Genomic DNA, 57,671 nt, shown 5'->3' on the forward strand with positions numbered 1-57,671 from the left:
CAGGAAAATACCTGATAAACCTAATTTTTTCTTCGGGTCATGCCTAGTGGTGTACACTTTTCCAATCGGTTGATTTGCCCTCCAAAACCTCTGCCAAGATTTCGTTGCAGGCAGAGGTTTTTTGCATTTGTTCTTCAGTTTTCTAAACCAGAAAGAACACCAAAGCGTAGCCTGCGTTCATCAACTTTTAATGTTGTTCAAAATAATCGGGAGGTACGCCGTAGATGGAACAGAGCATGGGCTTATCTAATTTTTTTTCCCAGACAGGATTTTTAAGAATCTCCATTGCATTTTCATAACCTGTTTTCATACGATAATTAACTGCGGAGCGAACGAAGTTATAGTCTTTGAACGAATGAGTAAAATGAGAACCCCGATAAATGATATGCACCACACTGAAATATTTGCTATGACCCAATGCCAGTATTTTCTGAACATCAGGATCTTTCTTGTCTTCCGGACTTAATTTTTCGCCTAAAAACTGTATGGCCGCTTGCAAGTTTTGGCGTGCTGGTATACACATTAGTCAGTCGGCGTGAGTGACTGGCATAACGGATGTCTTTTTGCCTTTCTTCCAGTTCATCCATAGTTTGCGGCAGCCGTCCTTGCAGACTGAAACAATCCACCACAAAACAGAGAGTGTCCAATTCAGGTAAGGCATCGAGCACCGTCACAAGAGGCGTGTTCGCATAGATACCACCGTCCCAGTAATAATCATCACCAATTTTAACTGCCGGAAGACCAGGTGGAAGCGCCCCGCTTGCCATGACATGCTCGGGGGTAATGGTAATTTTTTGATTATTAAAAAACTCCATTTCTCCGGATACCACATTAACCGCACCCAAACATAGGGTGACTTTTTTATCATTAATGCGATCAAAATCAATTAAACGTTCCAATGTTGTTTTAAGAGCGGACGTATTATAATAGCTGAGTTTATCCGGTGTATCATAAGTTAACTGAGTCGGTGGAAAGGGACGGGGTTTAAAAAAGCCTTCCAGACCATTGAAGATCGTATGCATAGCACCCACGCGATTATGAAAATGATGCAATAAATTTGGAACTTCAGCCTCATAAAATACATCCGTCCATATTTGGGGCACAATAGTTTCCCAAAATGAGGTTAATTTTTCAATTTGCTTGTTTCTTGGATTTCCGGCAATAATCGCACTGTTAATAGATCCTATAGATACTCCCGCCAGAAAATTAGGATGGTATCCTTTTTCATGGATTGCACAAAATGCACCGACCTGATAAGCCCCCAAAGCACCGCCTCCTTGAAAGACACAGGCAATCCGGTCATAAGCTTGTTTGGTGTTGTTTAAAGGGGCTGCCGGTTTATTTATGCGGCATAAAGGGCTTTTATGATGTTTTGATGTTTTTTCTTTAATTTTCCTGCCCATGCTTATCACTCCTTACCGTCCTTGTTCTTTACAATTATAATCGATAGCTACAGAATTGTTACAAGAAAAACGATTCAAAAACAAAATCCGAAGACATTTAGAATTCTTGCATAACCTGTGAATTTTGCTTTAATGTAAGGGCGTAAACATTTCGAGGAGTGGAGTTTCCATGGAGTTAAACGATGCAGAAATGTTTTGTAGTAAGTGGCTGCCGTCATGGACCGGTGGAGTAGAAGCAGTGGAGCATCTGCTGTCTTTTTATAGTGAAGACACCTTTTATTTGGATCCAGTTATGAAAGACGGGATTCATGGAAAAGAAAGACTGTCTCAATACTTTAACAAACTCCTTGCAAAGAATCCTGACTGGAAATGGCACGCAGTAGAACTCATCCCCACATTAAAAGGTTTTACCTTAAAGTGGCAAGCAACATTTCCCAAAAATGATAGTGAACTGATTCTCTTTGGACTTGATATTGTTGAAATCGAAAACAACCTGATTAGCAGAAATGAAGTTTATTTTGACCGCACACACCTTCTTACATAATCAATACGCTATAACCTGGTGCTTGCAACCAGGGCCCCTCCCACTTCAATGATTCCCCGCTGCAATTTTCGTCAGTATGGTTTGTATTTATAGTATCCATAGGATCTGCTCTGCAAACCAGATAAGATATATGGTGCACATCAGATTAGAGGAATGACACAACAATTCTCTAATCGAATAATCATTTGAATGGAATTCAGATTAATTAAAAAAGGAGTTTGTTATGAAAATAAACTATTTTATAGGCGCTTTGTTTTTATCCCCCCTTCTTGCTTTTGCTTATTCTGACAACAGTGCAGAAGGTCTCATTTTTTCCCCCTTGCCGAAGAATAAAAATACCGTAATCAGGCATTATAGTAACGAACAGGAAATGCCTGATCTGAAGCAAATGCTCCACAGAACCGTTGATTTTCCAACTCAAATCGTTCGCGTCAGCGGTAATGTTGCAGGATTGAAGCTCAGTTGCGAAGAGGTGGGAGATAAAATCGATCAGGTATTTTCAAAAAAAATTTCTCCCAACCTGTTTACCTACAACACTTATGTCCATTGTGGCTATGATCAGGATAGCCCAGAACAATATGCGGTAAGTTTTTCGATTCAAAGTTATTTTGATCCATTAACAGATAAAGCCGTTGATTATTTAAAAGCCTATCTGCAAGAATACAATGGATACAATTTATTCAATGCTACAACATTACAGATTGAAAATGCCAAAGGAGTTATTATATCAATGAACCTTAATGCGGGTTTAAAAAGCAATCCTGATAAAACTCCATTTACGCTGTATCGCCAAGATCGAAACAATCTTTATTTCAAAAGTAATTTCGAGATGAGAAAGGAATTAATTGCCGATATTTATCAACGATTTTATTCTAATGATCCCGAGATGATTCTGCCCTTTTTAGACAAATGGATTTTCTCCTATGCAGGAGCAGTTTATTACTCTATTTTAAAGGCATCCAATTATCTGGAGTTGCAACCTGAACGAATATTTGTGATGGAAAATGAAGGGGATATTTTCGTATCCGATTTAAGATACTATTTCGCCAACCTGTGTATGAAGAGAAATCCCAATAAACATTGTTTGTAACTCACTAAAATCATTAAAGCAACAGTCTGGGTGCATGCAACTGTCTCACCTATCTGCCTACGCCCCGGCCCCACGACTTGTCCGCGGGGTCCAGTGTTTAGCATAGATCCCCTGGATCCCGCGCACAAGCCCTGAGAGATGGTCACAAAAAGTGACCATCTCTCAGACATAAAGCGCGGTACGTAGAGAAATTTAAAGCAGTACGTAGAGAAACTTAAGTGGTACATGATAAATTCAAAAAACTGACGATCGTTCAGGGTCTGTTTACCTGAGGTATCGTCATTTTTGAGAAACCTCCACTAAATTTTTTGCCTACCTACCGCGCTTAATTTCTTCGTCTACGTACCGCGCTTTATGCGCGGTATCCAGGGGATCTTGCTATAGAAATGCTCAGCGGCATCTTAAAATATCGTTCTGGATACCGCGCATAAAGCGCGGTACGTAGGAAAGCAGTACGTAGAGAAATTTAAGCGGTACGTAGAGAAACTTAAGTGGTACATGATAAATTTAAAAAACTGACGATCGTTCAGGGACAAGCCGCGGGAGATTGGAATAAAAGCTGGATTGGTTTTTTAAGCGATGCGTAGAAAATTTCGTTGCATGCAAGCAGAATTAATTACCACTTCGAACCCATGCGTAGGTAGGGCGTCGCCCAACATTATGCTACTTGCGCCCTTTGTGCTTTGTCAATGTCGGCCAACCGTTCCGTTCTTAGGGTTTCAAAAGCTGTTACAGAGGATGTGGTCATACCCAAAACCTGCATTGTTGTATTTTGGGCCTTGGCGAGAATATCATATCGACCATCTGCTTTATATCGATTAACAACATCATTTACATCTTTTGCTGTCTCAGCATTTTCTAAATCCTCATAGAAATCTTTGAGAATCGTACTTTTTAAAAAATCTCCCTGGCGTTGCTTATATCTTGATTTAAAGCTTTGATCTAAATTGTCACATGTAGCCACTGAAACAACCTCTCTATTTTCATTATTCGATGTTGCATAATGCTGATACCTGCCTTTCAATACTCCATTTTCCATTGCTTCAACTTGCGCAATAGGTAGCGTAAGATAAGCTTTTCCTGCCTTTCCATTCCTCTCCATTGCCCCATTCATATATTCGCTGTATAAGGCTTTAAAGTTATCAAGGTATCTTTGATTTTTAAATTCAATTTTAACTCCACCTTTTTCTATCAGTGGCTCTCTTTCAACTCCAGGAGCATGATGTTGGATAAAATGTTGAATAAATGCATTATGTTTTTTTTCTTCAACAAGAGTATGGATTGGTTTTTGGAGAAATGAGTGTTCCACAACATTCTCGTAAGCTTTAGGATTTAAATGTCGACTATTAAGCGGGGCTGTAGACATTGCTCCTATGTGTTCTTCACCAACATATCTACTCCCTTTTCCATTTTTCCAATATTCACCAACATCATAAATTCCAAGAACGACATCTGCATCACTTGGGTTATGGAAGGCGCAAGGTTTATCTTGTTGGGTTAATTCATGAGCAACAATTAAAACATCCCTATCCGTGCGCACTATATTTGTTGGCTTGTATTTATTTAAGACGGTATCAAATAAAGGAGCATTTTTAGGATCTCCTGGATTATAAATGATATTTAGTTGAGGGAATTCTTTAGCAATCTTCATTAATGATTTGAAATAGGTTTCGGGATCACCACCAAAAACGCCTAGGCCAGCTGCAGGCAATGCGATGTATTGTCGTCCCTCACTGACTGCAGCATGAAATAAGGTACGGTACATACTTTCGATATATTTTTCTTGTTCTTCTTTTGTTAAACTATTGCCGCTGCCGTATGCCAAATTTAGAGCTGGGGTAGAAAGCAAAAGTAACGCTGGATCATCAACATTAATTGTTCCAGTTCTTGGTCCTAAGATTGCTTTACCATCTGAAGTTAGGATTGGTGTAGCTAATAAATCAATCTCTTGCACATGGCACACCCCCACAGCCATATTTTGTAAATGCACCCCTGTTTTGGGTGATTCCTCTTTTGTTTGTTCTTTTAGTGTTCCTGGAGTTACGATTTCCTTAAAATGTCCTTTAGGGAAGATATCTGTATTGACATAGGTCTTGGCACTTTTTCGTAAACGATCAATACGGGCGCCAGAGATCACTAAGCTAGCTTGTGATTCTGGATCAAAACTTTTGACGGTAACATCTTGATTACCTTGCTCTGGGAGAGGTTTTCCATCGGCTTTTTTAGACAATGGTGCAATTTCATTTTTAACCCCTAATCCATGTAGAAATTGTTGTGCAGGTTTACTTGTAAAGGGGATGTTTTCTCCAGATCCTGCTGTGGTTTGATACTTTGAAAATTTACCAGTTTGAGACTCCACTGATTTTAATACTTCAGTTAGAGGAGATGAGGTAGATTGGGGTGCCATTGTGCCTAATGGCTGGGGGATAGACGGAGACGGATGAACCACTGTACTTGGTTGTGGAACACTTGGTGGGTCCATTGGAGATTGTGGAACATTTATGCTTGGTTGTCCAACTGTAGCCTGATGCCCAGGGCGATCTGAGATAAAATCTTCAAGGTTGGCGTATGTAGAACTTTTTTTGTATCCTTCTTGGTCGGCAAAAACATCGAACCACAGACGCCTAACTTCTACAGGATATTTCTGTTTGCTAAAGTGTTCCTCAAGCCTACCTCTGATTCCTTCCTTATATACAGAATTGCCCAGCGCTCCCATTTCCTGAAATAAGAAAGCCCATGCCTCCTCAGCGTATATCATACCCGATGCAGTTTTTTGTTGGCCTGAAGCCATCCATCCACCACTTACTTGCGCATTAATCTGCCTTCCATCGATTAATTGACCCGTTTCAAGAGCCTCACATATTGTCTTAAGCGACTCTTCAAGCCTTGATGATCTACCACTAAAAATGCCAGCACTAATTAAACTTCTCGTCGTTTCAATGAACTCCGCTCGCGATAATTTTGGAGGCTCTCTTGGAAAAAGAGCAGCATCAATACTTTTTATAGCCTCAGGCTTTACCAGAACAATCGGTATAGCGTTGCCTTGTATGTCTCTCTTTGTAGCTGTTAGATCTCTTGTAACCGCTGAAGGAGAAACGTTCTTTATCCTCTCGTAAAAAGCGTCTCGCTCTTGTAGCGTACGAAATTCAAATTGAATAGTCTCCAGCGGTTGCCTGGCATTATGCGATGGATCATGTGGATTAAAGTTTTTAACTCTGAACTCGACATGTGACGCCCCCAATTCTGAAGCAATCACTTTTGATTTTTGTACTGTATCACTTTTTTCAGCTTTAGCGGCAGCAATGTACTCCCTTATCTCTTGTCGAAAATTAACTATGTTTGTTTTTAGCTTATCAAGATTCACCCCAGGAAAATCGTTTTCTATATTTGCCTTATTAGTATCCCCAAAATATGTGTTTATAAATCTATCATCAAAAAAATCTACAAGAGCGGGCACAGCTTTTTGAGGATCGCTATTTGCCTTTCCCATACTACTTATACCTGTCATATAGCTAGTAGGTTCAAAAGCTTTTCCATTTGCTATGCAATCTAATGCTTTTAGCAATTCGGGAATAAATTGACTATCACTTCTTAATCCTAGAGAAGTACCACGTGTAATTTTTTGTAAATTTTCTAAATCCTTTCCATATTTTCTCAGCAACTCCGCAGCTACTTGTTGGGAAAGCATTTTAAACACCTTAATACTTTGTTAGCCATAGTAAAGTATAGTATATGGTGTCTCTTTTGTTCATAAAATGCACATTTCAAGCAAATCCTGGTTGCAGCGCAACCAGACTGCAGACTATGGGTTGTTAAGTTTTTCAGTCAGACTTCCTATATCCCTTTCAGGCTCTTTTTCCTTTTGTTTTTTGAAGAAATTATTTAACCCGCCAATGAATGTATTACCGGCAGAAAATAGTTTATCGAGTAAACTAAAATCCATTTCCATTTCATAACATCTTAGGAGGTTGATATCATTAAAATCATTCACAATCATTTGCGAGAAACACAAAAGCATGTAATTGAGAACCGCCTCATCCTGTTCTTTATGCCCCATCTTTTTAAACTCAATATCATTCTCTAATTTTTTCCAGGTGTAAAAATTAATACTACGCCCATGATTGGGATCATAAAAATAAGCGGTTTTTCTCTTTGGATCATAACGCAAATAAATTGCATGCCCCCATGATTCATGCTCTGTATCTTCGGTTCTATCTTTTTTTATTGAGTGGTGCCCAATGGATAGTTTTACAATTCCATAATTTTTTAATTTTGACATCTGTTGCCGAGTAACTGCTTGAAACAGAACTTGATAAATGGCGTCCGAACTCAATGCGGGTTCATCTGCAAAATACAACGCTTCATCTAGTTTTTGAATTTTCTTAAGATGAAGCCGTTTTAGCACTGCCTGGGATAAGCCATTGTTCGTTTCATCTCCTAAGCGTACTTGATACAAAGCTTGATTGAAGCGATCTTGCGGCGAGATTTTCACTTCCGCTTTCCATTGAGAATCGGAGAGGACTTGATTTCTACCTAAACTGGTCATTTCTCGGGTAATTAACCTATAAGTATTTGCTTGACACGCTCCATCTCCCAAGACCTCATCACTGCCCCCAATAAATCCTTGAATGTTTTCATACTGAATGGGATCGCCCCACTGATTAAAAAATTCGATCTCCTTTTTAACATCACCTAACAACTGTGCATGCATTTTACTTCCAGACTGTTTACTGAGAGGTGAAATAAGCTCTTTTATTGTATCATACTGATCGGTTAATCCGGCCAGACTCTCTTTGTTGTCTTTAATTTTTTGATCGATAAAACGACTAAGAGAGCGCAACAATTTACTTTTTGATCGCTTCAAAGCACTGTCAATGTGTTGAGGAATATTTTCATTAGAGTCACTCAGTTCCTTTTTGCATTTCTCATATTCTTGCTCTAACAAAAGAGTTGCTGTTGCAATAAGTTCTTGTCTTGCTTGGGTCACTACGTGAATCAGAGGGGCTAAAGAAGGCTCACCACCGGCAGCAATAATTTTTTCCTTCAAAGCCATCAGTTCGATCTGATCTTGCAACTCTTTTAATGTAGGGATCTCATTTTCTGCCTGGCCATTGAGCACTGCGTTTTGTATCACATGCTTGATTTTTTGCTGGACAAGCTCTTTATTCATTTTAATTTTGCTAGAGTCTAGGGCAAGGGCGGAGAAAACAGCGGCTTCATGAGGATTCTGGAGGAATTTTTCGGGGTGGGTAATTTGCTGGTGTACGAATGCTTTCTTTAACACAAGAGAAAAGTCCTGCAAATATTCTTTCGGTAGCCGAGTCAGTGCCTGCTTTAGCTTAGGAAACATTTTAATCACTACTTCTTCTTGAGCCGTGACCTCACCTCGTTCAAGTTTTACCCTTAATTTGGACATTTCCTCATCGTATTCCTGTTTTGTCATTTTCCCTTGCGCATATGCGACAATTCGAAGTTTATCAGACTCCGTCATCATGCGCGCACTATCGCGAATATCGGTTCCAATCACATCCCAATTGCCAATCATTTTTTCAGCTATTTCCTTATTTGTAATCCGCTCCAAACGATCATAAAGATCGATAAGCGCTGCACGATTACATGCCGAGCGAACACTCACCACAAACTGGTCCAATGCCTCAACATTCTTAGTATGATCTAGTGAGGTAGGCTTATCAGGCATATGCTCGATCACATGCTGAATATCACGAACGATCACAGGAGCTAACGTGGCGACATCATCAACCCGTTCGTGCTGCAGCACCTGGCTTACGATTTGTATAGGGTTTGTATTTACCAATGAAAGTGAGGCGATAACATCGTCTTCGTCTGCAATTTTTTTCAATTGCTCCGTAAGTATTTGCATAAACTCTTCATTAGTTGCTTGTTTGGAGCTCAATAAAGATTGGACTCGCTCCATTGCAACATCAAAGCCGGCTGGTGAACCGTGCCACTCGTTCCTCTTTTCTTCAATCATTCTTTTTCGTTGGTGTCCGGCAAGAACTATTTTTTCCATAAACTCATTTATCTCAGAAATTGAGCGTAATGGCGGGGTATTGTCATCAAGACGCCTTGGGGTAGGCCAGTATGTTTTATACACCTCTTCGAAGGGTAGGTTAGAGTCATATTCGGCACATTTTTTTTTCAACTCATCAAGGATAGAACAATTTATATGAACAATTATTTCATTAATTAACCTTTGATGCATGTGTTGCCAATGTTCAAAATTATTCGCATAAACAGTAAGTTGGATGTCATCTGGAATTAACTCTTTTTCATGGAGGCTCTTTGCAATAACAGAAACATTAAAAACATCGAATTTATTGGGGCTACTACCCGGGTTAAAGATGTGCCAAAAGTTAACCAAGTATGTATTAAGGTTTGCTTTCATTAAATAGAGGGCATCTAAAGCGAATAATTCTTGCTTCAATTGCTCCAGATTCAAGGCCAGTTGCATTTTATATTCATTTAAACTGGGAAGGGTCTCTTGATTCTGAGCATAAAAATGCTGCGCGGTTTTCTGAAAGAGCCACGTTCTTAGAACTTCGATGTTAAATGCTCTTAGTTGTTCTTCAGTTACATCATGTGGCCAATCACCATTCTTTTTCCAATATGCACTGGTATTAAAATACTCACATAATTGTCTCAGAGAAATCACATCTTCTAATTCTTCCAGTGCAGCGGGAACTGCACTCATCATCCATGCCATTTTATCGTCACATTGAACTTTTATTTTCTTTACATACTCAGCGAAGCGTTTCTGTTCAACGGTATAATCGTCCTCGTCTGAGGTCACTATAGGATATGTCTCTTGGGATGGAGGTAGAGGAGGACTCAAACTTAAATCAGCATGAGTTGGAAAATCATAATAAAAAACATATTGTCCATCGAAAATAGATCGCATAATAATCTCAACAAAATATAAACACTTTGCGCATTATATACCAAGCACTTTATTATGCCATGCGCAATGCACTAATTTTTTAAAATATGTATAAAAGTTACTTAGTTTATCTCAGAACCCGATCAAAGTATAAAGAGTAGATACACCTCGCCCCCACGACTTGCTCGTAGGAATCCAGTGTTTTAGGGAACAGATTCTGGATCCCGCGGACAAGCCCTGATAGATGGTCACAATAAGTGACCATCTATCAGGCATAAAGCGCGGTACGTAGAGAAATTTAAAGCAGTACGTAGAGAAACTTAAGTGGTACATGATAAATTTAAAAACTGACGATCGTTCAGGGTCTGTTTACCTGCGGTATCGTCAGTTTTGAGAAACCTCCACTAAATTTTTCGCCTACCTACCGCGCTTAATTTCTCGTCTACGTACCGCGCTTTATGCGCGGTATCCAGGGGATCTTGCTATAGAAATGCTCAGCGGCATCTTAAAATATCGTTCTGGATACCGCGCATAAAGCGCGGTACGTAGGAAGCAGTACGTAGAGAAATTTAAGCGGTACGTAGAGAAACTTAAGTGGTACATGATAAATTTAAAAAACTGAAAAATAAACAAGCAAAATAACAGATAAAAAATAATCTGATTTCTTTTCCTGAAAAACTACTCATTCATTAAAATCATAAGATAGGTTGGATCGTTTTGACCTGAGGTATCGTCACTTTTTTATAAGAGCCTCCAATAATTTTTTCGCCTACGTACCGCGCTTTATGCGCGGTATCTAGGGGACTTTGCTTTAGAGAAACTCAGCAGTATCTCAAACGATCGTCTGGATACCGCGCATAAAGCGCGGTACGTAGAGAAATTTTAAATGAAAAACTGACGATACCTCAGATCGTTTTGACCCAACATTAAGAGTTTGTTATGAATTCTTTATATTGATCTTCGTTAAAACCCATTGCGATTGTTTTGCCGTTTTTTACCAAAATAGGCCTCTTGATGAGTGAAGTATTTGCGATAATAAAATCTATTTTTTCCGACGGGGTCAACGATTCATAATGGTCTTTATATTTTCGGTACGTCGTTCCTTTTTTGTTGATAGGAAGCTCACCTAAATAATCACTCCATGCTTTTATGTGTTCTTTTGTTGGTGGGGATTTTTTGAAATCGATAAACTCATAATTAATTCTATTTTTCTCTAAGAAGGTACGCGCTTTTTTTACGGTATCACAATTGGGGATTGCAAACATTGAAATCATTTTTGTTTCCAAAGGACTCGGTTGTTCTACATCGCTACATTTTATAATGTTGCACTAATTTCTTCTAGAAAATATTGAGTCACACCGAAATGATTGTTTGGCACGAATCAATTCTCGCTAGATTCCTCCTTTTTCTAGATTTGTAGCTTTCCTAATGATGCTGATCAAAAGGATTAGGACTAACAGGTTTCTCTTCAGGATTCGATGTATCAACCGCTGGCCGTTTACTTAGATACTCTTCAGACTTAAAAAAAGCGAAAGGATCAGAACTTGTTTTTGCCGGTTTATTTTGTTCATATTGCTCCAGTAAATTACTTATTTCAGTATGACCCAACACAGTTGCCAGTTCATGCAGTGTTACAGAAACCGCTGAGGAATCATTGGGTTGACCCAAGGCAATTTTTTTCTTAATTAATTCATCCATGACGTGTTCATCTACCTGAGCATCACGAGCAAATTTATACAAAGAATCAACTTGAACATCCAATGACAAAGTTATTTTGATTGGGCATGCAAGCAATTCTTTTAAAACATCGATGTGGTTATAGCACACAGCAGTTAACATCGGCGTATTCCCTTTTTCATCTGCTACGAGCTCAGGATTAACGCCCTCTTTTATAAGATTTTTAACCATGACGGGATCATTATCTGATGCAGCAAGGAGAAGCAAATTTGAGCCTGCCAGTTTGGCTTTTTGTGCATCGATTTTATGGATTTCTTGAAATTCAGGTTGCTTTTCCCATGCAGTCATACGGGTTTTAAAGTCTTCCTCATTCGCTTTATTACAATAAACACTGGTTGCAAAGGCACACTGACTGCCGGTCGAAAATGCATTAAAAACTCTCTGGGATATTTCTTGCACATTATTCCCCGGGATACGTTCAGGTTCACGACCACTATTAACAAATTGCCATTGATCCACCGCCGGATCATATCCAACTGTAATGGCATGATCAGCACTACCAAGAATAAAGACAATAGGTTTTTTGCTTCCCTGCAATTCATTTTTAAGCGTAGAGAAATATTTAAATAACTCATCAGAATTATAGGCACCGATGAAAGTGCTTATTCTGCTGATGCCTCCACTTTGCTCAAGTTTTTTGGAAAGAACAAGAGGAGCACTGAGTAGCGTATCTTGCTTTAGTTGCGTTGCTTTTTCAAATAGAGGACGGTGCAACCCAGGTCGCTGATATATTTCCACTCCTTCAAAAAATGCCAGATAATCACCTTCTGGGTTGGTAAGCTCTATATTAAGTTTTTCTAATTCATTCCTACAGTTTTCTAATTGTTGGTCTAAAAAAATAGCGTATAAAAATTCATTTTCTTTGTTGGTGAGCTCCCCTTTTAATTTAGCGAAATCAATCTTTTCTACTTGAAGTAAATGAACCCTCCATTCTTTCCTCATTTCGCGAAGTTTGTCTTCAAGGTTTAAAGTGGTGATTAACGATTTTTTTGCATCATCTTGTAATTGCTTCGTAGGATTTACCTGTTCTTCTTTCACCATATCGATAACCTGGCGAATACCTACACGTTCACTGTAAATCTCGATAAGATCTAGAAAACGGGTTTCAAATAGATCGAATTCTTCGGCGAGAATGGCTTGCATACCCATATTGGCAACGCCAAAACACATTCCTCCTGGATCAGGGTGATATCCTGTTTCTGTCATTAACTCAATGAGCCAATCTTTATTCTCTTCATCTCTCTCTTGCGGCATAGCTGCCTCCGTTATTTACTCGTGGCACATCTGCCTACTTTTTTATTATAGTTGAATAAAAGAGGATGATCGGTATCGTTGTTTTTAAACCCGATATTTACCCAGGTTGAGCTTTAACAGTTAGGAACCAATCAGGCTGGTTTGCTTATGATTTATCTTTTTTGAGTATTTCCATTAAAATAGACTTGCCCTCTGGCGTGTCTATGATACCTATTTCATGAAATCCCGCTTTTTCATAACAACGCTTTGCGCGTAAATTATTTGGATCCGCTTCAGTAATAATTTTCTTAATAAGCGGGTTTTGAAATAAAAATTGAATGAATTCTTTCATCATTAAAGTGCCGAAGCCTTTATTGATATAATGTTCCTCGCCAATAAATTGATCTAAACCTACTGTATTTGCATCTTCATTCGGCCACCATCCCTCTCCTACTTTACTCGCCCAATAATATTGAATAAATGCAATCGGCGTGTTTTTCAAATAAGCAATATAAGGACAAACAACATCATCATCGAGGCGCGTTCCATATTTCTCTTTAATTTGCTCTGGTGTAAGGTGATCATTCCACCATTCCAGAATATGTGGTTTTTTAAACCATCTGCATAATAGATCGAGATCGGAAGGAGTAAGTGGTTTAAATAGAATTTTTCCAGTCATTTTTTCCTCGTAGATACAAGCCTGGTTGCTCGCAATCAGGGTTTTCTATTGAATCCCTATGTGTTCCAAACCGCAGGGAGGCGGAACTTTGACTTAACGTTTATACCTTTATTAGTTAAGAATTTTTTCCAATAATAATCCCTAACATAATTACACATTTTTCTCATCGGCACATAGCAGTGTTTCATTGTTTCGGGTAAATCCAGCTTGCAAGCACCTGATACTTTGCAGGTATTAAGGACAAGGGGATATGAAGGACTAACAAAGGATGTTCAGAATAAATCCCTTGAGAAAAGACAAATTTTATTTCGAATCTTCCACTAAAGCACCTATTTATTCTGTAATTTTCCTGGAATCGGCTATATTTTAAAGAATGGTTGTCTTATTTTTAGTGCCTGATATGAGAATGAAAAAAATTTTAAACGGGTTGAAAAGTTCTAGCATCATCGATCCTGCTCATCCTAAAAATAAGTCTGAAAAAAAACTTATAGGTATGTTAATAGCACAAGAAGAACAAAAACATGCTGAGAAAGAACACCATAAAATTTCCAAAACAATCACGGGCAAAACCAACAAAAAACTTGATCATAGTGGAGGCGTTACCGAAATTCCCATTTTAAAAACAACATATGAAGTTCAAGGCAAAAAAATACAATTAACTAATGCGTTAGTTAAATTTAACGATGAGTATTTAGTAGTTAAAGATAAGATTGGCGAGGGTTCACTGGGACATAAGGTAAAAGTTCTTCCTGTAGTTTATAAAAAAGATAGCTCGGGTCAATATGTTTATCAGCCATTAGGAAAAAACAATGAATGTGTCATTAAAGTTTGTGCACCTCATTTGGATCATTATAGTGAAGAAGCTCCACAGCAGGCTTGGGAGAAACTAAAAAAAAGCGCTCAACATGAATATGAGATGCTTCGTGCTTCTGGGGATAAAAATGCCGGTTTATTTATCGACGAAGACAAGCAAAAAGTTTATATTAAATCGACTAAAGCACCTGGTTTACCCCTTGATAAGTACTTAGCGAGTAATCCTGATCTCCCAATTCAAGAGCGGCTTTCATTAATCCATTCAATAAACCAAGCTGTACTGAATTTACATGCTAAAAATATATACCATCTGGATTTAAAACTAGAAAATATATTTTTTGATCCCACCACTAAAAAAGTTACATTGATTGATTTTGGTTCATCCATACGGTTAAAACCACACGAAGTTTCTAACCCCCTAGGAGAATTAACTGACGATATCGAACTTCACGTGACCACACCTTTTCTTGAACCATCAGATAAAAAACAAAATTCAGCAGGGCAAATTGATTCATTTAGCATGGCGGGGGTACATGGACTAATTTTATCTGATTGGTCGAATGCGAAAGGCTGGCCATATAAATCAGTAATGCAAAAAAAAGGAAAAGGATATATTCTATTTGATACTCCAGAAGACAGGCAGTATGATTTTAATTCTTTAAAAAGTGAAACGCCTTCTTATATTAAAGACGACGCTGATCATAAACTGTTAGCATCCGTTGTAGATGAACTCAATAATCTGGGTCATGTTGATAAAGAAAAACGCATGTACGTTCAACAATTCCAAACGCAAATAACAGAATGTTTTGAGATAACCACACCCCAGCAAGAATCTTCACCTGATTTACCACCAACGGATTTATTAGATCAAGTTTCGATACAATCTTCTCTATCGAGCATTGTTACAAAATTTAAAGAAATAAAACAAACTTTAGGTAGGTCATTAGATAAATCTAAAGATGAAAAAGACACAAAAGTAGAATTACCTAAATTTTAAAGATAGAAACATCACTAGCAAGTGTGGCATTTCCCCATTCTCACCTAAATGATACATAGGTTGAGCTTTGGTCTCACATTTATCCTACTACTTAATTACAAACGCCTTTCATGTAAATTAACTCCATAAAGCAAGATAACAATGCTGCCAAGCCATATATAAAAACCGATTAACAATTTTACCACCAAGATAAAAGGGGAAAATAAAGCAAGAAAAAAACTTAATGAAGCAAACACATAGCTCTTTTTGGAGCCATAAGTGAGTAGAGCCATTACATAAAATGGGTTTGCTAGCCAGGCTGGCTGCCAGGATATTAAACCCAACCAGCCGAAGCAAAAAATTTCATACCCGTAGTTTATTTGGTATAGACCTCGTTCAATCTCAGGTATAACAGCTGCAGGCAGAAACAGAGAAGTTACAAATAGCGTTATTGATAAAAATAAGCAACATGTTTTTAATAAATTTCGATTCATTTAGGGGGATTTCTCTAACTGTAATTTACGCTTCCAGGAGTCACGACGACTCTGGGAGCATTGTGTACAAATAGATTTCTCTTTTAGTTAATGACTTAACTCCAGGTTTCTTGGAACTATTTAAAGATTTTTATCCGGCCTCATTAATTCGAATATTAATAAACTGCCAAGGATCACTTTGATCAAGGTCTGTATTTGAATTATTTTTGTCCTTTAGAGGAGTCCAATCTGTATAATAACCACCAACGTTACCAAGGTAGGGTAAAGCTAAACTCAAAATATACTCATGATCCATATCTTCAGGCTCTATAATTCCACATTCTGGATTATTAATGGCCCAAATCATACCCGATAAAACACCTGCGGCGACTTGTAAGCTTGTAGCATTATTATGGTTCGCTAATTTTTTAGCTTCGTGTATGGAGAGACGAGAACCATACCAATAAGCCCCTTTTTTATTTCCCATTAATAAAACTCCGAGCTCATCAGTTCCATCAATAATTTCTTTTAAAATAATTCGTTTTTCTTTTTGCGGGATGTATTTTCTTTGTACAAGCTCTTTTAAAGATAAAATAGCATCGGAGCAGGGATGATAAGCATAATGAACGGTTGGTCTGTAATACACTTTATTATCTTTTTTTAAAGTTAAATATTCTGCAATAGATAAAGACTCTGTGTGAGTAATTAAAAACCCATTAATCGGGCCAGAGGGGGTCCAAGTACGGACTTGGGTCTCTGCTCCCGGCTGACTCAGATATATTCCACAATTTGAACCGAAGTTATAATGATTTGCATCATGCGGCCAATGCCGCTCATGACTTCCCCAGCCTAGTTCAGCAGGTCGAAGCGCTTCAGAAATTAAAGCATCTACTGACCATGTATTTATAAATTCATTCTCTTTTTTAACTTGAGAGGAGATTTGCGTATCACGTTCAGAAATATGTATGGTTTTTATATCAAGATCGTGAGCCAATTGAGCCCATTCCACGGCTTTTTGTGGTAAATCGCCTTCCCACTTATTATCTTTTGCCACGTTCCATAAGGCTTGTTTAAGAAAATGGGATACTAATCCAGGATTGGCACCATGTCTTAATACTGCAGTAGGCCCGTGCTTTTTAAGTTGCAGCGTAGCATCACGCAAAGCATAATTAGAAAGTAGTTGACTATTATCACTATACCTTTCTTCCCAACATTCAGCGGCGGCATCCAAATATAAGATTTTATTTAAATGGCAATATTTTATTAAATCAATACTGGATACGCCTACTGATAAATTTAACAAAAAATCACCAGGTTCAAGAATAGAGGACAAGAGTTCTTGATAGTTCTTTTCTGTAACCGCAATTTCCTTGAATGAAGCGTTATATTTTTGTGCCACATCGGCACCAAAATTATGTTTTGATAGGATGTGAATTTGAGACGGATCCAATTTAAAATATTGGAATAAAAGAGGTAATATTGCTTGGCCAATACTACCGAATCCAAGAATTAGAATTTTATTTTTATATATTATTTGAGTCGCGGATTTATCCATAAATCACCCTTCAAATAGAAGCTCAATAGGAGCTCTATTGATAATTGTTTAAAGTACAGGTATTAATAACTAACTTCAGAGTTTTTATTGGTTTAAATTTAATTACCTCACTTTTTATTTTAAGTATAGTTCACAAAAATAATCTGATTTGAAATTTTAACTTAATATAATCATAGGATCAAAATAATCAGGAATGTAAAGTCGGAGTTATAATGATCTTATGACACTCAATAAAAGGGACTTAATAAATGAAACGTTATGAAATGTATATTGATGGGAAATTTACTTCAGCCAAAAGCGGAGCCACTCGCGATATTATTGATCCAGGTAATGGGGAATTGATTGCAAAAGTTCCAGAAAGTAGCAAAGAAGATGTTGTGATTGCGATCCAGGCTGCGCGAAGAGCTTTTGATGAAGGTGATTGGAAAAAAACCTCAGCGCTTGATCGAAGTAAACTTTTATTCAAGATTGCCGATTTGATCCGTGCCAATGCAAAAATGTTAGCAGAACTGGAAACGCGAAATTGTGGAAAACCTTTGGCAGAAGCTGAATATGATGTAACCGATGCAGCCAATTGTTTTGAATTTTACGCAGGCCTCGCTACTAAAATTCATGGCGAAACGATGTCGGTTCCAGCGAACTCTTTTAGTTATGTTGTACGTGAACCTATAGGGGTGTGCGGACAAATCATTCCCTGGAATTTCCCCTTACTTATGGCTGCTTGGAAGCTTGCTCCAGCCCTTGCAGCAGGAAATACCGTAATATTAAAGCCCTCAGAACTGACACCAATAACGGCACTTGAGTTATTCAAACTGATTGATCAATGTGGATTTCCAGCGGGTGTAGTGAATCTCGTTACGGGCCCTGGTGTGGGAGTAGGTGAAGAATTATCAACCAATTCAATGGTGGATAAAGTTGCATTTACCGGCGGAACCGTTACCGGCAAAAAAATAATGCAGGCCGCAACGGGAAATTTGAAACGAATTTCATTAGAACTGGGTGGAAAAAATCCAAATATTGTATTTGCAGACTGTGATCTGGAGATGGCAATTGATGGTGCTCTTTTTGGTGCGTTCGCCAATCAAGGCGAGGTATGTTCTTCTGGCTCCCGCTTAATCGTTGAGCGTTCTATTCACAAAAAAATCGTGGCTGGAATGTTGGAAAAAATCCCAAATATCAAACTAGGTCATGGTTTAGATGATGGAGTAAAAATGGGCCCACTGGTTTCACGCGCTCATCGTGAAAAAATAGAACATTACATCAAGATAGGGATTGATGAAGGTGCAAAATTGATCTGTGGCGGAAAACGTCCTACAGGTAAAGCTTTTGAAAAAGGAAATTTTTTTGAGCCAACTATTTTTGATGAGGTGAAGCCCGTAATGCGCATCGCTCGAGAAGAAATTTTTGGTCCGGTACTCGCAGTCATCCCTTTTGATACTGAAGAAGAAGCAGTTCAAATTGCTAACGATACCGAGTATGGTCTAGCAGCAGCTGTGTGGACTAAGGACCTTACTCGTGCTCATCGCGTGACCTCTCAAATTCGTGCCGGAATTCTTTGGGTAAACCATTACCATCCAACCCATAATGAAATGCCTTGGGGTGGATACAAACAAAGTGGGGCAGGTCGTGAGTTAGGTTTATATGGAATTGAAAGCTATCTTGAAATCAAGCAAGTGAATATTAATCTAGATGATGCACCAATTGGATGGTACTAATGAATCAAATAAATATTAAAACACAAATACCGGGACCAAAATCAAAAATATTGATGGAACAGCGTTATAAACATGTGGCACGGGGTCCGTTTCACGCGACTCCTATCTTTGTTGAACGCGCAAAAGGATCATTTGTAGAGGATGTAGATGGAAATGTATTTTTGGATTTTTCATCTGGAATTGGCGTGGTAAATACAGGGCACTGCCCTGATGCGATAGTCAATGCAATTAAAGCTCAAGCGGAAAAATTCATGCATACGAGTTTTAATATTCTTCCTTATGAGGGCTATATCAATGTATGTGAGAAATTAAATTATCACACTCCCGGACGATTTGAAAAAAAATCAATCCTGTTGAATTCAGGGGCTGAAGCTGTAGAAAATGCGATTAAAATTGCTCGAGCTTATACCGGAAAGCAAGCAGTGATTTGTTTTGATCATGCATACCATGGCCGCACTTACATGGCTATGGCACTTACAGCAAAGAATAAACCCTACAAGCATGGATTTGGTCCATTTCTCTCAGAAATTCATCGTGCGCCCATTCCCTATGAGTATCGTTGGCAGGGAAAAAATTGTGTCGAAGAATGTTTCAATGATTTATCCGAACTTGTTAATTTTCGTGTGGGTGTTGAAAATACCGCCGCAGTGATTTTAGAACCCGTTTTAGGCGAGGGGGGATTCATACAGTTTCCAGTTCCATTTTTACAAAAACTTCGTGAATTTTGTACAGCAAACCAAATTGTTTTCATTGCAGATGAAATTCAATCTGGTTTTGGGCGTACTGGGAATCTATTTGCAATGGAGACAATGGGAGTGGAGCCTGACCTTACAGTATCAGCAAAGGGGCTCGGTGGTGGAACAGTGATCGCTGCTGTAACAGGCAAAGCTGAAATGATGGATGCTGCCATGGTAGGCGGGTTGGGCGGAACTTTTGGAGGAAATCCACTAAGTTGTGCAGCAGCTCTTGAAGTATTCAAAATCTTTGAAGAGGGCCGGCTTTTGAACCATGTCACCAATCTTTCAAAAGTACTTCATTCCAAGCTTTCTAGATTTAAAGAAAAATATAAAATAGTAGGTGATTTTCGTGGTTTAGGTGTCATGCAAGCGATCGAACTGGTGGAAGATAAAAGCACAAAGACACCCAATAAAGTAGCAGCAGACAAATTAACACGATTTTGCTTAGAGCATGGGCTCGTAATTCTCAGCTGCGGAGGATACGGAAATGTAGTTCGTCTTCTCATGCCGCTTTCTACTGCTGTAAACGATTTGGAAATTGGACTTTCTATTATTGAGGAAGGACTCAAGACATTATAAATGTGGAACGTAGATGGGGTCAGGCCTTGAATTTTGAATGATGGTTTTACATCCAGAATTTTTACTCGATTCAAAATTCAGGGCCTGACCCGTAGATATAGCCAAACTCATTGCTTACTGCTCGTACCCTTCTTGAGTAACGTTATAGTAAAGGGTAAAGAGCCCTAAATATTAGATAAAAGTCCAGCCGTAAAGCCCATTATTTGAGTGAACACACACCGTAGTATCGTATCGCTTAAGGGATATTTTGTAGCTTTTTTAATTAGAATGCCCTATTAAGACAGATGCACGCTCTCTCCATCTTCATCACTGCTTCTGTCTATATCTTCATCACTGTTTTTGTCTCTATTTTGTGATTCTCTGAATGAGGTTAACGTTTGCCTTAGCGTTTGGCAGTTTATTTTATCTGTTTCAGGTGCTCTGTTTTTGGCTTGCACTGGATCTAGCGAAGGCTCAACTGAATTTATCACTATGTCCACATCACCTATTTCGTTTAATACCTCATCTACAAGTTTGCTCTTCAACTTGGTTTCAAATTCTTCAGCCATGGAAATTCGCTTCAGAAAATAATTAACACAATCTTCTTTATTAACAAATTCCATGTCATGATTCATTTCTGAGAATCGTTCAGCGATCTGGTTGAGAATATTCCGTCTTTCTGTTTCATCTTCTGGCATCAATTCATACAGAATCCTGTCTTCCATAATAATCATATTATTCATTGTGTAATTAGAAAATAACAGATCGAGTGCATTCACTTTCCCATCATCAGAACTAATATTTTTAATATAGGGATCAGCACCAAGCGATATGAGTAGTTGGACCATCTCAAGGTTTTTATTTTCCACGGCTTTTTCAAGAGGGGTGGTATTAAAAATGGAACTTGGCTGATTGATATCAACCCCATATTGGACCAATAATTTTACCATTTTAACATCAGCATTTTCTATTGCTTTCAATATGGGCGTATTAGTTTGATCTTCTAGCTCTAATAATGCCCCATTTTTAAGGAGCATTTCTGCAAGGGAATGATTACCATTACTCACAGCAATCAATAAAGGACTTTCCTCATCTTTGTTCGACTTATTGATATCAGCATAATAGCTTAATAATAATTCTACCATCCTGTTATCACCCCTTTTTACTGCTTTTAATAAGGGGGTTTCAGATTCCTTATTGGCACTATCTGGATCAGCTTTTTTTTTCAAGAACAGCTCAGCTAATGTATCGTTACCTAGTCTCGCCGCAACGAATAAAGGACTCTCTCCATCCCCGTTCACATCAGCCCCATTCTCCAATAAGTAAGTGATAAGATTTAAATCCTCTCTGGCTGTAGCCAAAGATAAAATATTAACTCCTTTTGAATCCGTTAACTTATTCATTTCCAATAGTTTATTTTCTTCTACTCGATTTAGCTCCTTTATCTCTTTTGGCTTTGTAAACAGCCCAGGATGAAAGGTCATAGAGAACACTGCATTATTATTAGCAGATAATCGCTCTATTATAGCCTGCGCACATGCTTCATTATTTTCAAAGGATATTATTTCATCATGATTAACGAGTGCCCATTGCCCCTTATTTCTAACCAATGCCATTCCATGTTGATAGGCATTTAACCCTATCGCCATTCCTTCAATGGAATTATTTTTTAGGGAGCATAACCTATTCAAATATTCTGTTAATGAGGTTTTATCATGAGCAACCATTATTTTATCAAATGGTTCCATTTCCTTAGAGTTTTCAGCAACAAGTTGACTTGATATTAGAGCATCTTGTTTTTTTGGAGCCTGGTTAACCTCAAACAATTCGGGATATAAGTAGCCTTGCATGTATGACTCAATTCCATCAAAAAAAGGGCGAATACTGCATAACATGTCTGCCTTATTCGCTTCTAATTGTTTTTCATTCTCGTTTAAAGTATTCCATTCCCATTTCCAGAATTTTTTTGATATTTCGTGTTTCTTTAATCTCACTGTCTCGGCAAGATCTACATCATTAGAAAAGGACATATCATCCTCATAACTATGAATGAATTCCATCCGTTTTTGAAATTGGTCAAATTTCCCCCTCACTGCTGCCTGGATCGCCATATTTTCTATGCCAAAACAGACACCTTCCTCATTAGCAGGGTATTCTAATATTTGCATTGCAGGAATTATTTCCAGTCTCATTTTCATAATATCATCCATGAAAAATTGATTATTTGTATTTATTCTAGTTGATTTAAAGGAAACAGCTATTCATCGTAATGGAGTTAATTCAGCTAATAGCATCAGGGAAAACACCCCTCCATGCCTATGTGAGCAGATCGTTTTTAAATATCTTGCTATGAAATAGAAAGATTTATTATTGTTACATAGTAGAACTAACTGAAACGGCTGCTTTTGCTTTTAGACTATAATTGTAATCTTCCTGCATCTGTGCAAATTTAATTTCCAAATGCTGCGGTATGTTACTCGAATATATCTTCGTTCCATCTGCAAAGCTTTGCTGCTCTTTAGCGATATCAGCAAGCTTTTTATTTTTTTCTCGCAGCATGGACGCTTGTATGTCAGGAGTATACGCATTCTCAATTTGCTCATTAAGATTCGTTAATTCTTTAGACCAGTAGAAAGTAGATTTTAATTTATTAGGAGATGTATCTTTATTCCATAAAGTCCTAAGTTTTACAAAATTGATGGAAGGATCCGCATGTTCAAGGAGTTTAATGTACGTTTTAAGATAAGATCTTGGAAAATCTTCATTTTCAGTTACTCTATCTATCAAGCGCAAATTCGTAATCACCAGAAAATATCCCTCATAATTATGCTTTTTCCTTAGAGCGATTGCTATATCAATCCATCGGCAAAAAGCCTTAACTTTAGCGTCTCCTTGAGCTTCCTTTATTTCCCTTTTAAGATGAGCTTCTAAGTACTTTCTACCCTCTAAAAATGCTTTAAGGTTTGGACTAGCCTTTCCGCTCTTGGAAAACCCGTCTGGGTTTGCAAAATCGTTCAGAGGAATTTTGCTATAATCTGCTCTTAATTGTTCATCGATGAGTGTCGCATCGACTTTTACTAGTTGATTGTACATTTTAAGATAGGGTTTAAAAGCCTTATTTTTTGTTAATTGGCTCACTCTATCCATTTCCATTAATGTATCGCGCACTAAAAAATATCCTTCATAATTATGTCTTTTCCTTAACATGATTGCAGTATCAACCCATCGATGAAAAGCATGAATTCGAGCGTCTTGAGAACCGTGTTTGCTGATATCCTGTCTAACAAAATATTGCAAGGTTTCTCGAGTTTCTAAATGTTCCCCCGCACTTGAATTTGCCTTCCTTAATTTGACATCAAAGAGTTTGGCATGGCTGTATGCAAATCGAAACTCAATGTAAGCAAAGAATACGTGATGGTCTGGATCCCTTTTTATTTTTATGCGAGTCTCTTTTTCAGCAAGCATCTCATCCCACTCAAAGGCAGCATCGGGCTTAGTTAAAAACCGTTGCTCTTCTATGAGATGTTTAAAAAAAGAATTTCCAAACGCAGTATTTTTTTTAGGCATAGAGATTTTCAAAAACCAAATTATTTAATTACAAGTCTTTCCGCTCATTTTAATCAAGAAATCTGATTACTTACACCATTACATATTTATCAGGGAAAAAGAAGTCACCATAAAATCTTTGGGGCAATATGAACCGGAGGGATCGTCAGTTTTTCATTTTAAATTTCTCTACGTACCGCTTAAATTTCTCTACGTACCGCGCTTTATGCGCGGTATCCAGAACGATATTTTAAGATGCCGCTGAGCATTTCTATAGCAAGATCCCCTGGATACCGCGCATAAAGCGCGGTACGTAGACGAAGAAATTAGTGGAATTTAAGCCTTACCTGGGCGATAAAATCTTTAATTTTATTTGGTCGTCCTATATATGCAGCGAAGCTAACGACTCTATTAGGAATATTTGTCCTGTTCTTTTTTTATGTATTTCATAATAAAATTATCCGATTTATATAAGACGAGAAGCCTATTTTTTTGACCCCGCTCATTTTAACTTGGCTCAAACCTTTTCTACTCCCTTCAGCACCCAACCTAGCATTGAAAGTCAATTAGAAAAGCTTCAAGAATGTTAGGCGCACGTAGCCTGCTTGCAAACAACCAGACTCCAACACACCAAAATTAAGAAATATTGAAGGAATTGAGATTGTCAGACTGTTCAATCATATTGTGTTGCTCCTGATATTGCACATATTTTATATAGTGAATGCGGCGCGCTAAGGAACCTGTAGGATTAAAGTCCTTTTGCGTTTCAATTTGGTTGAGACGCACCAACAAATCATCTAGAGAGTTACTATCTTTCAGGATTTGATTGACTGCATCCACATGATGCCGCCGCCAATGAAAAGTAGCGAATAGAGTCAACCCGGGGACGTTGCTGGTATTTTTTGTGTAATCATTTAAAAGATTTTTCGCTTTATGAAATAAATCTTCCGTGGATGAGTGCGTCAGTTCAAAATAGCTTTCAGGGAAATACTCTTTTTTTCTGTAGTCATCCAGATTTATTTGTTTTTCTTCTTGATGATTGAAAACACTACAGTCGCCGCTTGGAACAGAAAAAGTTTTCACAGAAAGTGGCAACTTGATAATCAAATTACGTAATGCCCTATCTCCAATAGCAAGATTGTTATCACAGATATCACCTAAAAGGTGGATTTCTTGCATTTGCTTAGGGAAACAGCTAAAAAATTTTAACAGCTCATCAAAAGTACAGTCTTTAATCACATCCGCATTCACTTTAAAATAAGTAACATGCGCTGGAATAGCCTTAATCACTTCATCTGCATCTTTCCATTTTTTGCCAGTACAAATTTCAACCTTGGTTACATGTCTGGGCAGCTTTTTTAAAAGCGCAATACACGCCTTTTGGGATTGCTCAGCCAGCTCTTCCCTGGCTTTCTTACTCAAATCACTCGAGCTGTTAATGTAGCTATCCCAATAAACAACTGAAGTAATGGATTCGGGAAGCAGGGATACGTTTTCAGCGAGTTCTTTGGTTTTTATATGAATCTCATCGCTCTTTGGGTTCAGTGAGCGCATCATCTCAACTGCTTCTTCCAAAAGCTCTTTCGTTATGGGGGTTTCTTTCTTGCGAAAACAGAGACTCTGACCTCTGTCACCATCATATCTTATTTCTATATTGTCTGATTCTATTACCGGATCTTTTGGAGTACCGTTGAATGAAAATAGAAATTTTATTCCCATAATTTAGACCTTCAAAAATTGCTTAGGGTTTGCCTGCTAAGGTCTATTATAAATCTTATCTATTTTAGATAGGCTTAATTGCACTACGTAAAATTCGCATTGTTACGTTTTTTAGGATATCAGCGGTGCACCTTATTGGTTTTATATTATCTTGAAAATAAAAAGAAGCCGAAAGCGGCTCCGGATATGAATGCTGCTTAGAATAAATTGTATTTAATTAAAAGAATGGATAGGCACAAGCTTAGTCCTTAAATTAATAATATACTTCCCTGTAGATCCCATTATGATGTCATATTCTGTACAGATCCGCTTTGAGTAAATTGCTCTAATTCTTCTTCTAAATCCAATACTCTTTTATTTGCACCCTCAAGCAGTTGTTTTATTGACCCGAGAAACATAAAGCGATCAAGGCCACGATCATCATTACTGGAAAATTCTTTTTCCAGATCCTCAAGATGTTTCCTTGCTCTAGTTAATTCGGATTCTATTTCTGTTTTTAATCTCATCGTTCCTTTTCCATTAAATTAATATTACATTGCTATCAAATGGTTATAACGTATTACCCGTGTCTTTTACACTATGCATTCACCTTGAGTCAATTTTTAATTGATTTTGAAGTCAAATGAAATTTGCTATGGTAGGTATATTCTAAATTGAAAAAGGAAGAGCATTGACTGGAATATTCATTGCGGCTGGATTTGCACTCATTTTGTTTTTTTTGGAAAGAATATTTCCCCTCAGGAAGCGCAAAAGAGGCATGCTTTCCCGCCTGACTGTCAATAGTGCTGTTTCCATTACTACCTTTACTGTCGCCTTTCTGCTGATACGCCCGACAACAAGTTTTTTTCTCGGCTGGACTGCCAGCACGCCGTTCGGCGTGATGCGCTGGTTTAGACTCACGGGTCTTTGGGAAGTTTTATTCGGTTTTTTACTGTTGGACCTGAGCTTCTATTATTGGCATATTGCCAACCACAAAATTCCATTCCTTTGGCGCTTTCATAATGTACACCATATCGATCCCGACCTTGATGTTTCCACAGGTTTCCGTTTTCACCCAGGCGAAGTAGCACTTTCCACTTTCTTTCGCGCGATTCAAGTTGCACTCATTGGCGTATCGGCGAGTACTTTTGTGATTTATGAAGTCCTATTTCAGATGTGTACTTTTTTTCATCATTCAAACCTGCGCCTTCCATTGCGTTTGGAACGGGTACTGAACCTTATTTTCGTAACTCCACGGATGCACGGTATTCATCACTCTAATTTCAGAAAAGAGACGGATTCGAACTACTCTGTTGTTTTTTCGGTTTGGGACAGATTGCACCGAACAATCGGCTTGGGCATCCCCCAGCAAGAAATCGATATCGGTGTTCCCGGATATACTAAGAAAAGAGATAACTATTTAAAGCAAGTACTGATATTACCATTTGTCCAACAGCAGGAATACTGGAGGGATGAATCGGGGCATAACCGAATATCCCGAGGTGAAGAGAGACGGCGTCGGACGCAGTGGTTAGTAGAATAGCTCTATTTGCCCCCCCTCTGCTTCCTATGATGCTCCCTTGCGTAATTCTATAGTTGCAGCAAGCCTGCTTTGCAAGCAACCAGGCTTTGCTGAGCGAAGAGCACTTATATTGGGAATCAGAGTGATTTAGATCTGCGTAAGGAAATTGCTATGAAAATATAAGTCCAACCGCTGATCATCATATCGATCGCAATAAACAATCCAATGACCCATAATCCACTCATTGGCCAATGCAACAGAATCAGGATACCCAGTATTAGGGAGCATATCCCGGCAAATAAGATCCAACCCCAACCCTCTGTGTTCCGTAAGGAGATGGACATACTAATGCGGACAACACCAATAACGATAAGCGTCCAAGCCAATAAAGCAGTAATGATGGTCGATGCTAATAAAGGATCATATAAGACAATACCTGCGCCAATAAGATAAAGTATTGCAACGAGAATTTGCCAAACCGTACCTTTCCATTCTTTATGTTTAAACACGTCGGCAAAGTGCGATAGTCCTGAAATCAGGAGTAACGCGGCGAAAAAATACATGCTGACTATGGTTAATAAGATATCCATTCCTAAACCAATAACGCCAAAGATCAAGAGAAGAATGCCAAAACCCAAAAACCATCCCCAGTGACGTTGCATGATTTCTGTATCGGGATGCGTAATATTTTTTTTATTTTCCATATCAGTTCCTTTTGATATATATAATTAACTATAGCTGATTATTCGCAATCCGTTCTTTAGACTGAAAAAATTTCCACTAGGCCATCTAAGAAAATTTAATGGCCTCCGTATTATCAACCCACCTGCCCCTTGTATTCCTGTCATTACTTAAATTTAAAACAAGTGAGATCCTGTTCCTCTATATTGCCTAAACCAATGGCTGGCTGTATGCTCACATTATCATCAGAATGATTACGAGTTATTGTGCCTATCTCTGTTTTATTTGCCTCTTTCTCGACCTTAATAAAAAGAGTTCCTGCCCGTGTCACTGAAGTAGATTTTTCAGCCCCATCAGCGATAATCAGCTGTACATTTAACGATACATCGTGGTCATGAACAAAATCAGATAAAGTCCTTTGCACGCTATCATAACAAATTTCAATGCCGAACCTCATCCCGGAAAAATCTTTAACAATGCTATCTTGCATTCCTGATTTGAAAAATCTTCGGCGCTCATCCATGAAATTTAAAAAACCTTCATCAGCATAGTCAAAATCATAGTTTGTATGAGGATGTCTTTTTTTATATTTTTCCACATGACCACGATGAAAAAAATAGGCGGTATTTCGATAATAATTGTTTGAATCATTCTTTGCCTTTTTATACCAACAAAAGGTTCCTGGAACAATTAACATGTCGGTGTCCATAGAAAGTTCTTTTAATTTATTCTTGAACGTATTCTTTTGTGTTTGAGAATAATATCTTTTATAACAGAGCTCAGATTGATCTTTAAATAAATATTCAGGTGCTACAAATATCGCTGTTGGTGTAGGATACTTCAGCTGTTTTTCTTCATTGTGTTTGCGGAGAAAATTTATGAATTGAAACTTTGATTTTTTGTTTTTATTAGATTGATTATTCGTTTTAGTTTCAATGTTGTCTTGCACATATTTTTTAGCAAGGACAATCCGTCTTTCTAAAATGTTTAAACGCTCTTCGAAAGAAGAAGAAAAAAAATATTCATCCGGTTGAAAAACAAAAACTTTAAAATGTGCTGGCTCACTCGAAAAAGAGTCACTTTGTTCCGGTGTAGTTTTAAGATTAGCAATCATATCAAATAGAACGCGTTAAAGATAAATGATCAGAGAGCAAGTGTTGTCTTTTGTGCTTCGTTAAAAATATTCTACTGGATTACAGGTGCCATCATCACTATCTTCGTCAACTATATGAATTAAAATCATTGGCAATGTCCTCACCCTCATCATCCTCACCTATTGGATTGCCTGGGTCAGCCTTATTAACAACAACATCTGCAATTTTATCAAGTATTTGACTGGACTGTGTTTGATGTACAAATAGAAATGGATTATTAAATCCCCAATTTATCAAACCTTTAATTCCTACCCCAATTCCTACCGTTAAGACACCAAGAGCGAGGTTTACTAGAAACTCTGACCAACCTCGATGCGCATCAAGCACACGATGGGCATCACGAATCAAAACTAGAGATTCCCTTTTAAATACTGCGTAGCTCGCTTCGTCTGGAGCTGCAAAATATAAATCTGCTTTGTTCTTAAGCTCTCGATGAAGTGATTGAGCACAATCCCAAGCATTATGAAGTGCAAGATAGTCTTCATCACTTTCATCACCATTTGCTTCAGCCAAGGCCTTATCTTTGCGCTCTTTCAAATCAGTGATTTTATTCTGGAGTAATGCAAGGTTTTTGTAGAATTTTCTCTCTCCCTTAATTCCATAGGGAGTAGGTAACTGGTTTGGCTTAATGAGGATCGGGGGTTCGGCCAGTCTTTTGGCTATCTCTTCTTTACCGGCGCTTAAAACCGGCTTTAAGAATTCACTCCCAGCACTGAGCCAGTCTACGATTCGTGGATCAAACTCATGTGCGTCATATTGGTAGTGTTCAATGAATTCCCTAGCATATTTATTGCGTTCTAACGCAGGTCTTAACAACCTTATTGCCACATCTTGAGGCATATCTTGAATATTTTTTAGATACTTTTCAATGAGAGTAACCGCGTTATATAAGGTGCAAAGCTCATTATCAACCTTTTCCCCTCTAAGCCTGCGTGCGGCTAATTGGACATGTTCTCTTAAAAATCCAAATCCAGCACGATTTACTTGAGGGTCATTGCCTAAGAATGTTACGTAATGATGCAATTGCGTACTTTTATGCCCTTCATACTCAATTCGTTCTAATGGGTTAACCGTCCTTTCCCAATGTCCGCCATGTCCAGCACCTAAATGGCTTCCAGTATGGCAAATCGTTATAAGTTTTGGTTTTGGCAGTGGGGTATCTGGATCAATTGTCATTTCAAATCCATGCCCTGCCTGTGGAATATATTTTAGGCTAAATCCCAATGGCTTACATACGAGAATTGCTACATCATGCTGATCTAAGCTTGAAAAGCGGGCAGTTCCCGGATCAATTTCTGTATATTCACTAATAACATCTTCTTTAACTCTATGTACTCCGGGAGCAAGTTCTGTATATATTTCCGGCTTATTTAGTTGAACTGCCATAAAGCGACGAAGGACCGGCCCCATCAGGATTTGAATATCATAAGGATTATACTGCTTTAGAATACCGGCAAAGTGTTTCCAGGAAAAAGTGTGCGGATCAAATCCATAAAATTCGGCAAAATTATTTTTTAGTACTGCATAGGCATCGTTATGGTGATTATCGTAATGCTCATCCTTTGCAAAATAATATATTTCCTGCACTAACTCAGGAGTTATCGCATGAAGTGGGCAGTTATTAAGCGCTGCTGATATTTTTGGAAAGGGCATTAGGTAATTCCACTTTATTACATAAGTAAAATTATAGTTCTAATTGATTAAGGAAATATTAACTTTTCGTGCAGTGCATGATCTAATTGAGATGCCATTAACCAATAAAACTCCTGTTACTCATGTGTATCCTTGATAAATATCACTTATCTTACAAAATAACAAACACCTGGCGTATGAAGTCGGGCCTCTAATTATAAAAATATCTCCAAAATTCAAAAACCTGCCTCTTTTGCTTTACAGCAAAAGGCTACGCTTGAATCGAACCCGTCATATTAGTATCATTATTTGTAATTCGTTCCACAGGTTACATGAAGATTTGCCTTGTTCGTTTTTTAATTTTTAAAAATCTGAGTCGTTGTATTTTTCCAGAAAGGGATTTTTAATGAAAATATTTGGTGTTTATATCGTATCGAATAACAATGAAATTATTTTATCTGTTAATAATGAAACAGACTCTATCTCCAACTTCTTTCCTATAAAAAAAGATGACCCTTTTATTACATCTACTACATTAAAATACGCAACTAAAAATTCGAAACACTTTCCATATAAACACGAAAAAAAATTTTACTATGGAATAAACGATGGGACAGGGAACGCGTACTTTCTTGTTTCAGATGTAAAAGATGATAAATTAGTTAGGACTTTATTAGCGCAAATAAAGGAAATTGATTTAACCATGGAATCACAGCAAAACAAGTCCATTGCCATTAAAAATAAAATCTCAATGTATGCAAATGAATCAACTACGTCTTTGCCCGCCCATATTATTTTTCGTGAGCTAAAAAATAGGTATAATAATCTTTGGTCTTAACTGTGTTCTCCTTTATCATTGAATAGACAGATTTATCAAAAGCAGCGAAATAATAACCTATGAGCAGGTAGGTCAATCTTTGCCCGGTAATTAGATTGAAATCCTAGTTGCAACCATTTCCCTATTCTATTGATGCGCTCTGAAAAGTTCTTACCACTTCGTGGGTATTATTATTGATAATAGAACCATTATAATGCGTGATTTGATCATGCGCCTCTGTCATCATCCAGAGATATAGCTCCTCTAAATCATCACTATTCCTTTCATCTATAGTTTTCTCTTCTATGTATAATTTTGCAGTATAAATAAACATAATTTGTTCCGGTTAGATATTAATATTAAGTGATATCAAGGAAGAACAATTGTTTATTTTTTTAGATTTATTCAAAATTGATTTCGCGTCCCTTTCTTATAGTATGGCATAAATACTGATTTTAGAATGAATCAGACCTTATTTAATTCCCATAATCCACTCCTCTTCTATCTACTCACTTCCACAACAAGGTTATGTTTGCTCCTGTTTCACGTAATTTATTCTCTCTCTTGGTCAGCTAGAATCATTTCATCAGTAAATTCGGGTAAAAAACCTCCCACCTGGGCATCCCAAAGTGTTTTGTACAACCCATCACGCTTCAACAATTGGGCATGTGTACCGTCTTCAACAATATGGCCTTTATCGAATACTAAAATTCGGTCCATATGCAATAGGGTAGATAAGCGATGCGCAACTACCAGGGTTGTTTTCCCCTGCATTAAATCCCAGAGACTTTCTTGAATGTTCGCCTCGGTAATGGAATCCAGCTGAGACGTGGCCTCATCAAGCATTAAAATCGGAGCGTTTTTCAATACAGCTCGGGCAATCGCAATCCGCTGGCGTTGACCGCCTGAAAGCTTTACACCACGTTCACCGACTAACGTTTCATAACCTTCAGGTAAAAGGCTTATGAATTCGTGAGCATGGGCCTTCTTGGAGGCTAAAATGACCTCCTCGTCTGTTGCCTCTGTCCTGCCATAACGAATATTGTCCATAAGGCTTCGATGAAAAAGGGTTGGGTCTTGGGGAATCATGGCAATAGTTTGCCTGAGACTTTCTTGAGTCACTTCGGATAAGTTTTGCCCATCAATCAAAATCTGCCCATCCACAACCTCATAAAGCCGTAAAATCAGATTCACAAAAGTGGATTTGCCGCTGCCTGAATAACCTACTAAACCAACTTTTTGGCCTGCCTCAATCGTCACAGACTTATTTTGGAAAAGAGAATAGCCGCCATGGTAATGAAATTTTACTTTGGAAAATTCAATTCTCCCTTGAGTGACTATTAATGGGGATGCATTGTTTTTATTTTTGATTCCATGGGGTATAACCAATGCATTTAAGCTTTGTCTTGCCTTGCCCAAGGCTTGGTTAAATTGATCTACTTGATACATGGTGTACCACATCATATGGCCCAACTCCATAGAGAGTCCAAGAATCAAGGCAAAATCCCCAATACTCACAAGACCCTTGCCATATAAATGGATTAAAGTAATCGATGCCAACCCCATCATTACCGCAATCATTAAACCTTGTGCACAGCATAACAAAACAATAAAAATCTCTTTGCTTTGAAATGCTTGCTGCACCAAGCGAAAGAAATAGTTCATGCGTTCCACTTCGTAGATTTTTCGTGAAAAAATACGAATATTGGATTGATTCGCCAGACTATCTACCAATTGACCAGAAAGCTGGGATTCTGAACTTGCATGATCATCAGACAATTGGACTAATCGTGCCGACATCCAAATACTAAAGGAGGCAAAGACGATGAACCAGAGGAATAAAATATAAAAGAACAAGGGATTAACAAAATAAGCGGTAATAAATGAAACCACCAAGAGTGACGCGCCGCGAAGAAAATCTACAGACACTCGATGCAAAATAATCTCAAGATTATCAGCAAGAGTTTTAATTTGATCGGCAATACGCCCCGAGAGATGATCCTGAAAAAATTGATGGCTGCCTCCCAATGCATACTCAAACGTTTGGCTAATGATTTGATTCTTGATGACCGCTTCGTATTTATAGTTCAAATACCCGAGGGTTCGCCACGTTACATTATCAAAAACAATAAAATTCAACACCAGTAATCCAGCTATCCAATACAAAGAGTTCATATCCATACCCATACTGGTCTTTGCAGCCAAAGTATTAATGAAGGACTTAATCAATAAGCTATTCAACGGTCCCCAAAAGCCAGCCAACAGGGCAAGAAGGATAAATAAAATAACTATGGCTTTATACGGTTTTAAAAAATGCCACATAAAAGAGCCCATGTGAGCGGGCAAACGATGAGTCATGATGGGATTACCTCTACATGTGCCTCATTGAAACGAGGTAAGTTTCCTCGAAGAAGCAGATTCTTGGTTTCAATGTGGATGGAACAATTATGATCGAAGCCTGACTTACCTGAGCCATAAGGACCAATCAGCGTAATGCAATCACCAACTTCACTACTAAGGAATTCAAAACAGGTTTTATGCGGGGAGATAAGGCTTAGGTCTTTAAATTGAATCGGTTTATGGTTCATGATTTGCTCTTAAGTATGTCGTTTAGGACAGTAAAAAAATTGGAAGTCAAACTGACTTGCTCTCTTTGCCCTATAAATGGGCGTACTTAAGATGTAATTTTCATGGCGCGTTTAAACCTACTTTTAAATACTTTCTTTTATCACAGTGAATTTTAAATTAAAATGATTGAATATGTCAATCATTTTAATCAAAAATCCTGCTCTTTGTCTATTATTGAACCATGCAATCAGTTCTATAATTGCTTAATTCACGCAAGCAATCTCATATCTTTTGTTTGATTTATAACAATACATCAGATAAATTTGCCTAATGTTCCAATGAAAATCTTTTTCCATTCGCTTACACAAAAATAAGGCAACTCGAAGATCTTAGGATTAATATGGATAGCAGGGTTATAAATGTTGCTCAAGCGCTAAAAAAAGTGGATGTACTCATCATTGAAGACGATCTGGCCGTTAAAGACGCCATGGCTTGGTTTATTAAATCACAAGGTTATAGTGTTTTTAATGCTGAAAATGGACGGCATGCTTTAACCGTTTTAAAAAATCATTTATGCCCCTCAATAATACTTCTGGATCTAATGATGCCTGATATGGATGGACTTGAGTTTCGTGAAATTCAAGCCTTCTCTCCTTATTTAGCCTCCATCCCTACAATTGTTATGTCGGCAAGCTCGAAAATAGATGGAATAAACAAAAGAGATAACGAGTATTTGCTAAAAAAACCCTTAGACACTCGCTCTTTAATGACTATTTTAGAATATTGCATTAATAGTAAAGCACTATTTAAAAAGGAGCCTTTTTAGAAATGAAAACCTTAATTGAACCCACTCATTTTAACTGCCCACCTATTGTTCTCGATGAGGCGCAGGCATTTACGAGTTCAGGGATTTCTGTGGTTAAAAAGATTAATTGGGGAACGCATTTCTGTAAATTCTTTAATACCTACCAAGACTTAATGGACATTTTAATCCCTTATTTCCAGACAGGCCTTGATCATAATGAGTTATGCATTTGGATAAATCACGAAGACAAAAATCCTGTTTACACGTTGTTATTACAACATATCCCTGAGCTAGAGGCAAAAATCGAAAAAGGTCAAATGCTCTTCTTCGAAAGGGAAGTATGTTTTAAGAATGCATGTGCAAAAACAGCGGCACCGCTGCTCGCTGATCTTCTGGAGTTAGAAAAGAAGGCCTTAAATCAGGGATATAATGGGCTGCGCATCGCCGGAGGACCAACTAATTTCTCAACACATCAAGCCAAGAATGATTTTTTAAATTTTGAAAATGAAGTATGTTCCACTTTCTACAATCATAAAATTATTGCTTTGTGCTGTTACCGTACTTGTGAATGTGATTCACAAGTAATTTTTAATGTAATAAAAAGCCATCAATTCGCTTTAATACTCCAAGATGGACAATGGGAAATGGTGGAAAATGCTTCGGTGAAACTGTTAAAAGATGAATTACATAGGCAAAACATAGAATTAGAAGCTCGAGTTAAAGAGAGAACAAAAGAGTTGGAGCACGCATTAAAAAGTCGAGATGATTTTTTTTCCGTTGCATCTCATGAACTTAAAACTCCAATTACCGCTTTAGCACTTTATCTTGATGGACTTTTATTAAAAGATAAAAATTATCTTCTGGAACATTTCGATGAGTTCATTCATCTCATTAAAAAAATTAAAGAGCAAAGCATTTGTCTTGAAACATTAATTGATAAACTCCTAGATGTAACTTCCGTTTTAAATGAACAAAACATCCCCATAGAACGTAGTTATTTTAATTTGTCTGAGTTAGTTGCCTCCATTACAGAACGGTATAAAGAGAATTGTCGTCTTGCAGGTTGTGACATTAAAACGAACATTCAACCCTCAATTTTTGGCTATTGGGATCCCATGCGGATTGAGCAAGTTCTTGCGAACTTGATTACGAATGCGATTAAATATGCTCCAAGATATCCCATTATAATAGTCCTGAAACAAGAGCGGGAAGAAATAACCCTGGAGGTAAAAGACTACGGAAATGGAATTGCGAAAGCCGAGCAAGAAAAAATTTTTGATCCCTATGTGCAATTATCTTCAAAAAAAATCCCAGGAGGATTGGGTCTGGGTTTATGGATTGTCAAACAGATTGTTGATGCCCATCAGGGAACTATCTTTCTTGAAAGCGATACAGGCAAAGGTTGTCATTTTCATATTCGCTTACCTATATGCCCATAAGATTTAAGAGTGACATGTTAAACATTTTTAATGCGAGATTTGCTTCGTACGTATAGCACAGGGCCTTGAATTTTATTTCTATTATGATTTTTTGACCCGGGGTTATTACTTATTGCGCATTCAAAATTAAAATCCCTGGGTTATGGGTTATTTTCATAACATTTCCGCAGCACTGTTATTTTTTTACCCACTCTCCTTCCGAGTTCTTTTCATATTCTTTTTTCACTGCATTCCAGGCAACTGCATGGGCTGTCTCTTCCCTGCTGCGACCTCCTTGCCTTTCATCCGGATCATCATACTGCTTCCATGCACTATTAAATGCTTCTTTATAAATTTCCTGTGCGTGATTAGGTAAGTTATCCTTAACACTATCAGGTAGTTCATTGACTTTTTTATATGGCATTATAGTCTCCTTTCTCTCAGCAAAAATGTATGTGACTAACCTATAGTTCACTTTTGTTGAAATAGCAAAATCAATCAACTCAAGTCCATTAGCTGCAAAAACACATATAAATTGCGTGGCTTTAAAAATTCTAGAACGTATCCTCCTTCATCATAGAGGCTAAACCTGTCTGCAAGTATTGTCCTTGGAATGTGTCGGTATCTTAGCTGAAGACCTGCCTTGGCTAAAGGGAGAACTCACATCACCAAGGGTTATTTTAAAATCAGCTTCTATTAAGTTTTACGTAATAGTTACGTTATATACTTATAAATAGGTCGGGGGAGAAACCTAACTATTTTGTTGTTGGGATCAACACTAACTGGAATGGGAGCGACGGGTTATGAGACACCATGTTGATCAAAATCAGGTAATCCATAGATTAAACCAGTATCTTAAATGGCATAATATGCCCGTACAAATGAATAATGAAGGGATTTGTAACGGTCTTGCGACTATGTATGCAAAATATGTTCTGGAAGGAAAGGAAGAGCAATTTTTTAAGATACTCGAACAGATAGTAAAGAAAAGCCCTGATTCTGCAATGGAATCTGATATAAACCAATTTGTCTATGATGTGGTTTTAACTTTATTTCCTGAGCAATTTGATAAAGAGTTAAGTCAGGTCAGTTCAATCCGCGCATTGACTATCAACAATAAACCAATGAAATCCTCCTTTGATTTTGCCCTAACGACCAGCGATAAAAATTGGGAAGAAATTTTTAAAACACTCGCATTGCAACAAAATGAAGTAATACGTATTGGAGGTACTATGCATGCTGTGTCCGTTAGAAAGGTAGATAATAAATATGTTGTGTACGATCCCAATTATTCTTCAGGTACGAAGGAGTTTGGAAGTGAAAGAGAACTGATTGCCGAGTTACATAATAAAGTACTTAGATATCGGAATGGGAAAGCTTTGGGAATGACGCTTAGTGTCATCCGACATCCAGAAAACAATGAACCTAGAGTTTTCCCTAAAGTTTCCGAACTTTATGATCGTTATTTAACTCAAGAAAATATTAATGATGAGGCTGTTTCCCATTTTGGTGGAAGATTTAATACTCTGGAAAAAGCAGCTGAATTTAATGATGCCGATGTGATTCAGCATTTACTAAAAATCGGGGCAAAAGATAAAGAGCTTCGGGCTGTAAGAACTGCTGTTACCTATAATAACCCAGATGCTTTAGTCGCTTTACTGGGTAAAAATAAGGATTCAGCAATTTTTGCCACCCTGTTTATAGATGCTCTGGCACATGGGCGGGAAAAAATTTATGACAAGTTACTCGATCTGAAAGGAGCTTTGCCATTTAATAACCCAGTTCATGTAATTCAAGCAGCTGCGAAGGGGGGTAATCCGCATCTACTCACAAAAGTACTTACTTATTATAGAGGTTCCAAGTTAGAATTTGATGACCTGCACAAAGTGATACCTGATGCCATTCACAGCGGGAGTACAGCATGTGTCAGGATGCTTGTTGAACAATTCGTTATTAGAAAGCAACCTTTAAGTGTTGAAAAAAACATGGAATATTTATTGGAGTCGATCAAACATAATCAACCTCATATGGTAGGCTATTTTATTAAAAATATTCCGCCAGAATATTTAAAAACAATTTCCATGAGTGTTTCTGCAGTTGAGAAAACTGATTTGTATGTGTTACGTCAGTTACAAGCTCATGGTGTTCCTTTTTCAGAAACAGCCAAGGTAGCCATTGATGCAAAGGAGCATCAATCGGTTAAATTGGGCCTTAGGATTAGTATTGTTTTACATAAATTTACTGATTTAATACACAGTGGAGTGACTTATGATCACGCTCATTTTAAGGAAATAAAGGATAAGCTTTCTACGGTTAAAAATGAACTGCAGGAAAATCAAAAAGGTGATGAAGAGATCCCGGTTGGTAAGACATTTTGACCTTATTTGATGTATTTGTGTATTTAGATGATTTGCGCGTGTTTTATGCGCTATAGTATAAACAACATCATGTTAATAGAGATTGCTATGGTAGACGTCATTAATCTTAATAAAAAAAGAAAGACTAAAATTCGCTTGGAAAAAGAAAAAAAAGCTTCTGAAAATCGCATTAAATTCGGAAGGACAAAAAAAGAAAAGCAACTAGAGAAACAGGAAAATGAACGTAGTGAACGCCATCTAGATGGTCACAAGTTGGAAAAAAAAGAAAAAAAATAAAGGAGCACGTTTTTGCAATAGAATTATTTTCAAATCCATTTTTCATAGAACACTTATTCAGTGTTACTTTGCCGAAACATTTTTATTTGATAAGCAAACCTGGCTATTCAACTGGCAGTTGCGCAACCAGGATTTGTAATTTTACCCCAATAAATCAAATCAACAACTCATTGCGAGTAATTAACCTTCTCAAGGCGTGTAAATACCGATATAATTGCACCGCGTATTTAAGAATGCGTTCTGCTAAGACGATACAATCGCCTATTGATCCTGATTAAGAAGAAGTCATCATGTTATCCAGAGTATTTCCGCTACCCCTTGTAGCCCTCATCGTTATCTCACTATTAGGTTGCTGTATGGAGATTGATATTTCCTTACCCAGCTTTCCTAGCATTATGACTTATTTCGGTAGTACCGAAGCACAAGTGCAAAACACATTAAGTCTTAATTTTTTAGCATTTTGTATTTCCGGTTTGCTGTACGGGCCATTATCCGAAACTTTGGGGCGGCGTGGGTTAATGATTTTTGGGGCAACTTGTTTCTTAATTGGAGCAGTTGGCTGTGTGTTTTCATTTTCCATATACCAATTGATGTTTTGGCGTTTTATTCAGGGTTTAGGCGCCAGCAGCACTTTAGTGATGGGCTTTGCCATGATTTCTGATCGGTATAGTGGCGAAGTGGCTGCAAATTATATTGGTAAAATTAATGCCTATGTCACTATTTTTATGGCAGCAGCCCCTATTTTAGGCAGCGCTATTATCAATTATTTTACTTGGCGAGCTAATTTTACCTTCATTGCGATTATTGCTTTGATTTCATGGCTTTTTCTGATAGTGCAATTACCAGAAACCAAAACGGAAAAACAACCTTTAAATATTTTGACCATATTTAAAGACTATCGGACAATTTGTTCTCATGGTAAGTTTTTAATTTATGCCGGTATGCCCAATATGTTAGTTACGGCCTATTTAACTTTTGTAGGGAGTGCCTCGTTTTATTATATTAATACCTGCAAATTATCTTATTTCCAATTTGCTATGCAACAAGGGTTAATTGTATTGTTGTTTTCGCTCACCAGTTTTTATGCCGAGAAAGTGATTGCACGAATCGGTGCTCGAAAAGCAGTTCATTTGGGGATGGTGTGTTGTACCATATCCATTATTCTTTTCACATTTTTTGCTTTCCAATATCCAGATTCTCCACGTTGGATTACATTTGCTATGTGCTGGATGGCAGTAGGTTGCGCATTTCCAATGAGCGTCACTTTCGCCCAATCATTGGAAATTTTACCTAATCTCAAGGGAACGTGCTCTTCATTCATTATGTCAACACGCTTGTTTATTTCCTCCGGAGCTGTTGCTTTAACAGGCCTTTTATTTGATGGTTCGATGCGGCCCGTTGCCCTTGTTATTGATGGAGCGATCATTTTAGGAATTGGCATGTATTTCGTAATTGAACGCATGATGCTTCCTGAGGAAAGCCTATTGAAGGTAACTTAAGTTCCGTAAAAGGACGATTAAAAATCAACTGCGTCGAAAACGATCCTCGCTTCGCGCACAATATGAGTTGCTTTAGGTAGTGCTTGTTGCATCCCAATTATATGTTTATCATGATATTTTATCTGTGCATTTCAAAATGCATTGTGCAATGCAGAACGAACTAAATAATGCAGTTTACTTATAATTACAAACAACCTGACGAATATCATTTTAGTCTTGATTCAATTCACCTGGCGAGATTTGTCGCAACACAATTGAAATCCCACACGGATCTTGGTTCATTACGCGTATTAGATCTATGCGCAGGCTGCGGAGTGATTGGGATTGAACTATCGTGGCATCTTCACGGAATCCGGCAGATTGATTTTATAGAGATCCAGGATATTTATACTGAATATTTTTATCAAAACGTGGCTATCGTCAATCGCCCTGAATTGCAATTTCGCTGGCATCTTTTAAATTATGATGAATTACATGAGAAAAAATGGGAAGGCCAATTTGATTTAATTATCAGTAATCCTCCCTATTTCCAACAAGGGCACGGAATGCTTTCCCCTTCCAAATTTAAAAATCGCTGTAGATTTTATTTAGATAGCTCTTTTCAGAGTTATATTCGAGCGCTGGAAAATTCGCTGGCAAACCAAGGCAAAGCTTATTTTTTATTACGCCCATTACAACATCATGGTTTTGATTTATTTTCAGATATACAAAAAATACTCCAGGAAACAGCAGTAACAGCAAAAAAAATATCACATACCCGTGGTACGGATATTATTTTATTAGAAAAACTGAATTGACATTCTTTTACTCGAAAGATTAAGTCAAAAGCATGGCTTAATGGAGTAGCCACTGACGTTGGGCCTGGGGTTTTTGACACTGCGGCAAAATACTGAGATTCCTTTAAGAGAAACTTGAATAAGGCCAATCAATAACTACAGAGTTTTTTAATTCAAAAACTTAGAAGTAATTTAGGCCTTAAAGGTATCTTTGAAATACCCAACTCTTAAATCATCTTCAAAATCAGTTGGCCAAATGCTTGAGTGCCCTGTATTGTAAGTTTTCGTTATATCAGTGGATTTACATCTTATGCTAACTTTTCCCACTGTAAAATAAGGATCTTGTGTATAATCCGTTTCATCTTTCTCAGTTAATTCAAAATCATTCTCATCATACCCATACCGGGAAAGTATGTCTTTATATTCATCAAGAAGGTCAGCTTCCATTAGTTTTAACTCCTAAAATTAAAATTATAGTAGGTAATAATATTAATATAATCGCTAACGAATAATGTAGTTAATGCAAATACTTATTCTTTTGATTTTTAATTAATTTTATGGATATACCAAACAAACTGCCCAGGCTTAACCGGTGAACGTCCAGCATTTTATCGTGTGGTAAAAGCGGTAAATCCTGGTTACAAGCAATTAAATATTCGATACATCGCTGAAAAACCAGGCCAGATTTACTCCGACGTCCCGCGGAAACGCCTTGAGAGTTCCTCACAAATCGAAACAGGAAAATACCTATTCTACATCATCTACAGTGATGACAGTCCTTTTTGAGCTGGTTAAATTTTTTTGAGGATCTCTCAGGGACAAGCCGCGGGGCGTAGGCAGAGAGGTGAGACAGTTGCAAGCAACTGAACTACGCTTGCTATTTCCTCTGAATCTTGGCTATTCTAAATAATATTAGTATTGGGGAAACACAATTGTTGTGCGTGTTCCAATTCAAGGAGGAGACCCTATGTCGCTATTAATCAATTACATGAAGACGTTACGCTTCCTCATAAGACGGAATGACTTGAGTTCTTTTGTCAAAGAGCACGACCGCTTGTTCTCTCTTGCAAAGCAGACTCATAACCATACAGTCGTTGCTACCCATTATTATGACCTCATGGCTGAGGTGATTGAAATTGCTTATGGCAGCAGTTGGGTTTTTTATCCGCCCGATCATAAGGGACAATCACGCGAGGAGACCATTTCCAACTTGCATCAGCGGATTAATTCCGTACTCTGCCTTTTACCCGGGAAAACAGCCCTTGATATGGGTTGCGGTCTTGGTGGCGCGGCGCGCGATATTGCCCGGCTTTCCCAGGGGAAAGTGTTGGGGGTCACATTGTCTGAGGCCGAAGTAGAGCGGGCGAATGCCATCAATCGTCAACAAAATCTGGACCACTTGTGTGAAGTCACCCAAGGGGATTACATACAAAATTTGCCGTTTCCTAACGATTTCCTGGCCTCAGTTTACAGCATTTACTCACTTAAATACATTTCCAAGGATCTGCTTCCACAAGTATTTGGGCACGTCCATCGTGTCATGGAACCCAATGGACGCTATGTAGTCTATGATGCGGTTCTGACACCTAAATACGACGTGAATAATCCGCAGCATCGCGCACTGGTTGAGCGGATTGAGTTTGTGACCGGCATGCCGCCTCTGCACACAAGTGAAGATTTGCTAGATGCCGCTCGCAGCGTGGGCCTGAGCCTGGTCTCTGAAACAGAAATTTCAACAGATCTTGGATGGAGCTACTTTTTTACCGAAAACAAGCTCCTGGCCGGCACGCTTCGTTCTCGGGCAGTAGGCGGCGCGATTTTAGGCCTTGAAACGGTTCGCCTCTTTCCAAAAGGATTTACAGATTTCTACAACATTTTCATTGCCGGGACTGTGAACGCCCTGGTCGATGCGGACCGCTTGGGCATTGTGTCGTTCTCTCGGTTGTTCGTCTTTAGCAAAACTGGCTCCTGATGTTTTAAATAAAGCTAATGTGGTTAAGCGCGTTAGCTGAGAAGCTGGCAATATGTTATGTAGCGATATTAGGACTCGAACTTTAAAATGCTGGATAGGAAGTTAAAAAACCATGAAAATCTTGGTCACGGGAGCTAGTGGACACATTGGAAATAACCTCATTGCTGAGTTTATTAAAAAACACTATGATGTCCGAATACTGGTGCGGGGCGAAATACCCAAATACCTCTCTCATTTTCCTTTGGAGGTGTACCAAGGCGATATTTTAAATCTGGAGTCTTTGTATCATGCTACTCGAGATATCGATACCGTTTTTCATTTAGCCGCAAAAATTGCTATTACCAATCGAGAAGAAGAAGAAGTCCGTAAAACAAACATCCAAGGCACCCAAAATGTGGTCAATGCGTGTCTTAAAAATCACGTAAAAAAGCTAGTTCATTTTAGTTCCATTCACACTCTAATGCAAAGCTCTAAAAAATCCAATATTTCTCAAATTTTAAATGAAAATTGCCCTCTTGCTTTAGAATCCGTGAATCTTTACGATCAATCTAAAGCCCATGCCGAAAAGATAGTACTTGATAGTTGTGAGCAAGGATTAAATGCAATTGTGGTTAATCCCACAGGAGTAATTGGCCCAAATGACTATAAATTATCCCTCATGGGAACTGCAATCATTAAAATATATAAAGGGCACATCCCTTTCTTGGTCCGCGGGGGATTTAATTTTGTTGACGTTCGCGACGTGGTTCAAGGAGCAATCACTGCTGCGGAAAAAGGCAAATCCGGGGAACGCTATATCTTGGGAGGCCACGACATAAACATGCATCAGTTGGTCAGACTGATATCGATTGTAAGACAAAAAAAAATGACTCGCTTGTTTCTTCCCCCAAACATGCTTTACTTTGTGGTGCCCTTCATGGAGTTTTTTTCCAAAATCACAAATACAGAGCCGCTTTTTACAAAATACTCCATCGACACGTTGAAGTATCCACCAACGGTGGATTGTACGAAAGCTGAAAATGAATTAGGGTACAAAATAACGGAAATCGAAACAACAATCCACGATACTCTCCATTGGTTTTCACAGAGTGGAAAAATTAAATTATGACTCAAAACAATCTCACCTTATTTCTTTATTTCTGGAGTGCCTTGGCCATTGTGGTATTTTTCACGCTTTTTTTCAAACGAGCGCCTTATGGGCGTTATGACCAAAGGGACACATGGCTTAAAATCCCTGCAAAGATTTCCTGGTGTTTTATGGAGTTGCCCTCTGTGATCACATTTCTGGTTATTTTTCTGATGGCAAGACCATCTGCTTCTACCTGGGTATTTTTTGGAATGTGGCAATTCCATTACGTCTATCGCTCCTTAATTTATCCGTTTCGCTTGAACAATGCAAAGCAGGTTCCAATTTTTATCACGATATCGGCCACGTTGTTTACGACGGTGAATGGTTTTGTAAATGCCTATTGGCTCACTCATTTTCAAGAAATTACCTTTTCAACGTTACAAACACCCCATTTTATCGTTGGTTTTATACTTTTTGCTTCAGGATTTATAATCCATCAAAATTCGGACAACCTTTTGTTTGATATGAATAAAAATAAAAAACCCGGAGCCTACAAAATACCCTACGGAGGAATGTTTCGTTTTTTGAGCAGCCCAAATTACTTTGGCGAAATGCTCCAATGGATTGGTTGGGGAGTGGCGACTTGGTCCCTTGCTGGTTTTTCTTTTACTTTGTGGACCATAGCCAATTTAGCTCCGCGGGCGATCGCGCATCATCGTTGGTATCGTTCACATTTTTCCAATTATCCTAAGGAAAGAAAAGCGCTTATTCCGTTTCTTCTTTGAAAAATTCAACTTATTGCGTAAGGATAATGCTGCAATGTGGAGGCGTATACTATAACTACAGTTACGTACCTGAAATGGGCTGTCATCCCCCTCAAAATGATCCCCTAAAATTATTCCACAGTGCGGCGACATTGGATCAATAGCTAGACGATACAATAGACAGCCTGAATTCGCTCATGGGCTTTTCCATCGTGTTTAGGTGCCAGTCTAGAGGTTAAAGTTTTTAATTTGCGACCACTATCAAGTACACTGTCTGCTGCTTGAAGTGCATCAGGAAAACAATAGTTGATTTGTTTGCATTGATTAGCAAGTACAGGGATATTCTTCCAATAGCCAATATTTTTTGTATTGATTTTTTTAGAATCGAGTAATTGTTTATAACAGAACAGTTCTAAAAATCTTTTTACCTTATCTTTGTCCGCTGTACGTTCAGTTATTTTATCAAAAATTTTACCTATATGTAGTTGCAATTTTTCTTGTGTCAAAGGCAACTCTGTATGTTCAATAATAAATTCCGCTGCCGCTTTAAAAAAGGCAGAAAGCTCGGAACTTCCTTGAGCTTGTCTCTTCTGTTTGAAAAAAGTGGAAACTGGAGGCTTCTTTTTTCGCACGAATAAATCTAAAAACTCACTGTTTTTTAAAGTGGAATCTAACAATAATTTAAGTGTTGCAGATTTGCTATCATCGTTTTTGCTCTCTTTCATCGCAACAGAAGCGGCGATATATAAAGTTGGATCTATGTTGGTCAAATGAGTCTTTGTTAATAATGCAATAAATTCTTGATCACAAGGAACTTTTTCACATTCTTTTAAAAGTATTTTTCTTAGCGAGCCTTGGAAGACTGCAATGTATTCTGGATCATTTAAAATAGAATCATCCGTGATGATTTCTATAGATTGGGTAAATACTAATTTAAGTAGCGCGCTGCTGTTTTCTTTTTTTTCTCGGTTAAAATAATCATAAACATCACTAAAAAAATTGGGGTTGCTCGCCGCTTTTCTTATTAAATGGTTGAAAAATTCTTTTTTACCCGGGTCTTCGGAGGATAAGGCAACGATTTTCTCCGCCTCATTCCTCAGCACTCGATAAAATATCTCAGGTTGTCGCATTTCGGCATTAATTGATATTTTTTTATATATATCTATTCTTGAATGAATATAATTTTTGATAGCAGCCCTATTCGCCTTACTCAACGCTTTATTCTCGTTAATTATTTTCTCGTAATCCCCTAGCGCCTTGAATGCTTTCTGTAAGTTTTCAGATTTCCTGGTATTACCGAAATAACAGTTAACTATTCCTTCCACCGATTTATCAAAAATATAATTAATTAATTGTCTCAGGTGAAAAAAATCATCGTCAGTATCTATATTGAATGGTTTATTTTTTAGATCTTTGCCTGATTGCAGCATAGGATTTATCAAATGCTGGATAGTGCTTAGGCTCCTCATTTCCATGGTGCACCATTTATAGACCTCTTCAGGCAATCGTTCTTTTAACAGACCTTTTAAATTTGCCAGGACACAATTACCTATTTTTTGGGATTTTGAATGTTTGCCCAAGCTAAAACAAAAACCCAAATCTTTTAGTGTCTTATCATATTGATCGTAAAATTTCTTATAGTCCTCTTCATTACCCTTTACTACTTCCAAGCCAGTAATTGTTTCAATGGCTGTTTTTAACTTATCTAAATCCAAGCCAGCGATATTGATGCGATAAACTAAATTATAAGTCGATCTTTGACCATTCCCACGGTTGCAATGTGTAATGACCAATTGATTTTTTTCTTGATATATTTGGGTATAGATTGCATGGCCAATGCAGTTATGCTCAATCGTTAAATCATTACCAGAAAGGAGCTTTTTAATTCGTTCTGAAGTAATTTCATTTTTATCCTCGATAACGATTTTTTTAATTGACTTATGAAACCGATTAAGAATGCTTTTGTATTCCTTTAACTCCGAAGCAGTATATGTTTTTCCTTCTATTTTAATGTCTTGTGGGAGAACTTTTAGCAATAGTTTTACAAATTCTTCACTAGCTGCTTTAACAACTAACCCCTGTCTTCTAATATGTTCTTTTTGATTAACCACTAAATCAATCCGATAACCATGAAACATAGTAGCCCAGAAGGCCAAGAAGTTTTTACTTTCGGCATCATTTACATCGCTTACCCATTTTTTCTTTTGAGTGATCGTTTCATTTAATGCAGCTTTCTTTTTCGCTTTGCCTTTTTTTGTTTTTATTTTATTTAACTCTTCTTCGGCGTCAGTTATCTCCTGCTTGACCCGGTCATAAGCCCCTGAAGCCGGTTTATCGAGATTCTGCCGTGCGAGATCTGTCCGCATGAACTCCTCAAATACATGAGTAAAATCTACTATTTTTCCTACCGGTGGATTGGATACAACACCGGTCATCCTGCGCCTCTTTTTTTTGTAAACATCTTTTTTTGATTGCATATACTGACTCTCCCAATGAGTTGTTTTATAGCAATACATAGTTAATAGATATAACACATACAGTTACATTGTAAATCCAATTTCACGAAGTTCAATCATGTTGTACTAATACTTTAATTAGAAATTTGAGTGCATGGGGTCAGGCCTTGAATTTTGAATTAGGTAAGCACAAGAAATAAAAGAAAGCGTAGGTCGGGTCGTTTTGACCTGAGATAGCGTCAGTTTTTTGATGAAAACCCACACAAATTTTTTCGCCTACGTACCGCGCATAAAGTGCAGTACATAGAGAAATTTAAGCAGTACGTAGAGAAATTTAAAATGAAAAAGTGACGATACCTCAGGTCAAAACGACCCAACCTACTTCGCTAAGGAAAGAAAAGCGCTTATTCCGTTTCTTCTATAATCAGACTTTAAGAAGAGTGGCATTATGACAATGCCACTCTTTTCATAACTACCTCTATTTCATATCCTCTAATCCCCTATCCAACTCAGCGTACCTGATACCCCATTATCTTCTACTTCCCTGGCGAACTGCCCCATGTAGGCAAGCCTGAAATTAAGGTTTTTACGGGGGATGTCCGTATCTAAACCAACATCCAGCACGAAGGAATCTTTGGCAATAGGGGCTCCTTGAATCACAAAGGGGATGCCGCCGCTGACAAAATTAAAGGTCGACTTAATTGCAGTGTCGTCATAGGCGTGGCGCCAGGCGAGCATGGCTCGTTCATGAATCGCAGCTACATCAATAAAGGAGAGTAACATGGCTTGTCTGGCGCCCAAACTTGAGTAAAACATATTCGCTGAATTATCCCCTCTTAAGGCCGCAGCGCCTCCGGTTTCTCGCCATGCACCTGAATCCACATCCACATAGGCAATCCCCACAAAAGGTTCTAGGTTCATTTGCCTGAAATGGGTTTGATAACCAAGTTCCGCAAAGCCCTGGGCGGTATGGCCATTGACGTCAGACCTAAGGTTATTGAAAAATCCGGGAAAGCTTACATCCCGGGTCATATCCAGCTGATGCCAGGTGTATACCGCACCGGCTTTAGCGACCCATGGGTGAAATTGCTTACCAGCATAAACTCCTAGAGAGTAATCATCACTACGGGCATCAGATGCTCGATGATCAATATCGACCTTGCTGCGGCTATAGCCTCCTAATACTCCTAATCGCACAGGGCCAAATTCACGGTCTGCACCGATAAATAAGCCGCCGATATTTCGCGATACCTGCGCTGCATTACCATCAGACTCAATATGCCCCCAGCTGCCAAATGCCTGGCCCCACAATGCCGTACCACCAGGAGTTAACACCACAGGGTTGCCAAATTTGTCTTTTTCTGCAGTCACTTGGGGCATAAATGCTTGGGTTAAGCGGTTTAAAGTGGCGCTGCGTACATACCGGCTGTCTTCTATCCAGGAACCCAGGATAGAGGCATGTGCTTCACCGGAAAGAGCATTAAAAGCTTGTTGAGCTTGAGAAGCACTCGTTAGATTTAAGATCGCATTATAGACTGGATTACCCAATCCTAGAGATTGGGCGGCATTGGCTACGGCTGCTTGATTAAGCGTAGTTGCAAAGTCTGCAAAGGCAGACGCCAATCGGGATAGTATCAAATATACATTATTGCTATCGTAATCTAATAAATACGCTAAAAACAAGGTTGGAGGTGGTAATAGGGCATCATAGGTGCCGCTTAAACCACCGGCAGCCGACAAAATCGTGTAACGAAGCCCTGGAGTATAAGTACCCGGTTCTTGTATGACCAGAACAGTTCCACCATTTATCAAAGCACTGCCCGTAACCGCAATGAGGTCGCTATTGCCCTGAGCATTTATTTCCACCTCATAGATAGATCCCGTACTTTGACTATAATTGCCATTGATAGATAAGGTACCAATAGAATTTCCTGGGGCAATAGTGCCATCCACTTGCAAAGAACCCACACTCCCTGTTCCCATCAAGCGGCCATTGCTGCTTACCCGAAGCGAACCGCCTAATTGCCCATTCACTCGCAAGGTCCCTTCCTGTATGGTAGTGTGTCCAGCAAAGGCACTGCTGTCGCCAGTTAATGCGACTTCACCGATACCTTGCTTGACTAAATTTCCATTTTGCTGAAACATTCCCTGAAACACCGTAGAGTTTTCTGTTCCAAAAGCGAGGCTGCCCAGCACGTCCACAACACTGCCCGCCACGCCACTTAAATCTTGTATCGTTTGAGCACTCAACAAGCCAATATCTAACACCGCAGAACTGCCAATTAAGCTTACGCCAGAACTTGAAGCAATGCTGCCCGTAGGCCCTAAAGACAAGGTGCCATCCGCAATGTATGTTTCTGCAGTATAGGTATTGATGCCATTGAGCACCAAAGTGCTACCCCCGATTTTAGTAAGCAACCCATTGCCACTGATAGTCCCGTTTAAGATCAGGTCAGCTTGTGTATCAAAGATGCCGCCTCCGGTTCCTAAATTGACGTTACGACTGCTGGAAAAAGAAAGCGTATTGCGCAAAGCGCCGCCATTCATTGATAGATTGCCTAAAACATTTCCTAAGTTTGCATCCTGGGAGACTGACAACACGCCGCCTTGAATACCTGTGCCTCCTGTATAGGTATTTACTCCCTCGAGGACTACCACTCCATTGCCGTTTTTTAAAATGCTTCCAACACCAATGCCATCCCCTAACACGGCATCTAAACCAAATGTATCACCCACATCAAGGGCCGCCAGAGTCACTTGGCCATTGAGTGCAACGCCATTATCTGCCGTAATCGTTAGATGAGTACTCCCTCCGTTTTCAAATAGACCAGAGCCACCCCCCAGAGCCTGACTGCTGCTACCGCCGCGAATGATGCTGCCATTTTCAAATGTAACAGTCGATGTTTGCGCACTAATGGTATTATTGCCCCCCGCCACCAAAGAAGCGCCCATTCCCAAGGTAAACGAACCAGTGCCAGGAAGAGCAATAGTACCATCCGTCACTCCTAAACTGCCGTCAGTGTTGTAGAGATAAAGCCTGCCGCCATTGATAGTGAAATCCACTTCGAGCGCCGAGGTAAAATTAGAATCCCCACCCAGTGCCCAAACACCAGATCCAGTTTGGGTTATATGGGTAGAATGGGTGGGGGACAGAGCCTCCCGAATAGGGTCTCTCATGTCAAGTAAGGCGTTATTTTGGTTATCGATGTTCAATGTGGTGAGACCTGCCCCAAAAAAGGTAATGGAGTTTCGGCCCGAGTTGTCAGTATTGCCGTTAAAGAGTGAAGTATTACCCGTGGTGGTATTGAGATTAACTGTACCATTAAGGCTAGCTATCGCTCCGCCAAACGACGCATCGTTGTTGGTAAAAGAGCTATCGGTAATAGTGAGGATTCCTGTATTATTAAAAATCGCCCCACCCGAGCCTGTTGTACTATTATTGTTAAAAGAACTATTGTTAATAATTGCGGTGCTGCCTCCATTAAATATTGCCCCACCAGAGCCATTCGTTGCAGTATTATTGCTAAAAGTACTATTGTTAATAATTGCTAATGCATTGAAGCCTGCATTAGAAATCGCTCCACCAGAACCATTTGTTGCGTGATTATCGTTAAAAATACTGTTGTTAATTAATGCAGTGCCTGCATTAGAAATCGCTCCGGCAGAAGTGCTTGTATTCATATTAAAATTGGCGACTCCACCATCAATACTTTGAATTGTCAGCATTCCTCCATCATTTACACGAATTGCTCCGCCACCGAGGTTATTAAAGTTAAGAATCTGTAGCGTAATCCCATCAATGGCGAGGGTGGTGTTCTGTCCAGCATTGAGGATCAGCTTGGACGTACCTGGAACGGTCGCATCAATATTATCACCCGCTGTATTATAAATCGCATCAGTTCCAGGCGGAGGAAACGTTGCGGCATGAACATGAAGAGAAGGAAGAGTGATTAAAGATGCCGAAAAGAAAAGGCAGAGAGGTATTCTGTTTTTTTTATATGAGGATAAAAAGGGTTTTTGATGGCTTTGAATAAGACGAGTTATTGTATTTAATGTCAATGTATTCATAGGGGGCCTATGTCCTTATAGTATTGAAATGGTCACCTTGTTTGTGCATTGTTACTGGCTTTCGATGTTATCCCTATGACCATACTTCATGCATCGAATGGACGTCATTGACCAGCAAAACAATGCAGTATTACAGTCGATAATATCACTATTTTTGGAGCTCTGTCGTCTAAACTTTTGATTTGTTTGAACAAGTTAGATAGTACCTGAAAACATTGACACATAACCGATTCAGAATACACTGGTGATACAGAATCATGAGGAGAAGAACTCGAATGGAAACCCTGCCTTTTTCAATTAATATTAATGCCTCCAAGGAAAAAGTCTGGAACATACTTTGGGGAGACAAAACCTTTACGGATTGGACTCATGTTTTTGCTGAAGGTTCTTATGCTGTGAGTGATTGGCGGGAAGGCAGCAGAATACAGTTTATTGATCCAAAGAGTAACAATGGCATGTCGAGCGTCATTGAGAAAAAAATTCCTAATGAGTTTATGTCGTTTAAGCATCTGGCTGAGATAATCAATGGGGAGGAACAATCCCCCCAAGAATGGTCCGGAGCTTTAGAGGATTATACCCTCAAAGAAAAGGACGGGGTGACCACATTGACTGTTCGTTTAGATACGTCGGAAGAATGGAAAAAAATGTTTGAGGATAAATTTCCAAAAGCATTGCAGAGAGTAAAAGAGCTCTCAGAAAAATAGCGGACAGGAAATCAGTTAACGTAGGTCGGGCTTTGGCCCGACGATTCCTTTGATTTAAAAAAGTGAAGAAAGAGATATATAAAGCATTTATTTAAGACTCAGGCTGTATGTCATCACTACGTTCAAACCCCAATACACTTCGGCCACCATACATCCAGGAGACTTCTTTTTCATGCTTAATGATGTCTTCTACTGAGGGTCCACTGATAATATGTTGTTCAAGTTCCCGAGCTTGTTGATCCAATCGTTTAATCGCATCTAATTTTTCTTTTTGCCCTAGGGCCGCTTTTTGAATCGCCGTTTTTAAAACCCCTATCGTTTCGTCATACACTTTAATGGGAACAGGAAAGGGATGGCGGTCTTTCCCTCCCAGAGCTATGGAAAATCGAGCTGGATCGGAAAACCGGTAAGGTGCCCCATGAATGACCTCAGCTACCATCGCTAAGGTGAGAATGGTTCGAGCACCGACTTTAGGGGTTAAAAGAAGCTCAGAGAAGTCTTTGGGGCCACACTCGATAGCGGCCGCAATATTACCATGCAAACGTCGCAATGAAATATTTTCAGGGCGGACATCGTGATGGGTTGGCATATCGAGATGCGGCACGCTTAAGCACTGAGGTAAAGGTTTAGAAGCTTCGGCTATAATACGTTCCGGCGAAAGTGTTTGCAAAATCTCAAGTTGCTTATAATGGGAGAGTTGAGCCCGCTCATCTGTCAGGTTAATGATACTGCCTTGAGGGCGTCCTTCTATAGCTGCATGCGGTGCAATAACAAAACTTTGTAGTCCTTCCGATAGCCAATGATATCGTCGTGCTTGCTTATTAGCCGTATTCATTCCCTGCTGAATAACCGTCCATTTTCCATCATCAGCTACTATAAAGCTATGCAAGTAAAGGTCGTAGCCATCTTGAATGGCCGCACTATCTACCTTTGCTACTAGTCGACTGGTCTGAGCGAGTTCCGTCCCGTCAAAACCCACATCCGAACCAATCGCAACAAGCTCGTGGGGTGTATTGCGCGAGTATTTGCCTCTTCCACCACACACGTGCAATCCTAATTCTTTAGACAAAGGACTTAATCCTCGTTTTAAAGCGCCTATCACACTGGTGGTAATACCTGAGGAATGCCAATCCATGCCCATGAGACTACCAAAAGACTGAAACCAAAACGGGTTGGCTAAACGACGTAAAAATTCGTCACGTCCATAATGGAGGATAATGGCTTGGCTTATGATAGCACCCAATTTAGTCATGCGTTCGGCGAGCCATGTTGGCACACGACCATAATGTAAGGGTAAATTAGCAGTTCCAGTTTTTTGAGTCATAATCTTTATAAGTATAGTGCTTGAGCATTTGCTCAATTAAAATTTATATGATTTATTTTAAAGCATAGTGGATGTATAAGAAAGGCGACCTGGGTTTCAGTAGAAATCAGGGGCTTGGGGAGTAATGCTCTACTTCTCAAGCGTAGGTCGGGCCTTGGCCCGACGATTCCTTTGATTTAAAAAGTGAAGAAAGAGATATATAAAGAATAAAATTTATTGAAAAACACAATCAACACGATTCAACGCAGACTCAGCCAAATCTAACGCCATTTGAAAGGATTCGCCCTCAGTTATAACCGCGCACAACAGGTTGTCATATCCTTTAGGGGGAACTTTAACCACATCATTGACCTGTCGTAACAGTTTAAAATCCATTCCAGAGGCTAAGGGTAGAAAGGTATTTATCAGAATTAAGATGAGCTGAGGGATTGAGTTGTCATGTTGTTTTCTATTACAGAAGAATGAAGTGTCGCAACACTGATGCGCACTTAATATGACATAGATTGCTTCTATTTAAATCTGATTATCAAAGTAATCAGACCTAAGAATTATACTTTCGCTGAGCCCTCCCACTCGCCTAACTTTGATTTGATTTCTTCAATTCATCATCTACCTTTTTTTGCAGAGCATCTAATAACTCTCTTTTATATTTTGTAAGCTCTTCATCTGAAATTATTTCATTATTTTTCAAATTTTCTAATCTTTCGATTCTTTCTGTAACTAATTCGAAATTAAAATCAAAGTTTACTTTACACATTACTATTTCGTGAACTAGTTTAATTTTCTGTAAGTTATAATTATCATTTAGCAGCTGGTATATGTCTTCTTGTATATTTCCTTCTTTATTTTCGTAATTACTTGCTTCGGAAATAGCTCTTGCCAAACAATATGGGATAATAACAATAACTAGAGTAATTCCTGATAGAGCAACTTGTTGTAAAACGTTATGAGTTTCTATTAAAAAATAATTAATCAATGCACAAATTGTAGCAATTATTGAGATGCCCCAGAAAAAATATCTTGCCATAACTCATAGCCATTGGTTTATTTATAGTTATATCGACCAAAGGATGACATTCTTTAAAATACGGTAAAAATACCCTACCAGTTCATGTGCCCAATAAAGGCAAGATTTTTCACTTATTCTCACTTGCAAATATTAACCATGATTATCCGAGGCCTTAATCAGATTTAACCAAGATTGTTAGGCCCCCCGGAAACCACATTTTGTACAGTTAATGAACATACTTTGGAAATTTAGATATATACTTTAAATATGTAAAGGAATACTATTATGAACCCCACATCTCGAAGTCATCTATTATCCCTTTTTTCAACTTTAAAAAGTTTTGACAGAAGAGAATTTACTTTTGGAGAATTAAAAACCTCCTACCAACCCAGCACAATTAACAAATACTTAACAACGTACCTTGAAGGCTATTGTAAAAGAATATCGTCTAACAGATGGATCTGTGAAGGTATTAATGACCTAACCAATGAGCAATTTTTAATTTTAATGAGTCAAAAAAATATAAATCATTTAACCTATGACGTTTCTTCGAGGCTAATTTTTCGTAGTAAAGAAGCTTTTTTATCATCTTTAATCATTTACAACAATCCATTACAACCCTATAGATTAGAATCCTTCTTAATACTATTACTAAATGCTTGGGAGCTTTTACTTAAATATGAAATTGTTCAAATAGAGGGAGAGGAATTAATTTATTCTAATAAAGATGAAAAGAAGACTATAACAATAACTAAATGTATCAATAAACGCTTGAAAGAGAATGATCCAATTAGGGATAACCTAGAATTCGCGGTATCTATACGAAATGAAGCCTCACACTTTGTAATCCCTGAAACACTTCCTGTTCTTTCTAGGCTTCTGTATTCAACAGTTCATAACTATATGGAAAGATATCGTTCTTTAATCAACGAATTACCCTTAGCCCCCTCTACTAGCATGATAAATATGATTATTGATGAAAATCCTTTAGATCAACAAATGATAATAAAAAATTATGGAAAAAAAACAGCTACACAAATTTTTAGTATGATAGATAGGATAGACAATAAAGCTAAAGAAGTTAACTCTGAAAAATTTTTCATCTCTTTCGACTATAAGATCGCTCTGATAAAAAAAGAAAAAAAAGCTGATATCAATTTAACCATAGGCATAGATGGAAAAAATGTAGGAGCTATTGAAACTACTGTATCCATTGATAAAAAATATCCCTATAAATCAAAAGGATTAATAGATTATTTAAATAGTAATATTACACCAAACATAGTAAATCAATATCATTTGAATGCTGTAAACCATGTATACGATATTAAACAAGATGACACTTATTACTATTTAAATGAAAATGTTTCCCGGTATTCTCAAAAATTTGCTGATTGGTTTATTCAAGAATATTTAAAAGAAAAAGATTGGATAAGTGGAGTATTAGAAGAATATAAAAAAACACGCAATAAAAAGAGTAAGCTTTCAAAAAAAATGCATGGACATAAATTTTCTCAAGCATCAAAGAAATTACCTCCTAACTAAAACTTACAACCACAAAACGATAATCCCCTACTCCTATTATTTAAATACTACATGTTTCGAATTATAAAAAATCCATGGCCATTTAAAAATGCCACCGTTTTTGATAGTCCTTGATTAGATAAAATTTCTAAATAGTCAGTTATATTTTGGGGTGTGGTGATATGAGGTCAGGCTCGATTGATTAGCAACTTTTCCATTGTATCAATCGAGTCTGACCCCATTGAATTTTCGTTATTTAAAACGCCTACAGCTTCAGGACAGATAAGGATTGTAACTTTTTTGGATATTTTGAAAATACCAGATTTTTACTCTTCTTATGTTTGGTTTTAAGATTAATCAGTCCTAATTTTAAAGTGTAGTTAATGTAGTCAACGATAAATATCCTTATTTGTTATTCCTTATTAAGATTAAGCTCTTCTTCTATAATTTTTTGCATCTCTTCTTTCTTTGGCAGCTCTAACATATATTTAGACACGAATAAGTTATTGTCCATACCAGCTAAAGCATATTCTGCTAGGGCATGATTTTTATCCGTACATAATAAAATTCCTACGGGAGGATTGTCCCCTTCCATCATCATATTTTTCTTATACCAATTCACATAAGTATTAAGTTGTCCTATGTTTTCATGAGTAAACTTCTCAAGCTTTAGTTCAACCAATACATGACATTTAAGAATCCGATTGTAAAAAACTAAATCTACAAAGAAATGCTCTCCACCTATAAGAATTCTTTTTTGTCGTGCTTCGAAACAAAATCCGTGCCCCAGTTCTAAAAGAAATTCCTCTATTTTAGAAATTAATTGTTCCTCTAAATGTGACTCACTCATGACTTCTTTTGGCGTTAACCCTAAAAATTCAAATATATAGGGATCCCTAATGTCTAAAGGCTTACTCTGAATCTCTGCTTTTTCTTTTGTTAGCTTAACTAATTCTTTTTTATCAATGGAAAGGCCTAATCTTTCATAGTAAAGGCTATCTATTTGCCTTTTTAACTCACGAACAGACCAGTTTCCCTTAATACACTCTAGTTCATAGAAGTTCTTTTCTCCTCATCCTTTATTTCTACTAGCATCTTAAACATGCTATATGAAATGTTATTCAAAAGCTCACTAGGTGAAACTTTGGATTGTGCCGACACTGTAGGCACTTTTTCATCAGATACAGGAAAACTAGGAAGTTTTTCATTGAATTGTGCCGACACTGTGGGCGCAATTTGAGTATAAGTACGGTAAAAATTAATATAATCATAGAGTTGTCTTTTATTGCAATTGCTGACTTTAAGTCTACCTAGGTTTAAAGAGAGCTCATTTAATAATTTATCTCCATAATTAGCACGATCATCTCCTTTAAGCTCATATTCAGAAATATAATAACCAATTAACCAATTTCTAATAGTGAGATATGTATTTACAGCTTTCTTAGCTTGGGAAGATAACTGATTATGAGTATCATTTATTATTTTTATGAGATCGGGAAAATTCGTTAGCTGCTTTTGAATTTGGTTTTTATTACTCATTTATCCTGTTAAAGCTATAAAATTATTGGATATTATACGCTTAACCAATGATAGTGTCCTT

General features: G+C 38.1%; 46 protein-coding genes (1 of these 46 running past the window's edge). 19 read left to right on the forward strand and 27 right to left on the reverse strand.

What is annotated here, in order from left to right:
• A protein-coding gene (locus LXO92_RS00985) for an SDR family NAD(P)-dependent oxidoreductase (protein ID WP_182350892.1) crosses the window boundary here: on the forward strand, positions 1–15 show its end. Its footprint begins 774 nt before the window's first position; only the last 15 of its 789 coding nucleotides appear in the window; its start codon lies beyond the left edge, outside the window; its stop codon occupies positions 13–15.
• A 172-nt stretch (positions 16–187) separates the two neighbouring features.
• On the opposite strand, the gene LXO92_RS00990 is transcribed toward LXO92_RS00985, so the two are convergent.
• Positions 188–523, reverse strand: a complete 336-nt coding sequence (locus LXO92_RS00990) for a DUF3734 domain-containing protein (protein ID WP_232890172.1) — start codon at positions 521–523, stop codon at positions 188–190.
• Positions 438–1,403: a patatin-like phospholipase family protein gene (locus LXO92_RS00995; RefSeq protein WP_232890177.1), complete on the reverse strand. Its 966-nt coding sequence runs from the start codon at positions 1,401–1,403 to the stop codon at positions 438–440. The genes LXO92_RS00990 and LXO92_RS00995 overlap by 86 nt, the downstream gene beginning before the upstream one ends.
• A gap of 169 nt (positions 1,404–1,572) precedes the next feature.
• Here LXO92_RS00995 and LXO92_RS01000 point away from each other — a divergent pair, with 169 nt between their 5' ends.
• Positions 1,573–1,947 carry a nuclear transport factor 2 family protein gene (locus LXO92_RS01000; RefSeq protein WP_182350894.1) on the forward strand — a complete coding sequence of 125 codons (375 nt, stop codon included), beginning with the start codon at positions 1,573–1,575 and terminating at the stop codon, positions 1,945–1,947.
• 223 nt (positions 1,948–2,170) lie between these two features.
• Positions 2,171–3,037, forward strand: a complete 867-nt coding sequence (locus tag LXO92_RS01005) for an Lpg0189 family type II secretion system effector (RefSeq protein ID WP_182350895.1) — start codon at positions 2,171–2,173, stop codon at positions 3,035–3,037.
• A 658-nt stretch (positions 3,038–3,695) separates the two neighbouring features.
• Here LXO92_RS01005 and LXO92_RS01010 read toward each other — a convergent pair.
• The 5 genes from LXO92_RS01010 to LXO92_RS01030 all read right to left on the reverse strand — a co-directional run bounded on the left by LXO92_RS01010 (position 3,696) and on the right by LXO92_RS01030 (position 13,584).
• Positions 3,696–6,725: a hypothetical protein gene (locus LXO92_RS01010; RefSeq protein ID WP_232890180.1), complete on the reverse strand. Its 3,030-nt coding sequence runs from the start codon at positions 6,723–6,725 to the stop codon at positions 3,696–3,698.
• A gap of 114 nt (positions 6,726–6,839) precedes the next feature.
• A complete protein-coding gene (locus LXO92_RS01015) occupies positions 6,840–9,956 on the reverse strand; it encodes a hypothetical protein (protein WP_232890182.1) in 3,117 nt (1,038 codons plus the stop codon).
• Between the two features lie 905 nt (positions 9,957–10,861).
• The gene (locus LXO92_RS01020; RefSeq protein WP_232890183.1) at positions 10,862–11,209 is read right to left on the reverse strand and encodes an arsenate reductase family protein; all 348 of its coding nucleotides are present in this window, start codon (positions 11,207–11,209) and stop codon (positions 10,862–10,864) included.
• 151 nt (positions 11,210–11,360) lie between these two features.
• Entirely contained in the window at positions 11,361–12,926 is a 1,566-nt protein-coding gene (locus LXO92_RS01025; RefSeq protein ID WP_232890184.1) for an ankyrin repeat domain-containing protein, read from the reverse strand.
• A gap of 145 nt (positions 12,927–13,071) precedes the next feature.
• Positions 13,072–13,584 carry a GNAT family N-acetyltransferase gene (locus LXO92_RS01030; protein ID WP_232890186.1) on the reverse strand — a complete coding sequence of 171 codons (513 nt, stop codon included), beginning with the start codon at positions 13,582–13,584 and terminating at the stop codon, positions 13,072–13,074.
• A 406-nt stretch (positions 13,585–13,990) separates the two neighbouring features.
• On the opposite strand from LXO92_RS01030, the gene LXO92_RS01035 reads away from it, so the two are divergent.
• On the forward strand, positions 13,991–15,394 hold the full coding sequence (locus LXO92_RS01035; protein ID WP_182350901.1) for a protein kinase domain-containing protein: 1,404 nt from the start codon (positions 13,991–13,993) through the stop codon (positions 15,392–15,394).
• Between the two features lie 95 nt (positions 15,395–15,489).
• Here LXO92_RS01035 and LXO92_RS01040 read toward each other — a convergent pair whose 3' ends face one another.
• Both LXO92_RS01040 and LXO92_RS01045 read right to left on the reverse strand, forming a co-directional pair.
• A complete protein-coding gene (locus LXO92_RS01040; RefSeq protein WP_182350902.1) occupies positions 15,490–15,867 on the reverse strand; it encodes a hypothetical protein in 378 nt (125 codons plus the stop codon).
• A gap of 130 nt (positions 15,868–15,997) precedes the next feature.
• Complete coding sequence (locus LXO92_RS01045; protein ID WP_232890187.1) at positions 15,998–17,401, reverse strand: saccharopine dehydrogenase C-terminal domain-containing protein; 1,404 nt, start codon at positions 17,399–17,401, stop codon at positions 15,998–16,000.
• A 248-nt stretch (positions 17,402–17,649) separates the two neighbouring features.
• Between LXO92_RS01045 and LXO92_RS01050 the strand changes: the two genes are divergently transcribed.
• Positions 17,650–19,116, forward strand: a complete 1,467-nt coding sequence (locus LXO92_RS01050) for an aldehyde dehydrogenase family protein (RefSeq protein WP_232890188.1) — start codon at positions 17,650–17,652, stop codon at positions 19,114–19,116.
• Positions 19,116–20,432: an aspartate aminotransferase family protein gene (locus LXO92_RS01055; protein WP_232890189.1), complete on the forward strand. Its 1,317-nt coding sequence runs from the start codon at positions 19,116–19,118 to the stop codon at positions 20,430–20,432. The genes LXO92_RS01050 and LXO92_RS01055 overlap by 1 nt, the downstream gene beginning before the upstream one ends.
• Before the next feature lie 275 nt (positions 20,433–20,707).
• Here LXO92_RS01055 and LXO92_RS01060 read toward each other — a convergent pair whose 3' ends face one another.
• The 4 genes from LXO92_RS01060 to LXO92_RS01075 all read right to left on the reverse strand — a co-directional run bounded on the left by LXO92_RS01060 (position 20,708) and on the right by LXO92_RS01075 (position 26,182).
• A complete protein-coding gene (locus LXO92_RS01060; RefSeq protein WP_232890191.1) occupies positions 20,708–22,609 on the reverse strand; it encodes an ankyrin repeat domain-containing protein in 1,902 nt (633 codons plus the stop codon).
• Positions 22,610–22,784: 175 nt separating this feature from the next.
• Positions 22,785–23,978 (reverse strand): RasGEF domain-containing protein, encoded by a 1,194-nt coding sequence (locus LXO92_RS01065; protein ID WP_182350907.1) that lies wholly within the window; start codon positions 23,976–23,978, stop codon positions 22,785–22,787.
• A 615-nt stretch (positions 23,979–24,593) separates the two neighbouring features.
• Positions 24,594–25,676 (reverse strand): DUF5617 domain-containing protein, encoded by a 1,083-nt coding sequence (locus LXO92_RS01070; RefSeq protein ID WP_232890192.1) that lies wholly within the window; start codon positions 25,674–25,676, stop codon positions 24,594–24,596.
• Between the two features lie 281 nt (positions 25,677–25,957).
• Positions 25,958–26,182: a hypothetical protein gene (locus LXO92_RS01075; protein WP_182350909.1), complete on the reverse strand. Its 225-nt coding sequence runs from the start codon at positions 26,180–26,182 to the stop codon at positions 25,958–25,960.
• A gap of 164 nt (positions 26,183–26,346) precedes the next feature.
• Between LXO92_RS01075 and LXO92_RS01080 the strand changes: the two genes are divergently transcribed.
• Complete coding sequence (locus tag LXO92_RS01080; protein WP_232890194.1) at positions 26,347–27,198, forward strand: sterol desaturase family protein; 852 nt, start codon at positions 26,347–26,349, stop codon at positions 27,196–27,198.
• 116 nt (positions 27,199–27,314) lie between these two features.
• On the opposite strand, the gene LXO92_RS01085 is transcribed toward LXO92_RS01080, so the two are convergent.
• The 3 genes from LXO92_RS01085 to LXO92_RS01095 all read right to left on the reverse strand — a co-directional run bounded on the left by LXO92_RS01085 (position 27,315) and on the right by LXO92_RS01095 (position 30,665).
• The gene (locus LXO92_RS01085) at positions 27,315–27,881 is read right to left on the reverse strand and encodes an HdeD family acid-resistance protein (protein ID WP_182350911.1); all 567 of its coding nucleotides are present in this window, start codon (positions 27,879–27,881) and stop codon (positions 27,315–27,317) included.
• 143 nt (positions 27,882–28,024) lie between these two features.
• Positions 28,025–28,972, reverse strand: a complete 948-nt coding sequence (locus LXO92_RS01090; protein WP_182350912.1) for a carbon-nitrogen hydrolase family protein — start codon at positions 28,970–28,972, stop codon at positions 28,025–28,027.
• A 106-nt stretch (positions 28,973–29,078) separates the two neighbouring features.
• A complete protein-coding gene (locus tag LXO92_RS01095; RefSeq protein ID WP_182350913.1) occupies positions 29,079–30,665 on the reverse strand; it encodes a hypothetical protein in 1,587 nt (528 codons plus the stop codon).
• A gap of 385 nt (positions 30,666–31,050) precedes the next feature.
• Here LXO92_RS01095 and LXO92_RS01100 point away from each other — a divergent pair, with 385 nt between their 5' ends.
• Complete coding sequence (locus LXO92_RS01100) at positions 31,051–31,482, forward strand: hypothetical protein (protein ID WP_182350914.1); 432 nt, start codon at positions 31,051–31,053, stop codon at positions 31,480–31,482.
• A 531-nt stretch (positions 31,483–32,013) separates the two neighbouring features.
• Here the strand turns inward: LXO92_RS01100 and LXO92_RS01105 are convergent.
• On the reverse strand, positions 32,014–33,819 hold the full coding sequence (locus LXO92_RS01105) for an ABC transporter ATP-binding protein (protein ID WP_182350915.1): 1,806 nt from the start codon (positions 33,817–33,819) through the stop codon (positions 32,014–32,016).
• Positions 33,816–34,049 carry a hypothetical protein gene (locus LXO92_RS01110; protein WP_182350916.1) on the reverse strand — a complete coding sequence of 78 codons (234 nt, stop codon included), beginning with the start codon at positions 34,047–34,049 and terminating at the stop codon, positions 33,816–33,818. Before LXO92_RS01110 ends, LXO92_RS01105 begins: the two co-directional genes overlap by 4 nt.
• 380 nt (positions 34,050–34,429) lie before the next feature.
• On the opposite strand from LXO92_RS01110, the gene LXO92_RS01115 reads away from it, so the two are divergent.
• The gene (locus tag LXO92_RS01115) at positions 34,430–34,855 is read left to right on the forward strand and encodes a response regulator (RefSeq protein WP_182350917.1); all 426 of its coding nucleotides are present in this window, start codon (positions 34,430–34,432) and stop codon (positions 34,853–34,855) included.
• Between the two features lie 2 nt (positions 34,856–34,857).
• The gene (locus tag LXO92_RS01120; RefSeq protein WP_182350918.1) at positions 34,858–36,273 is read left to right on the forward strand and encodes an ATP-binding protein; all 1,416 of its coding nucleotides are present in this window, start codon (positions 34,858–34,860) and stop codon (positions 36,271–36,273) included.
• Positions 36,274–36,448: 175 nt separating this feature from the next.
• Here LXO92_RS01120 and LXO92_RS01125 read toward each other — a convergent pair whose 3' ends face one another.
• On the reverse strand, positions 36,449–36,676 hold the full coding sequence (locus LXO92_RS01125) for a ChaB family protein (RefSeq protein WP_182350919.1): 228 nt from the start codon (positions 36,674–36,676) through the stop codon (positions 36,449–36,451).
• A 379-nt stretch (positions 36,677–37,055) separates the two neighbouring features.
• On the opposite strand from LXO92_RS01125, the gene LXO92_RS01130 reads away from it, so the two are divergent.
• The 4 genes from LXO92_RS01130 to LXO92_RS01145 all read left to right on the forward strand — a co-directional run bounded on the left by LXO92_RS01130 (position 37,056) and on the right by LXO92_RS01145 (position 41,202).
• Complete coding sequence (locus LXO92_RS01130; protein WP_182350920.1) at positions 37,056–38,630, forward strand: ankyrin repeat domain-containing protein; 1,575 nt, start codon at positions 37,056–37,058, stop codon at positions 38,628–38,630.
• Positions 38,631–38,717: 87 nt separating this feature from the next.
• Positions 38,718–38,906, forward strand: a complete 189-nt coding sequence (locus tag LXO92_RS01135; protein ID WP_182352895.1) for a DUF4169 family protein — start codon at positions 38,718–38,720, stop codon at positions 38,904–38,906.
• Between the two features lie 290 nt (positions 38,907–39,196).
• Positions 39,197–40,405, forward strand: a complete 1,209-nt coding sequence (locus tag LXO92_RS01140; RefSeq protein WP_182350921.1) for a multidrug effflux MFS transporter — start codon at positions 39,197–39,199, stop codon at positions 40,403–40,405.
• A gap of 167 nt (positions 40,406–40,572) precedes the next feature.
• Complete coding sequence (locus LXO92_RS01145; protein ID WP_182350922.1) at positions 40,573–41,202, forward strand: methyltransferase; 630 nt, start codon at positions 40,573–40,575, stop codon at positions 41,200–41,202.
• A 171-nt stretch (positions 41,203–41,373) separates the two neighbouring features.
• Here LXO92_RS01145 and LXO92_RS01150 read toward each other — a convergent pair whose 3' ends face one another.
• A complete protein-coding gene (locus LXO92_RS01150; RefSeq protein WP_182350923.1) occupies positions 41,374–41,628 on the reverse strand; it encodes a hypothetical protein in 255 nt (84 codons plus the stop codon).
• 520 nt (positions 41,629–42,148) lie between these two features.
• On the opposite strand from LXO92_RS01150, the gene LXO92_RS01155 reads away from it, so the two are divergent.
• From LXO92_RS01155 to LXO92_RS01165, 3 genes are all read left to right on the forward strand, one after another.
• The gene (locus LXO92_RS01155; RefSeq protein WP_232890195.1) at positions 42,149–43,153 is read left to right on the forward strand and encodes an SAM-dependent methyltransferase; all 1,005 of its coding nucleotides are present in this window, start codon (positions 42,149–42,151) and stop codon (positions 43,151–43,153) included.
• A 112-nt stretch (positions 43,154–43,265) separates the two neighbouring features.
• Complete coding sequence (locus LXO92_RS01160) at positions 43,266–44,261, forward strand: NAD-dependent epimerase/dehydratase family protein (protein WP_182350925.1); 996 nt, start codon at positions 43,266–43,268, stop codon at positions 44,259–44,261.
• Entirely contained in the window at positions 44,258–45,007 is a 750-nt protein-coding gene (locus LXO92_RS01165) for a methyltransferase (protein WP_182350926.1), read from the forward strand. Before LXO92_RS01160 ends, LXO92_RS01165 begins: the two co-directional genes overlap by 4 nt.
• Before the next feature lie 143 nt (positions 45,008–45,150).
• On the opposite strand, the gene LXO92_RS01170 is transcribed toward LXO92_RS01165, so the two are convergent.
• Together LXO92_RS01170 and LXO92_RS01175 are read right to left on the reverse strand one after the other, a co-directional pair.
• A complete protein-coding gene (locus LXO92_RS01170) occupies positions 45,151–47,421 on the reverse strand; it encodes a hypothetical protein (protein WP_232890196.1) in 2,271 nt (756 codons plus the stop codon).
• 513 nt (positions 47,422–47,934) lie between these two features.
• A complete protein-coding gene (locus tag LXO92_RS01175) occupies positions 47,935–51,510 on the reverse strand; it encodes an autotransporter outer membrane beta-barrel domain-containing protein (protein WP_232890197.1) in 3,576 nt (1,191 codons plus the stop codon).
• Between the two features lie 275 nt (positions 51,511–51,785).
• On the opposite strand from LXO92_RS01175, the gene LXO92_RS01180 reads away from it, so the two are divergent.
• On the forward strand, positions 51,786–52,214 hold the full coding sequence (locus LXO92_RS01180) for an SRPBCC domain-containing protein (protein WP_232890199.1): 429 nt from the start codon (positions 51,786–51,788) through the stop codon (positions 52,212–52,214).
• Positions 52,215–52,305: 91 nt separating this feature from the next.
• Here LXO92_RS01180 and LXO92_RS01185 read toward each other — a convergent pair whose 3' ends face one another.
• From LXO92_RS01185 to LXO92_RS01195, 3 genes are all read right to left on the reverse strand, one after another.
• Positions 52,306–53,538 carry a DUF763 domain-containing protein gene (locus tag LXO92_RS01185; RefSeq protein WP_232890200.1) on the reverse strand — a complete coding sequence of 411 codons (1,233 nt, stop codon included), beginning with the start codon at positions 53,536–53,538 and terminating at the stop codon, positions 52,306–52,308.
• Positions 53,539–53,751: 213 nt separating this feature from the next.
• Positions 53,752–53,913 carry a hypothetical protein gene (locus tag LXO92_RS01190; protein WP_232890201.1) on the reverse strand — a complete coding sequence of 54 codons (162 nt, stop codon included), beginning with the start codon at positions 53,911–53,913 and terminating at the stop codon, positions 53,752–53,754.
• 202 nt (positions 53,914–54,115) lie between these two features.
• Positions 54,116–54,565 (reverse strand): hypothetical protein, encoded by a 450-nt coding sequence (locus tag LXO92_RS01195; RefSeq protein ID WP_232890202.1) that lies wholly within the window; start codon positions 54,563–54,565, stop codon positions 54,116–54,118.
• Between the two features lie 267 nt (positions 54,566–54,832).
• On the opposite strand from LXO92_RS01195, the gene LXO92_RS01200 reads away from it, so the two are divergent.
• Complete coding sequence (locus tag LXO92_RS01200) at positions 54,833–56,092, forward strand: DUF3644 domain-containing protein (RefSeq protein ID WP_232890204.1); 1,260 nt, start codon at positions 54,833–54,835, stop codon at positions 56,090–56,092.
• Positions 56,093–56,483: 391 nt separating this feature from the next.
• Here LXO92_RS01200 and LXO92_RS01205 read toward each other — a convergent pair whose 3' ends face one another.
• Both LXO92_RS01205 and LXO92_RS01210 read right to left on the reverse strand, forming a co-directional pair.
• Positions 56,484–57,113, reverse strand: a complete 630-nt coding sequence (locus LXO92_RS01205) for a PDDEXK nuclease domain-containing protein (RefSeq protein WP_340162997.1) — start codon at positions 57,111–57,113, stop codon at positions 56,484–56,486.
• Positions 57,114–57,118: 5 nt separating this feature from the next.
• On the reverse strand, positions 57,119–57,610 hold the full coding sequence (locus LXO92_RS01210; protein ID WP_232890206.1) for a DUF1016 N-terminal domain-containing protein: 492 nt from the start codon (positions 57,608–57,610) through the stop codon (positions 57,119–57,121).
• Positions 57,611–57,671: the final 61 nt, after the last annotated feature.

The sequence above is a fragment of the Legionella resiliens genome (assembly GCF_021344005.1).
In the GTDB taxonomy this organism is placed as follows: domain Bacteria; phylum Pseudomonadota; class Gammaproteobacteria; order Legionellales; family Legionellaceae; genus Legionella; species Legionella resiliens.

What these genes read in the sequence shown, in the direction of transcription:
- LXO92_RS01185 (WP_232890200.1), bottom strand. Translation starts at nt 53,538, where the DNA reads ATGACTCAAAAAACTGGAACTGCTAATTTACCCTTACATTATGGTCGT.
- LXO92_RS01040 (WP_182350902.1), bottom strand. Translation starts at nt 15,867, where the DNA reads ATGAATCGAAATTTATTAAAAACATGTTGCTTATTTTTATCAATAACG.
- LXO92_RS01090 (WP_182350912.1), bottom strand. Translation starts at nt 28,972, where the DNA reads ATGATTGCTAATCTTAAAACTACACCGGAACAAAGTGACTCTTTTTCG.
- LXO92_RS01035 (WP_182350901.1), top strand. Translation starts at nt 13,991, where the DNA reads ATGAAAAAAATTTTAAACGGGTTGAAAAGTTCTAGCATCATCGATCCT.
- LXO92_RS01150 (WP_182350923.1), bottom strand. Translation starts at nt 41,628, where the DNA reads ATGGAAGCTGACCTTCTTGATGAATATAAAGACATACTTTCCCGGTAT.
- LXO92_RS01180 (WP_232890199.1), top strand. Translation starts at nt 51,786, where the DNA reads ATGGAAACCCTGCCTTTTTCAATTAATATTAATGCCTCCAAGGAAAAA.
- LXO92_RS01155 (WP_232890195.1), top strand. Translation starts at nt 42,149, where the DNA reads ATGTCGCTATTAATCAATTACATGAAGACGTTACGCTTCCTCATAAGA.
- LXO92_RS01100 (WP_182350914.1), top strand. Translation starts at nt 31,051, where the DNA reads ATGAAAATATTTGGTGTTTATATCGTATCGAATAACAATGAAATTATT.
- LXO92_RS01045 (WP_232890187.1), bottom strand. Translation starts at nt 17,401, where the DNA reads ATGGATAAATCCGCGACTCAAATAATATATAAAAATAAAATTCTAATT.
- LXO92_RS01000 (WP_182350894.1), top strand. Translation starts at nt 1,573, where the DNA reads ATGGAGTTAAACGATGCAGAAATGTTTTGTAGTAAGTGGCTGCCGTCA.
- LXO92_RS01145 (WP_182350922.1), top strand. Translation starts at nt 40,573, where the DNA reads ATGCAGTTTACTTATAATTACAAACAACCTGACGAATATCATTTTAGT.
- LXO92_RS01070 (WP_232890192.1), bottom strand. Translation starts at nt 25,676, where the DNA reads ATGGGAATAAAATTTCTATTTTCATTCAACGGTACTCCAAAAGATCCG.
- LXO92_RS01015 (WP_232890182.1), bottom strand. Translation starts at nt 9,956, where the DNA reads ATGCGATCTATTTTCGATGGACAATATGTTTTTTATTATGATTTTCCA.
- LXO92_RS01200 (WP_232890204.1), top strand. Translation starts at nt 54,833, where the DNA reads ATGAACCCCACATCTCGAAGTCATCTATTATCCCTTTTTTCAACTTTA.
- LXO92_RS01110 (WP_182350916.1), bottom strand. Translation starts at nt 34,049, where the DNA reads ATGAACCATAAACCGATTCAATTTAAAGACCTAAGCCTTATCTCCCCG.
- LXO92_RS01060 (WP_232890191.1), bottom strand. Translation starts at nt 22,609, where the DNA reads ATGAAAATGAGACTGGAAATAATTCCTGCAATGCAAATATTAGAATAC.
- LXO92_RS01075 (WP_182350909.1), bottom strand. Translation starts at nt 26,182, where the DNA reads ATGAGATTAAAAACAGAAATAGAATCCGAATTAACTAGAGCAAGGAAA.
- LXO92_RS01130 (WP_182350920.1), top strand. Translation starts at nt 37,056, where the DNA reads ATGAGACACCATGTTGATCAAAATCAGGTAATCCATAGATTAAACCAG.
- LXO92_RS01170 (WP_232890196.1), bottom strand. Translation starts at nt 47,421, where the DNA reads ATGACCGGTGTTGTATCCAATCCACCGGTAGGAAAAATAGTAGATTTT.
- LXO92_RS01030 (WP_232890186.1), bottom strand. Translation starts at nt 13,584, where the DNA reads ATGACTGGAAAAATTCTATTTAAACCACTTACTCCTTCCGATCTCGAT.
- LXO92_RS01190 (WP_232890201.1), bottom strand. Translation starts at nt 53,913, where the DNA reads ATGGATTTTAAACTGTTACGACAGGTCAATGATGTGGTTAAAGTTCCC.
- LXO92_RS01055 (WP_232890189.1), top strand. Translation starts at nt 19,116, where the DNA reads ATGAATCAAATAAATATTAAAACACAAATACCGGGACCAAAATCAAAA.
- LXO92_RS01175 (WP_232890197.1), bottom strand. Translation starts at nt 51,510, where the DNA reads ATGAATACATTGACATTAAATACAATAACTCGTCTTATTCAAAGCCAT.
- LXO92_RS01160 (WP_182350925.1), top strand. Translation starts at nt 43,266, where the DNA reads ATGAAAATCTTGGTCACGGGAGCTAGTGGACACATTGGAAATAACCTC.
- LXO92_RS01115 (WP_182350917.1), top strand. Translation starts at nt 34,430, where the DNA reads ATGGATAGCAGGGTTATAAATGTTGCTCAAGCGCTAAAAAAAGTGGAT.
- LXO92_RS01065 (WP_182350907.1), bottom strand. Translation starts at nt 23,978, where the DNA reads ATGCCTAAAAAAAATACTGCGTTTGGAAATTCTTTTTTTAAACATCTC.
- LXO92_RS00995 (WP_232890177.1), bottom strand. Translation starts at nt 1,403, where the DNA reads ATGGGCAGGAAAATTAAAGAAAAAACATCAAAACATCATAAAAGCCCT.
- LXO92_RS01020 (WP_232890183.1), bottom strand. Translation starts at nt 11,209, where the DNA reads ATGATTTCAATGTTTGCAATCCCCAATTGTGATACCGTAAAAAAAGCG.
- LXO92_RS01105 (WP_182350915.1), bottom strand. Translation starts at nt 33,819, where the DNA reads ATGACTCATCGTTTGCCCGCTCACATGGGCTCTTTTATGTGGCATTTT.
- LXO92_RS01095 (WP_182350913.1), bottom strand. Translation starts at nt 30,665, where the DNA reads ATGCCCTTTCCAAAAATATCAGCAGCGCTTAATAACTGCCCACTTCAT.
- LXO92_RS01165 (WP_182350926.1), top strand. Translation starts at nt 44,258, where the DNA reads ATGACTCAAAACAATCTCACCTTATTTCTTTATTTCTGGAGTGCCTTG.
- LXO92_RS01050 (WP_232890188.1), top strand. Translation starts at nt 17,650, where the DNA reads ATGAAACGTTATGAAATGTATATTGATGGGAAATTTACTTCAGCCAAA.
- LXO92_RS01210 (WP_232890206.1), bottom strand. Translation starts at nt 57,610, where the DNA reads ATGAGTAATAAAAACCAAATTCAAAAGCAGCTAACGAATTTTCCCGAT.
- LXO92_RS01005 (WP_182350895.1), top strand. Translation starts at nt 2,171, where the DNA reads ATGAAAATAAACTATTTTATAGGCGCTTTGTTTTTATCCCCCCTTCTT.
- LXO92_RS01085 (WP_182350911.1), bottom strand. Translation starts at nt 27,881, where the DNA reads ATGGAAAATAAAAAAAATATTACGCATCCCGATACAGAAATCATGCAA.
- LXO92_RS01125 (WP_182350919.1), bottom strand. Translation starts at nt 36,676, where the DNA reads ATGCCATATAAAAAAGTCAATGAACTACCTGATAGTGTTAAGGATAAC.
- LXO92_RS01135 (WP_182352895.1), top strand. Translation starts at nt 38,718, where the DNA reads ATGGTAGACGTCATTAATCTTAATAAAAAAAGAAAGACTAAAATTCGC.
- LXO92_RS01010 (WP_232890180.1), bottom strand. Translation starts at nt 6,725, where the DNA reads ATGCTTTCCCAACAAGTAGCTGCGGAGTTGCTGAGAAAATATGGAAAG.
- LXO92_RS01120 (WP_182350918.1), top strand. Translation starts at nt 34,858, where the DNA reads ATGAAAACCTTAATTGAACCCACTCATTTTAACTGCCCACCTATTGTT.
- LXO92_RS00990 (WP_232890172.1), bottom strand. Translation starts at nt 523, where the DNA reads ATGTGTATACCAGCACGCCAAAACTTGCAAGCGGCCATACAGTTTTTA.
- LXO92_RS01025 (WP_232890184.1), bottom strand. Translation starts at nt 12,926, where the DNA reads ATGCCGCAAGAGAGAGATGAAGAGAATAAAGATTGGCTCATTGAGTTA.
- LXO92_RS01195 (WP_232890202.1), bottom strand. Translation starts at nt 54,565, where the DNA reads ATGGCAAGATATTTTTTCTGGGGCATCTCAATAATTGCTACAATTTGT.
- LXO92_RS01140 (WP_182350921.1), top strand. Translation starts at nt 39,197, where the DNA reads ATGTTATCCAGAGTATTTCCGCTACCCCTTGTAGCCCTCATCGTTATC.